This is a genomic window from Endozoicomonas sp. 2B-B, assembly GCF_053470045.1.
Genome location: NZ_JBLZMU010000001.1, coordinates 5,452,193 through 5,509,863 on the forward strand (window position 1 = coordinate 5,452,193; position 57,671 = coordinate 5,509,863).

Consider the following 57,671-nt stretch of genomic DNA (forward strand, 5'->3'; position numbering starts at 1 on the left):
AAATGAGGAAAGGCAGAGCATCATGAACACCGGGAAGATCTTCGCCCGGAAACCCACCCTTCATGTAAGTGTAGGTACCCATACCCATAAATACGGCATCGTACTCTGCCATCAGATCGTCCATCAGGACATCTTTACCGATTTCAGTATTCAGTCTGAATTCGACGCCCATTTCGGTAAACACTTCACGACGACGTGACATCACTGATTTCTCAAGCTTGAATTCAGGAATACCAAACGTCAGCAAGCCACCAATTTCCGGGTTCTTATCAAATACAACAGGTTTTACACCATTTCTGACCAGCACGTCTGCACAACCCAGACCCGCAGGACCGGCACCGATCACGGCCACTTTTTTATCGGTCCACACCACTTTGGACATATCCGGGCGCCAGCCCAGAGCCAGCGCTGTATCGGTAATATATTTTTCAGTTGCGCCAATAGTTACAGCACCGAATCCGTCATTCAGGGTACAGGCGCCCTCACAGAGTCGATCCTGGGGACATACACGACCACAGACTTCCGGCAAACTGTTGGTCTGATGGGAAAGCTCAGCGGCTTCAAACAAGTTACCTTCTGAAACCAGCTTCAGCCAATCCGGAATATAGTTGTGTACAGGGCACTTCCATTCACAATAAGGGTTACCACAGGAAAGGCAGCGGTGAGATTGCTGCTTGGCCTGTTTTTCACTGTAGGACTCATAGATCTCTACAAAGTCATTCTTGCGAACCTGAAGAGCCTTTTTTTCCGGATCTTCTCTGCCTACTTCGACAAATTGAAAATGATTGTTAAGTCGATTGTTAAATTGTGACATGGATTTGACCTCATTCGCTGATTGTTTTTATAACGCTCGTGGCGCTGCCACTGCTGCAGCCTATTATTAGCTCAGGGCTGCTGGCTTAGGGCTGCAACGCACACGGCTGTTCTAAAGACTTTCCTTGCAAGCGGTTGCAGGTGCCCTACTCAGGACGCCCGCGTGTACTCGCCAGCAATGAGTCCAAACTGGCCGCCTTTGGCTTCACCAGCCAGAAACGACCCCGATAGTCGTAAAACTCCTCCTGAAGTTCACGCCCCCATTCACTGCCTGTCTCTTTTACATATTCATCCAGAAGACCCATCAGATGAGACTGATAATCTTCCATGGATTCGGTATCAATTCGGTGAATATCCACCAGTTCGTGATTGTAGCGATCAACAAAGTTGCGCTTCAGATCCAATACGTAGGCAAAGCCACCAGTCATACCGGCGCCAAAGTTATGACCTGTTTCGCCCAATACAACGACCAGACCACCTGTCATGTACTCACAACAGTGATCCCCGGCACCTTCGACAATAGCGGTAGCACCAGAGTTCCGCACAGCAAGACGTTCACCGGCACGGCCGGCGGCCAGCAGGCGACCACCGGTGGCACCATAAAGAGAAGTGTTACCAATGATAGAGGTTTCATTAGAATTGAAAGCACTTCCCCGGGGCGGACGGATAATCAGGTTACCGCCTGTCATCCCTTTACCCACATAGTCGTTGGCATCTCCTTCCAGACGCATATCCAGGCCACCGGCATTCCAGACTCCAAAGCTCTGTCCAGCGGTACCTATCAGATTCAGCTTGACCGGACTGTCTGCCATACCCTGATTACCATGACGTTTGGCAATCTCACCCGACAATCTTGCACCAATTGAGCGGTCACAGTTGCTCACCGTGAACTCAAACTCACCTCCTTCACCACTTTCGATGGCTGGCAGACAGGCTTCAACCATAACCTCTGCCAGCTCACCCTTGTCGAAAGAAGGGTTACGTTCAACCTGACAGGTATGGGGCTTATCTTCAGGAATCAGATCGTTGCGGACAATCGGCGTCAGATCGAGGCCTTTTTGCTTGTCAGTGTCACCGGGAAGCAGCTCCAGCAACTCTGTACGACCAATAACATCTTCAAGGCTTTTAGCACCCAGCACTGACAGCCATTCACGCACTTCTTCAGCCACAAAAGTGAAGAAGTTCATGATCATCTCAACTGTACCGATGAAGTGATTTTCCCTGAGATGCTGGTCCTGGGTTGCAACACCGGTTGCACAGTTATTCAGATGGCAGATTCTCAGGTACTTACAACCCATTGCAACCATGGGCGTTGTACCAAAACCATAACTTTCAGCACCCAGAATGGCCGCTTTAACCACATCCAGACCTGTTTTGATACCACCATCTGTCTGAAGACGGACCTTTCCACGCAAATCGTTTGCTCTAAGTGCCTGATGAGCCTCTGTCAGACCCAGTTCCCAGGGAGAACCGGCATACCTGATAGACGTCAGCGGACTAGCAGCAGTACCACCGTCGTAGCCCGAGATGGTAATCAGGTCAGCATAAGCCTTGGCAACACCGGCAGCGATGGTACCAACACCTGGCTCTGATACAAGTTTTACGGAGACCAGCGCATCCGGGTTCACCTGCTTCAAGTCAAAGATCAGCTGAGCCAGATCTTCAATCGAATAAATATCATGGTGCGGTGGAGGTGAAATCAGTGTCACACCGGGTACTGAATAACGCAGTCTGGCAATCAGTTTGTTCACCTTGCCACCCGGCAGCTGCCCCCCTTCACCCGGCTTGGCTCCCTGCGCCACTTTAATCTGCAAGACATCCGCATTAACCAGATAATGGGGCGTTACACCAAAACGACCAGAAGCAATCTGCTTTATTTTGGAAACCCGGTTAGTGCCAAAGCGCGCTTCATCCTCACCCCCTTCTCCCGAGTTGGAACGACCACCCAGACGGTTCATCGCTTCAGCCAGGGCTTCATGGGCTTCCGGAGACAGAGCACCAAGACTCATAGCAGCGGAGTCGAATCGCTTGAGAATGTCTGCAGCTGGTTCAACTTCATCGATAGCCAGAGCCTGATCGGCAGTTTTGAGGCCCATCAGATCACGCAGGGTGGCAACCGGTCTTTCGTTGACCAGTTTGGAGTAACGACGAAACTCTTCATAATCACCCGTAGAGACGGCTTTTTGAAGTTGCTGAACGACATCAGGATTGAATGCGTGATACTCACTGTCATGCACGTATTTAAGCAGACCACCTTGCTGAATGGGCTTTCTCTTCTTCCAGGCAGTCCCTGAGAGCAACTGTTGATCTTGCTGAATAGCTTCAAAGCCGGCGCCTTCAATACGGCTCTGAACCCCTTTGAAACAGAGGTCAACCACTTCAGAAGACAGACCAATGGCTTCGAACAGCTGCGCAGCACGATAGGAAGCAATGGTGGAGATTCCCATCTTGGAAAGAATCTTCAAAAGACCTTTATCGATACCCTTGCGGTAAGCTTTGTAGGCATCCAGTGGGTCTGCGAGAATCTCCCCGGTGCGAATCTGGTCATGAATAATTTCATAGGACAAATAGGGATAAATCGCCGTAGCACCAAAGCCCAGCAGTACCGCAAACTGATGAGAATCTCTGGCTGTTGCCGTTTCTACCAGAATATTGGCATCGGAACGCAGGCCCGTATCAATCAGTCTGTGATGAACAGCACCGGTAGCCATGGCTGCATGCACCGGCAGCTTGTTATCACTGATATTACGATCACTCAGATGAATCAGAGCCTTGCCGTCTCTCACAGCCTGCTCTGCCTCATCACAAATACGCTCAATGGCGGACCTTAAGCCTTCTTCAGGCTTGTAATTGATGTCGATGTAAAGCACATCAAGATCATCATGCTGATGATGAGCATTGATCAGATTCAGGAATTTGGTTGTCGACAGCACTGGCGATTTGAGTACCACACGGCTCGCATGCTCTGGCGTCTCTTCGAATATATTTTTCTCACGTCCCAGGCAGGTTTCCAGGGACATCACTATTGCTTCACGCAAAGGATCGATAGGTGGGTTGGTAACCTGGGCAAACTGCTGCCTGAAAAAGTCATACACAGAACGCACACGACCTGACAAAACCGCCATTGGTGTATCGTCACCCATTGAGCCTACAGCTTCCTGCCCACTCTCAGCCAGGGGACGAATCACCTGATCACGCTCTTCAAAGCTGACCGAGAACATCTTCTGATGAACCTTCAGCAGCTCTGAATCCAGGTGCTCGATCTTGTGATCTTCATCCCTGAAACGGGAACGGATACGATAAGAGTTTTGCTTCAACCACTTTTTGTAGGGCTGTCGAGTCTTCAGCTGCTCATCGATATCGTGGGCCTGATGCAATTCACCTGACTCAACATCAATGGCCAAAACTTCACCCGGACCAACACGACCTTTTGCCACAACATCTTCAGGCTGGTAATCGTAAACCCCCACTTCAGAAGCAACGGTCAGAAACCCGTTTTTCGTAATGACCCAGCGAGAAGGACGCAAACCATTACGATCCAGTGCACAAACCGCACGACGGCCGTCGGTAATAACCAGACCTGCAGGACCATCCCAGGGTTCCATGTGCATGGAGTTGTATTCATAAAAAGCCCTGAGGCCAGGATCCATGGTATCAACATTCTGCCAGGCAGGTGGAACCAGCATTCGGATAGCCCGATAAAGGTCAACGCCGCCGGTTACCAGAATTTCAAGCATGTTGTCGAGGCTTGACGAATCGGATCCGGTTCGGTTGACCAGGGGATAGATCTGATCCAGGTCAGGCAGCAACTCTGATTTGAATTTGTTTCGACGAGCCTGTGACCAGTTTCTGTTACCGGTGATGGTGTTAATTTCACCATTATGAGCCAGTAGACGGAAAGGCTGGGCCAGCTTCCAGCGAGGCATGGTATTCGTAGAGAAGCGCTGATGGAATACGCAGATCGCAGTTTCGAACCTGGGATCACCCAGATCCTGATAAAAGTTAGCCAGATCTACGGGCATCATCAGACCTTTGTAGGTCACTACCTGAGTCGACAGGGAGCAGATATAAAAGTCTTGATCCTGCTCAAGTGCCATGTTGGTGAAGCGCCGTGCCATATAAAGGCGGGCTGAAAACTCTTCTTCTTCCAACTCACCCTGATACCCTACAAACACCTGTTCAATAACGGGTAGCTGATCTAAGGCAATAGGGCCGAGACAGTCACTATTGACGGGTACTTTTCGCCATCCAATCACTACCAGTTTTTTCTTTTCCAGCTCGGCTTCAAGTGTTTTTCTGGCATGATCAGCTACCGCTTCATCCTGGCTCAGGAATAGCATCCCCACAGCGTAGCTGGCTGGAAGATCTTTACCCAGTTGCTCTTTAACAACAGTGCGGAAAAAGGTGTCAGGCGTCTGAATTAATAAACCACAACCATCGCCTGTTTTTCCATCTGCGGCAATACCACCCCGGTGCGTCATGCAGGTAAGCGCTTCTATCGCGGTTGTCAGGAGATTATGACTTTTCTCTCCTTCCATGTGTGCTATAAGCCCGAAACCACAGTTATCCCTGAACTCCCCGGGATTATACAGACCTGCTTTCATAAGCACTCTCTCATCGTAAGTTATTATATACCTTGAAACTTCTGTCACTCTGGAAGCCGGAATGTTCTGTTACCGACCAGGCTTCCAGACGATCATTGTTCTCGTTTTGCCAAGGCGCTTTATTCTATAAAAATGCAGCTCTCCCACCCCCTGCGGTCTTCATACTGTGATGCTGGCTGCATTCCTGGCTCGAGCCAGAACGGCTTTGCTGCGGGGGGGGGTAACCACACACAAAGAATATTAATTCATTTTTATGGATTTTAATTCAAAAAAGAGTATACCCTTAACTACTACTTCATGAAAAATAGGTCGAAGTTGCAGACGTTTAACCTCGCCACAAAAGACAAGGGGCCAACCATTTTACACAGCCAACCCCTGAATCACAAATACATAAAAAGAACAATAAGCAATAAGCTCTATATCCTGCACACCTCACTCAGCATCTTATCAAGCACACCCCGGTCAAACTGTTCTGTCACAATGGCTTTACCAATCTGCTCTAAAAGCACCAGCCTCAATTTTCCATCCAGCACTTTCTTATCGACGGACATCAGTTCAACAAAGCGATCGGGTGACATACCCTCAGGAGGCTCTACAGGCAGATTTGCTGCCTTGAGAATAGCCACAACCTCCTGTACTTCTGCTCTGGCAATCCGACCCAGTCGGCAAGAGAGCTCAGCAGCCATCACCATACCGACAGCAACGGCCTCCCCATGCAACCATTCGCCATAGCCAGTATGTGTTTCAATGGCATGACCAAAGGTATGACCCAGATTTAAAATAGCTCTGAGCCCGGACTCTTTTTCATCCTCTGCCACTACCTGTGCTTTGTCAGAACACGAACGGTGGATCGCGTAAGTCAGCGCCTCCCGATCCCTTGCCATGATTCGTTCAATATTTGCCTGCAGCCACTGATAGAAGGAGTCATCACAGATCAGACCGTACTTGATCACTTCGGCAACGCCAGCAGAAAACTCACGCTCTGGAAGTGTATTCAAAGAGTCAGTATCAATCAGGACAACATTGGGTTGATGGAAAGCGCCAATCATATTTTTGCCCAAAGAATGATTGACACCGGTTTTCCCGCCAACAGAAGAATCTACCTGGGACAGCAGAGTGGTTGGAATCTGAATAAAATCAACACCGCGCTGGTAGGCGGCGGCAGCAAAACCTGTGATATCACCCACCACACCGCCACCCAGAGCGATCAATGTGGTTTTGCGGGTATGACGAGCTTCAATCAAGCCATCAAACACTCTCTCAAGGGTAGCAAGGTTCTTGAACGCTTCTCCATCAGGAAGAATGACTTCTGTCAGGTCAAAGCCATCTAGCAGATTGCGCACCCTATCCAGATAGAGGGGAGCAATGGTTTCGTTAGTGACAACAGCTACTTGCTGTCCTTTGATATAGGGCTGGAGCAACTCAGGTCTGGCAGCACCCGCATATAGGCCTGAACCGATAAAAATGGGATAACTTCTCTCACCCAGATCCACATTCAGTTCAAGGATGTTCGACTCTTCCATCAAACGTCTCTCTCTTTTTCTAAAAAACCTTCCATCAATTAAATGATCCGAAGGCTTCTTCCTGGCTTATGGCAACTTGCCAACGGTTCGGATGATTTCACTGATCAGTGCTTTGGGTGATAGCAACTCTGTATCCAGCTCGATATCGGCAATACTGGAATAGAGCGGCGCTCTGTCACTCAACAGTTGAGTCAGCACTTGCTCTCGATCAGGCCTTTGCAACAGAGGCCTTTTCTTGTCTTTCTCGGTTCTGATCAATTGCGCTGCTACTGATGCCTTGAGAAAGACAACCACTCCACTGGTACCCAGCTGCTGGCGATTTTCCAGTCTGGTCACAGCTCCACCACCTGTGGCAAGAACAATACCCTGTCTGGAACAGAGATCCCGTATTACCTGTATTTCACGCTGCCGAAAGCCCTCTTCGCCCTCAACATCAAAAATCCAGGGAATTTCAGCACCACTGCGTGCCTCAACCTCATGATCTGAATCGAAAAATGGCAGCCCCAGTTCTTTGGCCAACATCCGCCCGATCGTACTTTTACCGGCCCCCATAGGGCCTACCAGATAAATATTTCTCAATGGCATTGTCTTTGTTAGCCTGACTTCCTGCCTGCATGTGAGGCTGAGCCTAGCGCATCCTGAGTCATGCTGACAACAAAAAACGGGAGCTTTCACTCCCGTTTTTTGTTAGATAAATACAGAGATCAACTCAAGGCAGCCAATCTTCTGTCATGATCTCTTCAAACAACCAGGGGCAGCACTCCGGATAACTATCATCAGTCAGCCACTTATGTTTCGGAAGATAGTCATTCATCTCTCGTATTGCCCGCTTCTTGCCTTCTTTGTATGCCGAGACAAATAATCCATCCAACCTTGGCCTCAGCGACGGGTTGGCAAGCAATACTTTGCCAGCATCATCCCTGGCATTGCGGATACTCCCAAACCATGATCTAAACACTTTGGGCTCGGGCATCTGAGGATTCAGGATATAAGTCTGATACTGATATTTCAGTAGGTGCTGCAGCAAAACCACCAGATGAGACTCCAGCGACCTTGGCTCACTCTTACCCATACTCTCAACTTCCTCAATGAGATTATACAGGTCAAGCCGATCAAACTGACGGTTTTCCAGCAATTTTTTCTGCTGCTGCACCCATTGGTAATAGTCAGATTCGTATAGGTGATTGGAGCGGCCATCCATAACAAGATTCCTCTATCATCGCGGATTCCATTATAGGGCATTTTTTCGGAAGCGATCCCGAAAGGCCTGAACCTTTCGGGATTCAGGAATTAACGCAGAGTAATATTATCACTGACCACTCGAGGTGTAATGAAGATCATCAACTCGGCCTTGTCATCTGAATAGGTATCTTTTCTAAACAATCTTCCAACATAAGGAATATCGCCCAACATTGGCACCTTAACTGTCCCTTTCTTTTTCTCCCTGGTAAATACTCCACCCAGAACAATTGTTTCACCATCTCTGACCAGCACCTGGGTATTCACTTCATTCTTATTAATGGTAGGAACACCATTAGGCGCATCAGCACCCTGAGAGTCATTGGTAACCGTCACATCCATAATAATACTGCCCTCAGGCGTGATCTGCGGAGTCACTTCGAGAGACAGCACGGCATCCTTGAAAGCTACAGAGGTCGCACCACTGGATGTTTTCTCTTCGTAAGGAATTTCCTTACCTGACTTGATCACTGCTTTAGTCTTGTCAGCGGTTATCACTTTTGGCTGAGAAACCGTTTCACCACCACCATCTGACAGAATGGCTGAAAGCTCAAGGTTCAGCAGAGTACTGTTGGTTGCAAAACCAATCGCCAACGTTGCGGCGTTTGCTCCAGTCACGCCAAAATCTACAAAGGGAGCGTTGTCTGGCAACTGAACAGTTGGCACACCATCGACGATAGTCGCCTGAGTCCCCTGACCACCGATAGCTACATCCCGATTGGCTGAACGATCAAAGTCTGTCGCGCCTCCCCACTTTACCCCCAGATCACGCACATAGTCGGAGTCCATATTGACAATCCTCGCCTCAATCATCACCTGTCTGACAGGGATATCCAAACGTTGAATCAGAGCTCGCAGCTCATCCAGCTTCTCCTGAGTATCCTTAACCAGAAGACTGTTAGTACGAGCCACAACCTGAACCGAACCACGCTCAGTCAGCAGAGTGGTCTCTTCCCCTTCACCGGCAAGAACCGTCGCAATCTCTTGTGCATCAGCGTAATTGATCTGAATCAGATCGGTGTAAACAGGCGCCAGCTCACGAATCTGCTTGTCATTCTCCAGTTGCTGACGTTCCCTGGCTGCAATCTCTTCGGCTGGAGCCACAGTCAGGACATTACCTTCAAGTCGCTTGTCCAGACCTTTTGATTTGAGAACGATATCCAGAGCCTGATCCCAGGGCACATTCTGCAGACGCAGTGTCACATTACCGCTGACCGTATCTGAGGCCACCAGATTCAGATCAGTAAAGTCAGCAATCAACTGAAGAACAGCGCGCACTTCGATATCCTGAAAATTGAGGGACAGTTTGTCTCCCTTATAGGCCAGACCTTTCCGGTCACGACCATAATCTTTATCGGATACCGGCTTAACACTGACTGTCAGTGTGTTATCTGCCTGATAAGCAAGGTAGCTATAATCACCCTTGGGCTCGATAACAACCACTGCATTCCCGTCTTCGACCTTGGCATCAATGAATTTTACGGGAGTAGCGAAATCAATGACGTCCAGACGGTTGCGTAACCTGCCTGGCAGAACATTTCCCTGAAACTCCAGACGAATGCGACCACCCAACTCATTCATATCCATTGGAATGTTGGGATCTGCGAGCGAAATAACAACATTACCCTCTCCTTCCTCCCCCCTCTGGAAATCAATATGGGTAATACCCTGGCTGGCAGGATCAGCCAGAGGCGCACCAGAACTGGCTACTGTTGGAAGAACTGAACGGGTATCAGAACCTTCTGCGCCCACATAAACGTAGAGCACATTACCGTCCGCTTTAGTGGTAAAACCAGCAGCTGTTTTCAAATTAACAACGAGCCGGGTTCTGCCTCCAGCCTCAAGCACGGTGACACTCTCTGTGTTCTGAAAGCCAACTTCATTATATTTGGGCAGATCGCTGCGGGTGAACGGTAGATCCAAAGAAATCCTGGGAGGCTGCTCTATCGTGTAACCCTTTGCCTCAGGTGCAGGGCCGTCGAACATCAGCCGCAGCTCTACGATATCACCCGGCAAGGTGCCAGCATCCATTTTCTTGAGTGTTACACCCCAGACAGAAAGCGGCAACCACGCCAACACCATATACAGCAGCATTCGTATTGCGCTGGCTTTCAACACGGGCTTATTATTCATCTAGTGAACCCACTTAGCATTTTAGAATTGTTGTTCTAATCGGCATGACATCAGAAAAATCCAGTTTCCTGCAGCGATGTCGCCTACCTTGTCATATCAGCCATGGGAACTCTCATTACAGCAAGTATTTCAACAGGCACTATAACGAGAGCCATACCTTGTGTCTCCACGTCAAAAAAAGACGTGATCTGTGAGGTATGCACGGCAAAGCGGGAAATCCATTTCGAAACTGATCGGACTGTCCTTGCAAACATATGTTTAACGATCAGGGTTGGCCAAGATCCAGCCTCATACTTCTGGGTCTTTCAATCCAGACGTCAGAGCCCGCAGGCACTATTTCGATAATTCGCAGTTCACTGTCGTCGATGTAAGTGATTCGACCGTGGTTTTTACCCAGATAATCACCCACCCTGACACGGTGGATGCCGTCGTCACCACGGATCAAACCCCAAAGCCCATCGTCGTTGCTGATAGACCCCACCAGAGCAAAGGTTTCGATATCGAACTGCTCCAGGTACTGTCTGGCACGACCATTGTCAGGTTTGACATTACTGCTGAGCGCCCGGTCAGAGGCTTGCAACTTGACCGGCGGCTCAAAGGGGCTTCTTAAACCAGAAGCACTGTAAGTAAATGCCTCGTAGGGAGTAAAGGTCGGCAGCGGTTCAATTCTTCCGGAAGGCTTGGATTTCATCTCAGCCATATACTGGTCAAGATCACTGAAACCACTGTTTCCGGAACAACCCAACAACGTACCTCCGGCACAGACAATCAGAAGTCTTTGTAAATACTTCATTACTGAGACTCCCTGTCGTTGTAGCGATAAGTTCTGGCCAGAATCTCCATTTTCAGCATCTGCCCATTTTTTTCCGGCGTGATAGAAAAGTCATGAAGCGTCACAATTCGTGACAGACTGGCCACTCCACTGACAAAATTGCCAATATCATGGTAGTTACCACCGACTGAGATACTGATTGGAAGCTCAATATAAAACTCTGTGGCTTTTTCAGGCTGCAACTTGATGGTCTCAAACGTCAGACCAGCACCACGACCGGTGAAAGTAATATCTTCCAATAATCCGGGCACTTCAGTGTCGCTCGGTAACTGTTTAACCAGAGCACCAAAGGAAGCCTCCATCTGTTCCATCTGAAGCCGGTAAGCATCACGATTTGCAGCCTGGAAAGCCTTGATTCTGAATTGATCTTTTAACTCTTTCTCTTTTGAAATAACAGTGTCGTAAGTTTTCTGAAGATTACTTAAGTGCAATTGATAACCCAGAAAAAGCACCAGCCCGAGGGTCAGTACGCAGGCAACAACCCTGACCGGCAATGGCCAGCCACCGACATTTTCCAGATCCAGTTCTGCCAGATCCAGCTCATTCAGTTTTTTTAAAGAATCTGCGAAACTCATGATTCGTCTCCGGCTTCTTTCTCAGGCGATGTTCGAATCACAGTCAGATCAAATTCATTCATCCGTTCTCCGCCAAGGGTCACCTTTCGTACAGCGGTCAGATTGGGATCGGAAAACCACTCAGAGGAATCAAAATTACGCATCAAGCTGGAAATACGATTATTCGACTCAGCGACACCCACCAGCTTGAGAGTGTCTCCCTGAAACTGGAGGCTCTTGAAGTGCACCCCGTCAGGAATCAGTCGAGCCAGCTGATCAAACACCCGAACAATGATAGGGCGGTTACCCTGCAAATTTTGTATGACCTCCATGCGCTCCAGAAGCTGGGTTCGCTTCTCTCTGAGGCCTTTGATTTCAGCAATACTCTTGTCGAGTTCAACAATTTTATTCTGAAGGTACTGATTCCTGTTTTGCTGGTGACTGATGGCATTTCCGGTGTAAATATCTGCCATGAAAATCATCGCGCCACCGGCCAATATGGTCATCAGCCAAGCGGCGATAAAGCGTTTTTTGCGCTCTTCCCGAAGTTGTTCACGCCAGGGGAGAAGGTTAATCCTTGCCATTAGTCAAAACTCCTCATGGCTAATCCACAGGCGATTATCAAAGCCGGAGCGCTGCCGGTTAATTTACTGGCATCCACTTTTGGAGAGAGCGCCATTCTGGCAAACGGATTGGCCAGCAATGCCTGTGTTCCAAGTTTGTCCTGAACCAGAGCAGCCAGTCCTGGAATAGAAGATGTCCCTCCGGCCATCAGAATGGCATCCACATCATTGTATTGACTGGAGGAATAGAAAAACTGCAAGGATCGTGAAACCTGCTGCACAACCGCCTCTTTGAAAGGCTCCAGAACTTCAGGTTCAAAATCGTCTGAAAGCCCCCCTTCACGTTTGGACTTTTCTGCTTCTTCAGGGCTTAGGCCATAGCGTCGCTGAATCTCATCAGTAAGCTGTCGACCACCAAATAATTGTTCGCGGGTGTAAATAGTCTGACCATTACTCAACACACTGATCGAAGTACTGCTGGCACCAATGTCAACAATAGCAACCACCGGATCTTCCTCTGGAAGCTCCAGCATATCACTGACCAGTTCGTAGACTCTTTCCATGGCAAATGCCTCGACATCCACCACTTTGGCTTTGAGACCACCAAGTCCAAGAGCCTCTTCACGCATTTCAACATTATCACGACGACAGGCAGCGAGAAGCACCTCAGCCCGCTCAGGGTTATTTTCCTTCAACCCAAGGACTTCAAAATCAATAGCTACTTCGTCTAATGCGTACGGAATATACTGATCGGCTTCTACGGTGATTTGTGTTTCCATCTCTTCATCACTGAGAGAGGAATCCATTTCGATGGTCTTGGTGATGACAGCTGAACCGGAAACAGCCACTGCAGCATTTTTCACACTACTGCGACTGCGGGAAACAGCTCTCCTGATAGCATCACCGACGGCCTCAGGCTCCTGAATGACATTTTCAACCACAATTCCGGGTGGCAAAGGTTCTTCACCGTAGGCTTCTATTCGGTAGCCCTTACTGCCACGACTCAGTTCCAGCACCTTCACTGAGGTCGAACTGATGTCCACTCCAAGGACAGCACTTGTTTTATTATTAAACAGCCCAAACACAGACACGATTCCTGCTTTTTTCACCACGAGACGTCAGTTTGATCGACATCAATACCCTGATGTTTGTCTCTCATGGCGGCTTTAGTTATAAAAATTCCCTATATTTTTATTTAATAACAGTCCGTTCAAATGCGCAACGAAAGGAACCTTTCGAATCCACTTTATTTCAAACAGATCACGCTATGCACCTTCCCGTGGCTGCTTTTTAATCAATATACCCAAGACAAAGCCTGTCGATTTACCCACTTTGCCCAAACCGTATCGATAACTATCCGATATCGATGACAGAACACATCGTCCAACCGGCACAGCCCTGAGCTGAAACAGTCATGAGCTAAAAACGCCCTTCAACCCTCTCTGGATAGAGAATCATGCTCGCGATAAACGAATATAAAACCGAACATTACATTAACTAACGATCCGGATTCTAGGGAAATTGAACATTTCCCTTTATAATGACCCTCCTGTAACTGCCAGGAGACTGTCTATTCCCGGTCAGCCTCCCCAAGCCAGAACTGGACATCAGCCAAGCATGAATCGATCGGTAAAAATTTTAAAATTTCTGCTCTGGAGCGGCCTGGCAGCCGTCAGCGGCATCACCCTGATAGCAGCCAGCGCCTATCTCTATCTGAGCCCTTCGCTGCCCTCAGTTGACACCCTGCGTGATACTCACCTGCAGACGCCTCTGCGTGTCTTTTCAAAGGACGAAAAACTGATCGCAGAGTTTGGCGAAATGCGTCGCACACCTATACACTTCGCGGACGCCCCTGAGCCTCTGATTAAAGCTTTCATGGCAGCTGAAGATGACCGTTTCTACCACCACCCCGGCGTCGATATCATGGGTCTGATGCGAGCTGCTGTGCAGCTGGCTTCAACCGGTCGAATCCAGTCAGGAGGCAGCACGATCACCATGCAGGTGGCCAAAAACTTTTTCCTGAGTCACGAACGGGTCTTCTCCAGAAAGTTCAACGAGATTCTGCTGGCTATCCAGATTGAACAGCAACTGACCAAAGACGAAATTTTTGAACTCTATCTTAATAAAATTTATCTGGGTAACCGCGCTTACGGAGTAGAGGCTGCGGCACAGGTTTATTACGGTAAATCGATCGATGAACTCAATCTGGCTCAGTGGGCCATGATCGCGGGCCTGCCCAAGGCTCCTTCCCGTTACAACCCGATCAATGATCCAGAGCGTTCACGGATTCGCAGAAACTGGATTCTTGGCAGGATGTATGACCTGGGTTATATCAACCAGGCTAATTATGAAGAGGCTTTTAAGGCCCCGGTGACGGCTAGTTACCATGGTCCTAAGATCGAACTGCAAGCTCCCTACATCGCCGAGATGGTTCGTCAGGAAATGATTGAGAGGTTTGGCCCGGAAACCTACTCGGAAGGTTTCAAGGTTTACACCACTGTTGACAGTACCTTACAAAGGTCTGCCAACGAAGCCGTTGCCAATGGTCTTTTTGAGTATACAGAGAGACATGGATACCGGGGACCTGTCAGCAACCTGAATGAGGACGACGATGGTAAGCTCATTGTTCAACAGGAAAAAGATACAACGGCTTTCTGGAAAAAGACCCTGAAAGAAACCCATTCTGCCGGTGTCCTTATACCAGCCGTGGTCACCGCCGTAGCAGATCAATCGGTGACAATCCTGATGAAAGAGGATAAGACCCATCAGATTGACTGGGACAATCTCAAATGGGCAAAGCCTTATATCAATGTTAATGCCTATGGCTATAATCCCAAACAGGCGTCTGACATTCTGAAGGCAGGTGATCTGATCTGGGTACGAAAGATGCCTGACGGCCGCTTCCGTCTGAGCCAGGAACCCCAGGCTCAATCTTCTCTGATTTCCATGAATCCGGAAAATGGGGCTATTCTCGCTCTGGTCGGCGGCTTCAATTTCTACGACAGTATGTATAACCGTGCCACTCAAGCCATCCGTCAAGCGGGGTCGGCTTTCAAACCTTTTATCTACATGGCCGCTCTTAATAAGGGACTGACCGCCGCTACCATCATCAATGATGCTCCCGTTGTTTTTGCTGATCAGGGACTTGAAGGCGTCTGGCGCCCGAATAATGACAATATGAAGTTCAATGGCCCAACGCGGCTCAGAGAAGGCCTCTATCGCTCACGGAACCTGGTCTCGATTCGGATCCTCAGGCAAATTGGTGTTAAGCGAACTGTGAACTTCCTGATGAAGCTGGGATTGCCTGAAGAGACCCTGACCCGAAACCTCTCTCTGGCATTGGGTAACGTTTCCATGACACCGCTGGAATTGACCACAGGCTACGCTACGATTGCCAATGGCGGTTACAAAGTCACGCCCTACCTGATTCAGAAAGTCGATGTTCTGGATGACACAGTATTCGAGGCCAACCCGGTTATTGTCTGTCGGGACTGTCGTAAGGTAGGGACGCCTGAGGAGGGATTTGTTTCAGAGCAAGTAACTGAAACCTCAACACCCTTGACGGGAGACGAACCTACGGCCTCCCTGAACATTGTCAATGAAGCTGAGTCTGTTATGGACAGCCGAGTCAACTATATCCTCAATGACATCATGCGCGATGTCATCTGGAAAGGCACCGGTAAAAGAGCAAGAGTCCTTGAACGTCACGATATTGGCGGTAAAACAGGCACCACAAATGAAAGCAAGGATGCCTGGTTTGTCGGATTTAACCCCGATGTGCTTACCAGTGTCTGGGTCGGCAAGGATAACTTCTCCACTCTGGGCCGGTGGGAGTTTGGAGCTAATGCCGCTCTACCCATCTGGATCAGTTACATGAAAACTGCTCTGGCAGACCAACCGGTAAGACGCCTGCCCCAGCCAGGAGGCATAGAAACGGTTCGAATTAATTCGAAAACAGGGCAACTGGCAAAACAAGGCGATCCTGAAGCTATTTTCGAACTGTTCAGGAAAGAAAATACTCCCAAGAGTTTTAGCGAGGGAAGCCTTCCCTTACTGGAAGAAAGCGGCTCACTCAAACCAGAGGATTTGTTCTAGCACTCAGTCAGGTGCAGAAGCTTACTTAGCAAAAAAAGCCCTCGCCTGAAATCAGGGAGGGCTTTTTTTATGACGACTGAATCTCTGGTCTAAATATCCTCCAGAGACCTCAAAGGATAATGAGCAGGATAAGGCTGACGAGCTACACCAGAATCCACAGCAGCTTTTGCCACTGCGGCAGATACAGAGCCCAGCAAACGAGGATCAGTCGGTTTGGGAATAATATATTCCGGACCAAAGATTAGCTCAGCCCCCTCGTAGGCATCGACAACCTCCTGGACAACTGCCTCCTTGGCCAATTCACGAATTGCCTGAACAGCGGCTACTTTCATCTCTTCATTGATGCGACTGGCTCGAACATCCAGAGCACCACGAAAGATGAATGGGAAGCCGAGAACGTTATTAACCTGGTTCGGATAGTCAGACCTGCCTGTTGCCATAATGACATCAGAGCGCACTTCTTTGGCCAGCTCTGGACGAATTTCAGGATCAGGATTGGCACAGGCAAACACAATAGGATTCTCAGCCATTTTTGCCAGCTGTTCCTTAGACAAAAGGTTTGGCCCAGACAGACCCAGAAAAGCATCAGCCCCACTAATTGCATCGTCCAGATTACGGCAATCGGTCTCAACCGCGAACAAAGCCTTATACTGGTTAAGGTCATCACGCCCTGTGTGGATAACGCCTTTACTGTCCAGCATAAAAATATTGGCTGGATTCATGCCACAGCTGATCAACAACTTGACGCAAGAGATGGCTGCAGAACCAGCTCCGAGACAGACCAGACGGGCTTCTTCGATCTTCTTGCCGGCAATCTCAAGAGCATTCAACATACCTGCCGCAGTAACGATTGCAGTACCATGCTGATCATCATGGAAGATAGGAATATCGCACTCTTCAATCAGACGACGCTCGATTTCAAAACACTCTGGTGCCTTGATATCCTCAAGGTTAATACCACCAAAACTGCAGGCAACCCGCCTGACTGTATCAATGAAATCCTGAGGACTTTGGCAGTCCACTTCCAGATCAATGGAATCTATTCCGGCGAAACGTTTGAACAGCAGAGCCTTGCCTTCCATCACAGGCTTACTGGCCAGCGCGCCAAGATTACCCAGACCAAGAATCGCAGTACCGTTACTGATCACTGCGACCAGATTACCTTTCATGGTGTATTTGTAGGCATTTTCAGAGTCAGCAGCGATTTCACGCACTGGCTCTGCGACGCCCGGGCTATAGGCCAGAGACAGATCCTTGGCAGTCTCCGCCGGCTTGGTCAGTTCAATCGAGATCTTTCCGGGTTTAGGCTGAGCATGGTAATCCAGGGCGGCTTGCTTCATATCCTTGTACTTTAATCCTAATGAAAATATGAGGTCTTAAGTGTGGAGAATATAGGATCACTCTTTGTCGAACAAGGATTCGGTAGACCAGAAAAGTATATCTACAGACCGGATACCCAAATTAATGCTCAGTAACGAAATGTCTGTAGCGCAGGCAAAACATTTTGTGCCACCCTTAACTATGAACAGAATACCTTTCACAGAAAGAGCACAGACTATCAAGTGATGCTCATCAGAACACTATTCCAGTTTTTGGACGCCATCTCGACTGTAAATACCTACCATCCAACGCTTGTAACGACGTCCTCCTTTATTTTTTTCCTCGCGATCCACCAGCCAGCCTCTGAATTCAATACGCTGACCTGCCAGACCTTTTAGCCACCCTGCATCTACAGAAAACTTGGGCACACGAATAACCACCGGGCCATCCATTTCCACCCATAAGAAATCACTTTTTTTGGAACTCGCAACCTCAACGACTTTGCCCCTGAGTACTCTGAAACCCGGTTTCAACCCGTTGTCCTTGATATCCAGAACAGGATTTTTTGACCAAACACCTGCTTTCTCTTTTCTTGCTTCGGCTTCCTGCCGCTTCAGACATTGCCGATAAGTATCAAGCTCCTCAGAAAAGAGTTGGTAACCCAGGCCTTTTTCAATGAGCAGTGACTCAATGGATCGACCATCCATTAAAAAGGGATGGGCAAGTACTCGACCATAATGGTCTTTTCCAACGACCTGAATCCTGATTTTTTGCGTTCCTGACAGCAACTTTTTGAGGGCCAGAGAGGCTTCATCTCCGAAGGGTTCTGACGGCTTTTTTTCATAGGCTATTTCAGGTGTATTGATGGAGGGGAAACGAATTTTACGACCATCCTTCAACCACAATGAATCGCCGTCAACAATATAATCCCACTTTACAGTTTCTGAAGGGCCACTCTGAGTGCAGGTCTCAATGGCAAATGCGGGGGAGATCAGGCAAAACTGCCAAACACAAAAAAAGGCGCCCGCAAAAATGCGAATCGCCTTTTTTGCACAGCCAGCAAAGTCAGAAAAGCTCATCATACTACCTTTAGAATCATTCTCCGAACAAGCATAGCGGTATTTTCAACTCACACTATTCCAAGTTCATGACTGTTCTATAGCTTACGACTGTTTCTGATTCGTGGCTGTCCGGCTAAAAAGCAAGCATGTAAATGCTTACTTGCGAGCACCTACCTTGCCAAAACGCTTGGTGAAGCGCTCGATACGACCGCCAGTGTCCATCACTTTCTGAGTGCCGGTGTAGAATGGGTGGCACTTCGAACAAACTTCAATGTGCAGATCTTTGCACAGAGTAGAGCGAGTCTTGATCTTGTTACCGCAGGAACAGGTAACTTCGATTTCTTCGTAATTCGGATGGATTTCCGGCTTCATGGGATCTACCTCAAAACAATGCGTGCCGCCACCCGGTCTCTGGCTAATAGCAACTCGGCCTGGGCACCGCACGCGAAACGGTCACAAACTGTCATTACCGGGGCAGTCAATAGAATGCACTGCCCAGAGACTGCCATTCAGTGACCCTGGAAAATTGTGGCAGAATCATACCAAAGTATCCCCGTCAGGCAAATACTGGTATTTCACTGACCGTTCATTTCAACCGAACCGCAACTCAGGTTAAACTGAGCGGGAGCCTGTCGGAAGGCTCCTGACGCCATTAGCCATTAAAAGTAGCCTCATGACCTCATGTGACGATAATTATCTCAGCATCGCCATACCCACCCCATTGAGGCAGATGTTCGACTATCTTCCTCCGGATAGTGAGGCAAACCTGCAACCGGGTATGAGAGTTCAGGTTCCATTTGGACCCAGAAAGCTGGTTGGCATAATCGAAGCCATTAAACCTGAATCCGATTATCCCAGAGAAAAGCTCAAAAAAGTCTCTGCTGTTCCAGACCAGAGCCCTCTAATCCCCAGAGACATCATGCAACTTTGCCGATGGGCATCCAGTTATTATCACTACAGCCTGGGAGAAACCCTGCTTCAGGCATTGCCCAAAGCCCTCCGACAGGGAAAACCTGCAACCCGGGAAAAAATAGCACTCTGGCGCCCCACCGCCCCGCTTGATAAAGCCATCACCCAGTCTCTGAAAAGAGCTCACAAACAACTCAAGGCATTACAATGGCTGGAAAAATACCCCGAAGGTCTGTCAGAGCCAGAACTTCGGGAAGTCGGTATCAGTAAAACCATTCTCACCCAGTTGCAAAAGAAACAACGAGTTGTCGTACACGAAGTTGAGCGGGTTGACCAACATTTCACTGAGTATGCAAACCCGCTAAGACAGGAACCGCTGAACCTGAATACTGAACAGGCTTTCGCCTTGAAAGGCATTCTGGCATGCCTCACTTTTCACCCTGTTTTACTGGATGGTGTCACCGGGAGTGGTAAAACGGAAGTCTACCTCCAGGCCATAGAAGCTACTCTTAAAGCCGGTAAACAGGTGCTTGTTCTGATTCCTGAAATCGGTCTGACGCCTCAAACCGTCAGACGATTTCGCAGCCGGTTCTCTGTCCCCGTGGCCTGCCTTCATTCCGGATTGAGTGATGGCGAACGTTTGCAGGGCTGGCTTGCTGCCAGCCGAACCATAGCCGGGGTATTGATTGCTACCCGCTCAGGAATTTTTACGCCTCTACCCAAACTGGGATTAATTATTGTTGATGAAGAGCACGACAACTCATACAAACAGCAGGACACCCTCAGATACAACGCGCGGGATCTGGCCATATACCGGGCAAAAATAGCAGACTGCCCGGTTGTCCTGGGATCCGCCACCCCTTCTCTGGAAACCCTCGTGAACGCCAGGAAAGGTCGTTACAGCCATCTTGAGATCAGCAGCCGGGCAGGACATTCCCGCCCACCGACTCTGGAACTACTCGATATCCGTCAGCAAATACTCCATGAAGGTTTTGCCCAGGGCCTGATAACAAGGATGCAGTCAACTCTGGATAAGGGCGAACAGGTCATGGTCTTTCTGAATCGCCGAGGCTACGCCCCCTCCCTGATCTGCCATGATTGTGGTGAAGTCATGGATTGCCCGCACTGCGATGCCCATCTGACACTGCATCGCACGCCACCTCATATGCATTGTCATCACTGTGATTACCAAACTGCTATTCCCTGGTCATGCCCAAAATGCCACAGTAAAAACCTTCAGCCTGCAGGTCAGGGTACCGAACGGTGCGAACAAATTCTGGAGCAAATATTCCCGACTATTCCTCTGATTCGGGTGGACAGAGATTCGACTCGTCGAAAAAATGCGCTTTCAGAGATTCTGGATAGGGTCCAAACTGGCGAACCCTGCATACTTCTGGGAACTCAAATGCTGGCCAAAGGCCATCATTTTCCCGATGTTACTCTGGTCGCAATCATCAATGCCGATTCCGGGCTGTTCAGTTCCGATTTCCGAGGGCTGGAAAAAACCGGACAGTTGATCCTTCAGGTCGCTGGCAGAGCAGGCCGGGAAAAGAAACCGGGGCATGTCATTATCCAAACTCATAACCCTCAGCATCCCGCTTTGCAGATGCTGGTCAGCCAGCCGTACAGTCGCTTTGCAGACAGCTTGATGATCGAACGAAAACAACTCAAGCTACCACCTGAAGGTTATCTGGCCCTGTTCAGAACAGAGTCATCTATGGCGGCAGCGGGGGAAAATTTATTAAAAAGTCTCAGGCATATTTTATTAAACCACCACCAGCAAGGCTCTGTCAGAGTATTGGGCCCAATCCCGGCGCCTATGGAAAAAAGACAGGGGCGTTATCGTTATCAGCTGTTATTGCAGAGTTACCAGCGTGTTTCTCTGCATCGCTTACTGGATATTGCCGTCAAACACCTGGATTCCATGAAATTACCGAAAGACCTTCGCTGGACATTGGACGTGGACCCTCAGGAGATGACTTAAAGAATTCGGGCTATAGCCAGGATCTGACCACGCTGAAAATTCTGCATGGCAGAGCTTCGGGCAAAATTCAGATAGTCGCGAATCTCACTATCTGGCAAGCTTCGATAGGTATAGAGATAGACGTACCTCATATGATCGTTCATCCCCTTACGAATGATCGGCTTTTCCCTTGCCTTGAGCACCTCAGGCGGTCTTAAAGGACGTCCGTCATTGATCGGCATGACTTCATGGAGTATGCGCTTGGCTCCCACCGACGCACTGGCAGCCAGCTCAGTACCCAGTTCAACCGCATCCAGAGTTTCCATCAATTCTTCAATCAGACGAACACGACTGGTTCTAGGTAACTCAGTGGATAATTTTTCTTGAATGTAAGCCTGCATACGCTCTGCATTGCGAGGATCATTGGCTTCCATTTCCAAGCGCAGAATTTTTTGACCCAGTGCCGAGTTATACCAGTCCAAAAGTTTCAGTAATTCACCGATACTTAACGCTTCATCGAGAGTCGCTTCCATGGAAGATTTGAAAAGATCGGGACTGTAGCGGACCTTGACGACCTGATTAACCGTACTCACCACTTCCGGAGGCAGTGAATATTCCTTCTGGTTAATGGTCATGCTGGAAAGCACCCAACCAAGCTGCTGTTCCAGCTGAGCGTCATCATAGAGCTCATCCAGTAAAGCACCTTTATCAGCGGCTGTCAGTTTTCCGCTGAGGAAAAACAAAAGCAAGAAAGCCAGAGATTTTGAACAATGGCTCAATACTGGAAATGAAAAGTCGCTTTGTGTATCCATACACTCACTCTGCGAACGGGAAGGCTTTTCTTACAACATACCTAAACCGCAGGTCAGTGTAAAATACCATTCAGTCGTACAATTTACTGGTAATCGCTGTGACAGCGGTTTCAACCCGGAGAATTCTTGAGCCCAGATGAATCCGGTCAAACCCTGCCTCTTCCAGCTTTTCCACTTCGTAAGGAATAAATCCACCTTCAGGCCCAATCGCCAGAACCACTTGATCATCGACCTGATGAGGGCATGGGACTCCGCCTGAAGGATGGGCGACAAGACAACGCTTGCCGTCCATAATGGCGGGTAATCGATCCTCAACAAAAGGCTTAAAGCGCTTCTCAAGAATAACTTCCGGGAGCTGCGTATCCCTTGCCTGCTCCAGCCCCAGAATAAGCTGTTCGCGGACTTTTTCTCCTGTCAGCCAGGGCGACTGCCAAAAGCTTTTCTCGACCCGGTAACTGTTCATAAGAATGATTTTCTTAACCCCAAGAGACGACAAGTGTTGCAGACTTCTTTTCAGCATTTTCGGACGCGGGAGAGCCAGCAGAATCGTCAGAGGCAGAGGTTCAGGAGGCTTTTGATCCAGACAGACATCCAACTCCATTGCCTGATCCGTCAGAGAAACAATAACGCCTTGACCCATTTCTCCATCCAGCATCCCTACTCTGATGCTGTCACCCGCTTGAGAGCGATGAACGTTCAGGACATGCTGAAGAGATCTTCCCGTCAGCCTGACGCGGCTTTCAGAAATAAAATCGGTGGGAGTCAATAACAGCAGGTTCATATCGGGAAGCATCAATAGTCAGAAAAGAAACCTGCATTTTCCAGATAAAGCGCCCTTAACGAAAGGCTAATTTTATCGAAGATCCGTTGCAGGGAGTCAACTTGACTCCCTGGGAGGTCCAGGGGTTCTCTCCCCCTTGGAAGCCAGATCGATCAACTCAATTAATTTTTGCTTGAATCTTGGGTTTTTATGGACTGTCTCAAATTTCATGCAATCCTGCTTTCTAAGACACCGAACAAAACCATCTACCAAGTGAGAAGCATAAGCTTTGCATAAATCCATATGTGTGTAATTTGTTTCGATTATACCTCTTGGAAAATCGGGCAAAAACAACTTAACATCACCAGACTCGAGTATCTGATAGTTAATTGAGCCAGAGTCCAGACATATTTTATTCTTCACCAATATGCCTGCGTCTTCAATAGCATGTTGAAGTACACCACAAAACGCCACTTCGTCAGGAATTTCTTCAGCCTTGAACTTTTCTCCAGTACTTTGATCTATAACAGCAATGTCGTCTATAAACGAATCGAGAATATAGGCGTTTTTATGATCTGCAATCTGGCCATCAAGATCGTCAAATAAAGGCATAACTGTGGCGGGAACAGTCACACCGTCTATCTCGACAAGAACGGTTTTATGAAAAGAGAGCGTGTTAAAACCTAGCTGCCTGAGTCGTTCTGTTGACTGTGTTTCCTTTAACACAGTAGGCCAATGCCTCGCTTCATAACTTTTCGTCGGCACGGAAATAGCAAACTCTTTACCTTTTATCTTTATTTTAAAAACTTTTTTTATGTCTCGTTGAAATAAAAAATCACACAAAACATCTTGCTTATCATCTAACACTTCTTCCCCTTGAGAATTATTGGGCGCCTTTAACATTGTTATTTTTAACTGATCCCCAATAGATACGTTTTTCAAATTATATTTTTTTTCGGAATCACGAGCCTTATTGAGTATTTGCGCATCATCTAAAGACACCTCAAAGTCTTTTAATTCGTCAACCTCAACCGGGGGAGATATTTCATGTATGCTATCAGACACAAAATCGGGAGCTTGTGAGACTTCCTCTGGATCAGAGAGTTCCTCATTAGACTCTTTCAGCTTTTCATAGATTTCTTCCAGTCCATGCAACAAAGGTCTGGTGTATTCTTCAGGCGCATGCTTGATCAACTCTGTAACCATGTCTTCATAAGAATCACAGCGTTCGACCTCTGTCTTCAGTGCTCTCAGCGCTTTAACATCGGGCAGATCTTCGGGATTAACCTCGGCATATGAAACGAAGACGTATTTTTTTTCTGACGAGGCAGACTCGCCCTCTTTATCTAGCTTTTCCTGAACAGCCTTCGCATAACATTCGTCTGCTATTCCCTTGATGATAGTGTCAATATCACCGATCAGGCCTGCCTTCAGCTTGGCTACCATCTCAAAGTCTTGAGACACATGACTCCAGTTTAAGTCTAAAGAGGTGTCTTCAGCGCAGTTTTCGCGATCCTCCAGAAACTGTCTTATGGATGGATCCAGCTGCAAGTTATCGCCGGTTTCCTCACAGATTTCCTTGAAGGCAGTCAGCAGGTCTTTCGCGTATTTTGAAGGTGCCTCCTGTTTGATCAAATCAAATACGTCATTGATATTGCTGGCCTTCATGACATTCAGGGCCAGGGCACTGATTTGTTTTGTTATCAGGCCGGATCGACTGTCTATTTCTTCACTTTGATTCTTATGAATCAATTCCAGAAGAAGGAAAAATTTCTCTTTAAATGTACCCAGTTCATAACCAGCAGCCAGTAGCGGGGCCCGCACCCTAAATGCTCCCCGCTTAAATCCAGCCTTCTCGACCAGTTTTTTCAGTTTCAGAAGGTAACCATATTGTTCACAATGCTCAAAGTGGTTATCGAGATGTGAAACCATTTCTGGCACATCTCCGACCGTCTGAATCGAATGTAAAAGACTGCGCTCTTTCGCTGTATATTGTTTAAAACCTTCCGCCAGCCACTCAGTGGATTGACCCAGCTCGGATTTCAATTGCTGAAACAGATTTTCCTTTAGCCCTTCAAACGATTCATTTTGAATCATGGATTCCAGCCATAAATGGCCCTGTTCTGACAGCCCCAAATCGGCCCCGGTTTTCCGCCCAATCTGCAGGAAGCTCATACACAGCCTCTTCAGATAGGGCTCTGGTACCACATCATTCAACCACACCAGTATCTCATCCAGAGATCCGCAATCATCAATTCTTTGAAGAAGGCTGCTCTTTACTGTCTCGTATAGCTTCTGTTCTTTATCGCCTCCAATAGCAACGATATCATCCATAACATCTCTAACCCGGAGTTTGAAATCGTCCTTGAATGCATCCACCTCCGGAAATGAATAGCCTTTTAGTAATGCTGACAGCTTTTGGGATCCCATAGCCGTTATGGAGCGCTGTTTCATAGGTGACGCAGGTGGTTTAAAAGAATCCAGGTTTTTTTTCAGACGGTAAGGAATCAGCACTGCAACGACACTCCGACAGAAAGCCCGGGCTTTGCCAAGTGCCAGAGAAGTTGCTTTGCTAATACTGATCGCAGCCATCCTGAGATGGTGCAAAATACTGTCGTCCTGCGGTGTCTTCTGAAGATTATCCATATGCGTCCTGAAAGTTATGTCATCCTCCATTCAACTTAGTCAAAGCAGGGCGAGTCATTTCAGTGGCAGGAATTCACACAATAGCCCAACAGCGAGAGAAATCCCGACTTTAATCTGACGTTCTTCGGATGAGAAGTCTGGAGAAAAACAGACCGGCTTCAAACAACAACCACATCGGAATGGCCAGAAGGGATTGGGAAACAACGTCAGGGGGAGTCAGCAACATACCTATAACAAAACAGCCAACGACGACATAGGGGCGTTTTTTCGAAAGGCTTTCTACCGTTGAAATACCACTCCACACGAGCATTAATGTCGCTACAGGAATTTCAAAAGCCATGCCGAAGGCAAAAAACAATTTCAGTATAAATTCGAGGTATCGATTGATATCAGTCATCACCGTTACCGATTCGGGTCCGACGGTAGTAAAGAAAGAGAAGATAATCGGGAAGACAACATAATAGGCAAAGGCCATCCCCAGATAAAAAAGCAGAACACTGGCTACCAGTACGGGAATAGCCAACCGTTTCTCATTCTTATAAAGACCCGGCGCAATAAACCCCCATAACTGATGCAAAATATACGGAACCGCCAGAAAAAAAGCCACAAACAGGGTTAGCTTGAAGGGGGCCAGAAAGGGCGAAGCTACCTCGGTGGCAATCATGGTGCTACCCTCGGGTAAATGCACCGTCAGGGGCTCTGAAACGAATCGATAAATATCGTTGGAAAAATAGAAGAGCCCCAAAAATACCACCAGCACAGCTGCAAAACTGCGCAGCAAACGACTCCTTAGCTCAACAAGATGCTGAACCAGAGGCTGTTCTTTGTTGGCTCCATCTTCGCTCATGCGCTCTTGTCTTTTTTCTCTTCAGTTTCGTTTTGAGCTCTGTTTTTAATGCCACCAGAGTCCTTTTCATCGCGATCTGTACCAGGTTCAATGGACTTGTTTAATGTCTCCAATGGCTCCTTGATCGACTCAGCCACCTGAGAGCGGGTCTTTTCCAACTCTTTCATAACCTGTTCGTTATGAATCTGTCTTTTGATGCCATCGACATCCAGTTCTTTTTCCAGCTCTTCCCTGGCAGACTGAAAACTGCGTTTAATTTTGCCGATCCAGTAGGCCGTGGTTCGAATCGCACCCGGCAGCCTCTCTGGCCCCAGAACGACCAGAGCGATCACAGCAATAAGAAGCAGCTCTGTGAAACCGATATCGAACACTTTATCTCCAAAGGTATCTCAAAAACGTGTTGAACGTAAAAGCAGTTTATCCTGTCCTGATACAGGGATGAGGCAAACTGGCCTGCAACCTGACTCAGGATTTACGTTGAGTATCTTCAGTCTCTTTTTTCTGATGACTGTTCTCAGACTGCCCGGGCTTCTGTTCTTCGTCAGAAGAGATCGCTTTTTTGAATCCCTTTACGGCCCCCCCCAGGTCACTTCCCAGGCCTTTCAATTTCTTGGTACCAAACAACATCACCACAATCAGCAGGATAATGAGCAACTGCCAGATACTGATTCCACCAAACCCCATAATGCACCTTCCTTTCAGACTGGCCGGGAAATGCCAGCCACTATGCCAACATCCCCTGGAAACATTAACAACTGCCCTCTTGCAAGTGCAGCCGTATGATCAATACTATTCTACCGGATATCCGGTTTTTCCTCACTCAGGAGGGTTGCCTAGAGGCCTTTTCTTCTATGCCAGACAGACCAAAGCGTCGCTCCAGCTCTTTAAGAACTTCTCTGTAGCTCAGCCCCAGGTGGGACAGCATGATCAGAGAGTGAAACCAGAGGTCCGCCGTTTCGTAAACCACATCATCAAGACTGCCGCCAAATTCTGCTGCTTTGGCTGCGATCAGCGTTTCTGCCGACTCTTCACCGACTTTTTTCAGGATCTTGTCCATACCCGCGTCATGCAGACTGGCAACATAGGAGCTGCCCGGACTGGCCTGACGGCGTTCTTCCAGCACAGCTTCCAACTTATCCAGGATGTTATTCATTATCGCTGCTTCCGCTCTTGTCTTCACCGTAGATGGCATCGGGACTTTTCAGAACTTCATCCGTAGTTAACCATTGACCGTCCTCGGTCAACTTACGATAGAAGCAGGATTCCCGCCCTGTGTGACAGGCTATTCCACCAAGTTGTTCTACCACCAGCAGAACAGAATCGCCATCACAGTCCAGCCGCAGCTCATGCAGTCTCTGCACATGACCGGATGACTCACCTTTACGCCAGAGCTTGCCCCGGGAACGTGACCAGTATATTGCTTGCTGTTCTTCAGCGGTCAGGGCCAAGGCTTCCCGGTTCATCCAGGCCTGCATCAGCACCCTGCCGGTTTGATGATCCTGGGCTGTCGCGGCCACCAAACCATCACTGTTCCAGCGAACGTCATCCAACCAACTCATGCTACTTATCTCCAATCCTATCGAATCAGGAGCCAGACCCCGGCTCCTCCCGTTAACACTCCCTGCCAGGGAAGCTGTGCAGACCATTCAGGGAAGACCAGAACAGTAGCGGCCAGTACAACCAATACCCCACCCAACCACTTGCTTTTGTCGGTTCGCCGGTCTGCCCGATTATGTATGGCCATCAGCTTTCGCTGATGCTCCGAAAACTGTTTAACGCTATGCAGAGCATTTTTGGCCATATTAGGCGCACTCAGCAGCCAGTCGGGAATATTATCATGTACTGTGCGGCCGATTCCGCAGGGGCTGACCTGATCCTTCATCCATTTCTCAAGATAAGGCTGTGCTGTATTCCACAAATCCAGTTCCGGGTAAAGCTGTCGGCCCAGACCTTCGACATTCAGTAACGTTTTCTCCAAAAGAACCAGCTGGGGCTGAACTTCCATTTCAAACCTTCGTGCAACCTGAAACAATCTGACCAACAGATGCCCGAACGATATATCTTTCAATGGCCGTTCAAATATGGGCTCACAGACTGTCCGAATAGCGGCTTCAAGCTCACCTACTACGGTATGGGAAGGAACCCAGCCTGAATCCACATGCAGTTGGGCGACCTTGCGATAATCCCGTTTGAAAAAGGCCAGCAGATTACAGGCCAGATAATACTGATCTTCAGGTTCCAGAGTACCGACGATACCACAGTCAATGCCTATATATTTTGGCTCAGAAGGGTTAGAGATATCGACAAAAATATTCCCCGGATGCATATCGGCATGGAAAAACCGGTCGCGGAAAACCTGGGTGAAAAAGATCTCAACACCTCTTTCCGCTAGTTTTTTCATATCGGTACCCTTCGCCTTCAGGGTATCTGTATCAGCAACAGGCACACCATAAATTCGCTCCATCACCATCACTGAAGGTTTGCAGTAATCCCAATAGACTCGGGGAACAAACAGCAACTGTGAGTCGATAAAGTTCCTGCGTAACATAGAGGCGTTGGCAGCTTCCCGCAACAGATCCAGCTCATCAAGAATCGTTTTCTCGTAATCCCTGACCACTTCTATTGGCCTGAGCCTTCTGGCTTCTCTTACAAGCGCGACCAGCAAACGACTGAAGCCGTACATCAGCCGAATATCCTTGCGGATCACCTTCTCTATGCCAGGCCGTATCACCTTAACCACCACTTCTTCTCCACTATGCAGTCGAGCAGTGTGCACCTGGGCTATGGACGCAGAAGCCATAGGTTCGTGATCAAAGCGGTCAAACCGTTCTGAAACCGGGGCTTGCAGGCTTCGTTCAATGATGGCTACGGCCTCTGTCGCAGGGAAAGGCGCCACCTGATCTTGCAGTCGGGCCAATTCATCACTGATATCTTCAGGCAACAGGTCGCGACGGGTAGACAGAATCTGGCCGAACTTGATAAAGATAGGTCCCAGGGATTCCAGCCCTTTTCTGAGTCGGACGGCTCTGGGGTCGCTGTTCTTGATAAAGTATCGCCAGGGAAGGAGTCGCATCAGAACTCTGGCAGGAAAAGGCAGGCAGTCGATCTCGACCAGATCGTCCAGCCTGTAGCGGGCAATAGCCCCAACAATTTTTATTAAACGGGTTAACTGCAGCACCCTTTTCTCCCGCGATACTCTTGTTTGCTCAACTCGCTTGCTTAACTCACAAAGGGGCTGTTCTGCGCTCGAGGCTGCCTTGTCAGCTTTCCCATCAAGTTTTGTTCAAACGTCTGCTCAAGCTTTCCACAGCTTCACTCAGAGCGGTAACCTCACGACTGAAAGCACCGATTTCAGACTCTGAGGGCACCAGCTCCAATTCGTACTGAAGATAAGCGGCCCCTTGGCCAGGAAGCGTTTCTCCAAAGCCTGTCAGCGTTGAGGTTATGAAGCGCAGCCCTTCAGCCAGTGAATGCCCTGCTACTGGACCCACTTGCTCACAGATCAGGGTTTCCCAGTCGAGCTGCATCCCTCGATGGGTAGATTGCAGCGCTTCCAGAACTTTCTGATCACCCGAGACATTTAGCCCTCTGATGGCATCCCAGGAAGCGTCTCGATCAGCGGCAAGCGTTATAAAACTACTTAATGGCCCCTGCAGAGTGACATCAACAGAGCCCTCATGCCAGCCAGCACAGCGAACTCCTGAGGCGTCCAGAAAAACATAGCAGTTAAAATCAGGCTGAAGACCAATGAGATGAATAACGCTGCCGTCCAGAGACTTTAAAGCCCCGGCTGTAACGGGATCGAGCTTCAACAGCTGATTGATCCGGTTCTCCACAAACGCCAGAAATGCCGTCTTCATGATAATCAGGGTTTGATGCCTTTATGCAGGGCAACAATGCCGCCGGTCATGTTGTGGTAGGTGGTATTCACAAAACCGGCTTCTTTCATCATGGCTTTCAGGGTTTCCTGATCCGGGTGCTTGCGAATACTCTCGGCCAGGTAGCGATAACTCTCTGAGTCACCTGCCACCAGCTTACCCATCGCCGGCAACAGGGAGAAGGAATAAGCATCATAGACTTTGGTTAACAAAGGATTGTTAGTCTTTGAGAACTCCAACACCAGCAGTCGGCCACCAGGCTTCAGAACCCGGCACATAGAGCGCAGTGCTTCGGCCTTATCGGTCACATTTCTCAGGCCAAAGGCAATGGTTATGCAGTCGAACGTGTTTTCCGGGAATGGCAGGCACTCGGCGTTGGCCTGAACATACTCAACATTCCCGACAATGCCCTGATCAATCAGACGATCACGGCCAACCCTGAGCATCGACTCATTGATGTCAGCCAGCACGACCCGACCCGTGTCGCCCACCAGACGGGAAAACTGTTTTGTGAGGTCGCCGGTGCCACCGGCAATATCCAGAACCTGATGACCTTTGCGAACCGCAGAAAGCTCTATGGTAAAACGCTTCCAGAGCCGGTGTACGCCCATCGACATGAGGTCGTTCATCACATCATAGCTATCAGCCACTGAGTGAAAAACACCCGCCACCAGTTTCTCTTTATCATCAGGATTGACATCTTTGTAACCAAAGTGAGTCTTGTCCTGATCTCTTACCTTCTCAGTCATTCAGATCTCCGCCCCAGCAACAGAAAACAATCCGAACCCCGTCTTTCGATTTCCGGTTACTGGCAAGCATTCGGGAAAAATTGCAGGCTATTGTAATGGGTAATGACAAATAGGTAAATTTGCCCACTCATCGCACTATTTCGCAGTGGAGTCGACCAGCCGCCTATTCAACGAAAGGCTCTCAGCGTTTTCTGACGACAATACTGCCAATAGAGTAACCCGCTCCGAAAGAACAGATAACACCACAACTACCCGCTTCCAGATCTGCTGAATACTTATGGAAAGCAATGATTGATCCTGCAGAACTGGTGTTAGCGTACTCATCCAAAATAACCGGCGCTTCTGCCGGAGTCGCTTCACGGCCTAATACCCTGCGTGAAATCAGCTGATTCATGCTCAGGTTCGCCTGGTGTAGCCAAAGACGAGAGAGTTTCTCAGACGTCAGTCTCAACTCATCCAGGTGACTTGAAATGATCTCTGCCACTTTAGGACAGACCTCCTTGAAAACCTTGCGACCGTTTTGCACAAACAGCTTATCGGGTTGTCCAATACCGGACTCATCAGCACGATTCAGGAACCCAAAATTATTACGGATATTATTGGAAAACTGAGTCCAGGCTCTGGTACCCAGAATTTCAAAGCCTTTCTCATTACTGGCAACACTTTCCGCTTCAACTACAACAGCTGTCGAAGCATCTCCGAAAATAAAGTGGCTGTCCCGATCACGGAAATTCAAATGAGCAGAAGTGATCTCGGGACTGATCACCAGAACCCTCTGCGCATTACCGGACAGAATGGCATCCGTTGCCGCTTTGATACCAAAAGTCGCAGAAGAACAGGCCACATTCATATCGTAGGCGTAGCCAGATGCTCCCAAGTAGTACTGCACCTCAACGGCAATGGCAGGATAAGCCCTTTGCAGGTTGGAGCAAGCCACAATGACCAGATCTATCTCTTCCGGCCTCACTCGTGCCTGGGAAAGCGCATCTCTGGCAGCATGTAATGCCATTTCACACTGAACAGAGATTTCTTCGTCATCCCTCTCGGGTAGCTGGGGTACCATACGATCAGGATCAAGAACACCTTCACGATCCATGACATAACGACTTTTAATGCCCGAAGCTTTTTCTATAAAGGCACTGTTACTCAATGGCAGGGGGTCTTTTTCACCGGCAGCGATTGCCTGCTGGTGTTTGTCATTCTCTTTCTGAGCCCAGGTATTGTAGCTCGTGACCAGCTCATCATTGCTGATAGAACTGGTCGGGGTGTATAGCCCCGTTCCTGTGATAATTGCAGCGACAGCCATGCTTGTTCCGATCACCTTATCTTGACGTGCTCCGTGATCCTATATCATGCACCATGGTAATAAAACCTTAAAATTTCACCCCGGATATCATTGTACGTCAGCCACATTGAAGACTGACCGGGTGGAGACTCTCCTGCGACTCCTGCCTTTGCTGGAGCATTGGAACGAGTTACAGGAGACAAACACATTGACTCTGACAATAAGCCAGTTAGCCGGTATTACGCATACCTGCAGCAATACCAACAACAGTAATCATCAAGGCCTGTTCCAGGTTTTCACAAACCTTCCCTTCTTCTGAATGTCGAACGCGGTAGAGTAACTCTGCCTGAAGCACATTCAGAGGGTCAGTATATGGATTACGCAAAGCGATAGCCTGCTTATTCTGAGGATGGTTAGACATCAACTCTTCCCCGCTTTTAAGCTCCAGCAGTGCCTGAACTGCAGTTTTCAACTGCTCTCGCAGACTTTCTCCCAGATGCTGTAGCTCGGTCGGTACCAACCGCTCTTCATAGTATTCAGCCAGATTCGAATCGGTCTTCATAAAGACCATCTCCAGCATTTCCAGCCGCGCCTTGAAGAAGGGCCATTGACTGATCATCTCTTCCAGAGTTTCTTTCTGGCCGTTTTCCAAAGCATTTCTTAAGGCGGCACCACACCCAAGCCAGGTGGGCAGCATGAGACGAATCTGGGTCCAGGCGAATATCCATGGAATCGCCCGCAGACTTTCCACGCCACCATTGGGCTTGCGCTTTGCAGGTCTTGAACCCAGGGGTAACTTGGCCAATTCCTGTTCTGGCGTCACCGCACGAAAATAGGGAACAAAATCAGGCTCATCCCGGACCATACCCCGGTATATTTGCAGGGAATCTCTGGCCAGCTGATCCATCATATCCCGCCAGCTTTGCTCTGGCACAGGCGGGGGCAGCAGGGTTGCTTCCAGCGTGGCGCTTGCATAGAGCATCAGACTGTTAATGGCCACATCAGGGAAACCAAACTTGAAACGGATCATTTCTCCCTGTTCAGTGACTCGCAGATTATTGTTCACCGAGCCCGGTGGCTGGGAGAGAATCGCCGCATGGGCAGGGCCACCACCACGACCGATGGTACCACCACGACCGTGGAACAGTGTCAGCCCGACATTATTTTTACGACAGACCTCCGTCACCTCTTCCATGGCCCGATACTGAGCCCAGGCTGCTGCCATCCAGCCAGCATCCTTGGCAGAGTCGGAATAACCGATCATCACCATCTGACCGCCATGGCAATAACCACGATACCAGGGCAATGACAATAGAGAGCTGATACACTCACTGGCACCATCCAGCGCGTCAAGTGTTTCAAACAGAGGAGCAATAGGCATTGCAAAGCCAACGCCACACTCCTTCAGCAACAGCGCTACAGACAAGACATCGGATGGTTTGTAGGCCATGGAAATGACATATGCGCCTAATGCCTGCTGACCTTCTCTGGCAATAGCACGACAGGTGGCAAGGACTTCAGCGACATCTTTGGAAGGCTGCCATTCTACCGGAATCATGGGCCTGGGATTCTGCAGCTCTTTCAGTAAAAAGGTCTGCTTTTCCTGTTCATCCCAGCTCTGGTAATCACCAATCCCCAGAGCTCTGGTTAACTCACTGATCGCCTGAGTATGTCGGCTCGCTTCCTGACGAATATCCAAACGTATCAGGGTGAGACCAAAGCTGTGAGCACGACGGATCATGTCCAATAGCGGACCATCGGCAATGACGCCCAGACCCACTTCATGCAAGGAGTGGTAGCAAAGCTCCAGAGGCTCAACAAGATCTTTATGCTCCAGAAGCACTTCAGAAGAACGGGATTTGTCGACCAGTGCATATTCGCACCAGGTTCGGGCCTCTCTGAGACGCTCTCTGAGCTGTCTGAGAACGACCCGATAGGGCTCTCGACAATCCCCCAGTTTCTGCTTCATTTCTTCACTGCATTCCGTCATGGAGAGCTCTCCAATCAGGGGGTTCAGATCCCTGAGGTACAAATCCGCAGCCATCCAGCGACTCAATAAAAGCACTTCCCGGGTCACCTCAGCGGTGACGAATGGATTTCCATCCCGGTCTCCTCCCATCCAGGAAGAAAAGCGCACCGGTACAGCATCCAGCGGCAGACCAATATCGGTATGTTCCCTGAGCCGCTCATCTATAGCACGAACAAAATCAGGCACCGCATTCCATAGAGAGTGCTCAATGGTGGCAAATCCACCCTTGGCTTCATCAACAGGTGATGGTCGCTTCATCCTGAATTCATAAGTGTGCCAGGCCTGAGCTATCAATTGACGAAGCCGGTCTTCAAGACGGGCTCGCTCCCTGAAGCTCAGACGGCTGCTTTCCAGCTTGCTGAGACACTCAAAAATCGATTCATGTTTCTGGATCAGGGTTCTGCGGGAAACTTCGGTGGGGTGAGCGGTCAGTACCAGCTCCATATCAAGGCTGGCAACACTGTCTGCGATTTGCTCCTGGCTGAACCCCTGATTTCTGAGCCTCGCCATCAGCTCATCAAAGTGATCCGGAACACAGAACGTTTCGCCATGGCTAACAGCAATACTGTCATATTGTTCGGCCAGGTTAGCCAGATTAAGAAAATGACTGAACGCCCGTGTAACGGGCACCAGGTCGTCATCAGAAAGGTTTTTCAGTTGATCCAGTAAAACTTCCCGATCATCCTCACTGCCTGCTCTTGCAGCCTTGGAAAGCTGACGAATGCTTTCAATACGATTGAAAAAAACCTCGCCATGATGTTCCTTTATAGTCTGACCCAACAGTGTTCCCAGCAGGTTCACGTTGCGACGCAAATTCGCCTTACTGTCTGTCATAGATTTAACTTCCCGGGTTTCTACCGTGAAATTGCTTTCACTCTGGCACTTTGTTCATGGCTAAAAGCACGATCACCTTGTTCTGATGCAGGAATACCGGAAACTTTTGAACCAAAGTACCGTTTTCATCCCTCATTTTGATGACGTACAACTTCGAGAATTACTGAGCCTATACCATAAAATCCGAATAAAAAAGCCTTCACAAACACGCACCAAGACGCACAAACAAGTACAGGACACACAAAACATGGACATGCTCGATTTCAGAAGGATTTCGAAGAAAAAAAACTGCCCGGCCACGGAAAAACTATCGCAGAAACAGCTATTATTTCTGGCGTATCCCCATAGATCTTGTAATATGTTTATCTCATGATGAATGAGGTAGATTTACTTGCTTTCAAGAGGTATCAGCATGAAAGAAAAAGCCCCCTTTGAGTGCAACACCTGCAATACGGTAGAGGTCGGTACCCTGATCCGCGACGATGATACCTGGGTTACTGTGGAAATTCGTGGTGACAAGGCAGTTTCTGCCCAGGAAAAGTTCAACAAGATAGAGCAGCGAGCTCTTTCAGTCGGATCAGGCAACTGCAAGATTCAGTCAGAAACCATTCAGGAAAACGGTATCACGGTGATCAAGGCGATGCTCGACTTTGACTGTACTGCAGAAAAGCTGATCTTTGAAATGTCTCTGCGATAACAGCTCCCAGTCTACGGATTTGCGTTCAATCAACATTCATGCTCCCGATGCCGAGCTGTCTTTCTGGCCAGATCTGATCACACAACAAGATTGTGAATCCTATTACCAGCAACTTCTGTCTGGCACCCGGTGGCGTCAGGATACAATCACAATTTTCGGAAAAACATTGGATTTACCTCGATTACAAGCCTGGTATGCTGATGAGGGAATGACTTACAGCTACTCTGGCCTGACACTCACTCCAGAGCCATGGACACCGGTGTTGCTGGCGATAAAAAAAGTGGTCGAACACACCTGTCACTCTTCATTCAACTCGGTTCTGCTCAACCTGTATCGTGATGGCAATGACAGTAACGGCTGGCATTCTGACGATGAGGCAGAACTTGGAGAACAGCCTGTTATTGCCTCACTGAGTCTGGGCCAGGAAAGACGTTTTCGACTGAAACACAAAGAGGCCAGTTCAAGGGGTATCCAACCCTTGTCACTGGATTTACCTTCTGGCTCACTGCTGGTGATGTCAGGCTCAACCCAGCGCTGCTGGCAGCATTGTCTTCCCAAAACATCCAGAACCGTTTTACCCCGCATCAATCTCACTTTCAGGAATGTCATTTATGGCCCGAGCCAAATGCCCGCGCTGTGAGCGTCCTCTTCGATTCTGCATTTGCCAGCATTTACAACCCGAGCAGGCCTGCTGTGAACTACTGATCCTGCAGCACCCCGATGAGGTCAAACATCCGCTGAATACCGCCCGGATCGCCAGACTGGGCATTGAGAACTGCAAGGTTCTCGCAGGAGAGGACTTCTCCGAAAACCCACACCTCAAGATCCTTCTGGAGAACAAAAAAAGCTGCTTACTTTTTCCGGGCGAAGAGGCTTTCCAACCTTCTGAATATCAGAAAATCCATGGCCTGCCTGATGTTTGTATTCTGCTGGACGGTACCTGGAGAAAAGCCAGAAAGATACTTCATCTCAACCCTCAACTTCGGTCTCTGCCACGGATATCCCTGCCAGAAAATCTGGAGTCCCGCTACCGAATTCGCAAATCCCCTCATCAATCAGCCCTTTCTACTATTGAGGCTACGGTATGTCTTATGCGAGAGTTTTCAGGAGACCCAATGGTTCACCAAAACTGCCTGGACAGCTTCCAGACCATGATCGACCGACAGATCCTGGCCATGGGGCGAGATGTCTACGAAAAAAATTATAGAAACCGATCGAAATGAACTACTTTGATCAGGCGCTACGCTGATTTGGGTCCCGATTAGCGTCCCAGTGATATTAATTAGGGACTGGGCTTTTTTTCAGTATGCGAATAACATGGGTCCGAGGCTTTTTTGCTTTATGTTTGCTATCAATGAATCGGCCGAAGCAATACGAAGTAATGGAATAGCAACATTCATAACCTTGTGCATTTCCACAGCAACCAGAGACAGAGTGCAAAATAATAATGACTGACGCCTCCCTGAAAACCTCTTCCCGCTGGCTCTGGGTGTACCTTCTGATTCTGTTCGCCATTCTGATCCGGCTCCTCTCCCTTGGCCTATATCCTCTGATGGATACTTCAGAAGCCCGATACGGTGAGATCGTCAGACTGATGGTCGAGACCAATGACTGGATCATTCCATATTTTGATTATGGTGTCCCGTTCCTCGGTAAACCACCCCTGTTTATCTGGCTTTCAGCCATAAGCTTCAAGTTATTCGGAATCAATGAATTTGCCGCCCGCTTACCTTCTCTGGTTTGTAGTCTGGGCACCCTGGCATTGGTCTGGAAGCTGGCCCATTTTCAAATGGGGGTACAAAAGGCAAAAATTTCGGTACTGTTCCTGGTCACCTCCGCCATGTTTCTCGTTCTTTCCGGTGCCCTGCTGGCCGACCCGGTCATGACCCTGACGACCACTCTGATACTCGGCAGTTTCTGGATGGGCTGGCAGAGTCACAACGAATCTGAAGCACTTCGGTGGCAATATTTGTTTTTTGCCGGTTGCGGCTTGGCACTGCTGGCAAAAGGGCTCGCTGCAGTGGTTCTGGCGGGTGGTCCGATTTTCTTATGGTGCCTTCCTAAAGGCAGATTGATAACGCTGTGGCATAAATTTCCCTGGATCAAAGGCACTATTCTGTCAGCAGCCATTGCCCTTCCCTGGTATATCAGCGCCGAGATACGCAACCCCGGTCTTCTGGAATACATGTTTATTGGCGAACATTTTTCCCGCTATCTGGATTCCGGCTGGCAGGGTGATGAATACGGCAATGCCCATGTCCACGCTCTGGGAGCCATCTGGGGCTACCTGCTGGCGGGAGGCTTTCCCTGGACATTCGTGTTACTCGGAGTTGCCATCAGACAAGTCTGGAAATTCTGGCAAAAGAAGCCCACTCTCAAGTTAACTGAATGGGATTATTTCCTGCTCTGCTGGCTGTTGTTTCTGCCCCTGTTTTTCACTTTCACTACCAATCTGATCTGGACTTACACGCTCCCTGTGATGCCTGCCCTGGCAATGATTATTGCACGACTGTTCGGGGAGAGCTGGTCCAACCACTCTGGTAAGCTTATCACTCTGGCAACCCTGACACCTCTGTTGATGATTGCTACTATCATGGTCATGATGAACGACGGTGGTAAAAAATCACAAAAGTACCTAATCGCCAACATGATGACACACCCTAATGAACAGCCTGGTCGCCTTATTTACTTTATGAAGCGTCCGTTCTCGGCTCGCTTTTATTCCCAAGGTCAGGCCCTGCTGGCCTCCAGTGAAGAGGAGATCTTCGATCAATTACACAGGGATCGCAGGGACTTTCTGGCCACTCGCGACGGCAACATCAATAAGCTGTCTACCCCGCTGAAAGATCGCTTCGAAAAAGTATCCAAATACAGAAACTGGACCCTCTGGGTTGAGAAAAAATAATACCTTGTGAAGAGTGCTGAATTATACCAATCGTGCTTTCTAACTCCCATGGGGAGTTAGAAAGCACGATTGGTATTACTTCCATTTAATATTACAGCCGATACTGGGACTTTGATTCTCTGCTACTCGCTCTCCCGCCAGCACTGAGTCCATGGCAGACTTTAAATCAGCCCCGGTCACAGGCTTGTCATTACCAGGACGAGAGTGATCAAACTGACCACGATAGACACACCTCAGTTCGGCATCAAAGAGAAAAAAATCAGGTGTACAGGCCGCATCGTAGGCTTTCGCCACCGACTGACTTTCATCATACAGATAGGGAAACGGATAAGATTTTAATGCCATCTTGTCAGGAGCATCCTCGGGATAGGTCCTGGCATCATTAGCACTGATAGCCACTATGCCAAGATCTCGATCAGCATAATCCTTACCCAACTCTACCAGCGCATCTTCAATGTGAATCACATAAGGGCAGTGATTACAGATAAACATCACCAGAACGCCCTTCTCCTTTCTTACTTCCTGCAGGGAGACGGACTGTCCTGATGAAGGATCAGGCAATTTAAAATCAGGGGCAGACGAGCCCAGTTCAACCATATTCGACGGGGTCAGTGCCATTCCGGTATTCTCCAGCTTATATCCCACAATAGGTGCTAATCCATTGTGGGAGTTGTCGGGAACAGAAAACTGCTGCTACATTGGAAGTTCGAAAATCAAATTATGTCACTTATGGGCAGGCATACCTCTTTTAATAAAGACAAGGCGCTGGATAACGCACTTGCTCTCTTCTGGTCTCGGGGATTCTCGGCTTCTTCGCTCAGACAGCTGGAAGAAGCTACCGATCTGCACCCTGGGAGCCTGTATCATCATTTTAAAAACAAAGAAGGCTTATACCTGCACGTCTTAAAGTATTACATTGAACACTACCTGCAGTTAAGAATCCAAAAGTATCTCGGTTCAGGGCCTCCCCTTGAAGGTTTACGCCGATTTTTGACAGCGGGCTATCGTCATCCCCGCAACGTGCAATACCAGAACTGCTGCTTTCTGGCCTGTACCAGTACAGAGCTGCACCTATTGCCAGATCAAGCTGCTGAGCTGGTCAGACAGGCTGTGAACTCGATCCAGCAGGCATTAATGGCCCAGATACTCAGGGGGACTGAAAAAAACCTGATTGCCCCCTGCCTGAGCAGCGCGGAAGCAGCCAGAGAGCTCACCAGCTTCTTTCTGGGCCTTCAGTTAATGGCCAGAATCAGCCCCAATCAGCATCAGTTAGATTTGCTGGTAAAGCACAGTCTTGAGCATATTCTGAATCCCAAAACATGATTGGGAAGAAGGCACCACTATGGCAACGAATAACCAGAGTGGCACAAGGAGAAAAGCAAAAGGTTCAACCAGAAAAAACCTGAAGCACCCAGCTTCAGGTTTTTTCACTATGAACGCTTATTTATTATTTATACAAGTCGTCATCATCATAGTCTTCATATAAGTTTGCTGCTCCTTGTGGCACTCCTGCTGCTCCAGATGACACTGATGCAGAGGGGGGTGTATCCCGAAAACGGAATTCAGTTCCGGCCTGACTTGACCGCTTGTGAAAATCTTCATAACGGCGAATTTCTCCATCCCCGACACTGCGCCTCGCTGTGCGCATGGCTTGCTCAAAATGACTGCGCGTTAACATGTAACTCTCAAGGGACTCTTCAACGTCCATTGCTTCACTTTGAGCTTCCACTGGGCTACGACTGCGAATGTACTCCCTGATAGCCTGTTGTATTGCTGTCTGGCAGATTTCGTTAATATCAGCTCCGGAGAAACCCTTGGTTATGCCAGCCAGCTGCTTTAAATCAACATCATCCTGTATTGGGGTGTTACGCAGGACAGCTTCGAAAATATGCAACCGGCTTTCATAATCTGGCAGTGGAATGTAGATATGCTTGTCAAAACGGCCTGGTCGCATAAGAGCTTTGTCAAGAATATCGGGTCTGTTGGTGGCGGCGATGATGTAAATGTTATTCCGTTCAGCTATACCATCAATCTCGATTAACAGTTGGTTCAGGACGCGATCGCTTGCGCCATTGGCGTCACCTAATGAAGATCCCCTGGAGGACGCCAGAGAATCAATTTCATCAAAAAACAGGATGCAGGGTGCTGCCTGCCTGGCTTTGTCAAAAAGGTCACGTACATTATGCTCTGATTCGCCAAACCACATAGTCAACAACTCTGGCCCTCTTATGGCAATAAAGTTAGCCTGGCAATCGTTGGCCAAAGCTTTGGCTAACTGTGTTTTGCCACAACCAGGGGGACCATAAAGAAGTACACCACGTGCCAGTTTCTGACCAAAATGCTTCAACAGCTCGGGCCATTCAAGGGGGTAGCGAACCATTTCCAGCAATTCCTTTTTGACATCCATCATGCCGCCGATGTCTTCCCAGGTCACAGAGGGTATCTCGACAAAGGTTTCTCTGAGAGCTGACGGGTTGGAGGATTTGAGAGCCTGATCAAAATGAGCCTGGGTGATTTCCAGACTATCTAACAACTCGGCATCAACGTTCTGTTCATCATCGAGGGTGCTAATGTCTATTTTTTCCCTTATACAGAGCATTGCGGCATTGGTGATAAGCTGCGTGATGTCAGCGCCGGTGAACCCATGGCAGACTTTTGCAATCTTTTCCAAATCCACGTCGTCGGACAGTTTTTTGTCTCTGGTATGAACCTGAAGGATTTCCAGACGACCGGTTTCGTCAGGAACGCCGATATGAATCTCTTTATCAAAGCGGCCAAAACGACGCAGTGCCTGATCAATCGAATTGACTCTGTTTGTGGCGGCCAGAATCATAATCTGCCGCCTGGACTGCAAACCGTCCATAAGGGTAAGCAATTGACCGACAACGCGCCGCTCTACTTCACCCGGGGTTTTGTCACGCTTTGGGGCTATCGAATCAATTTCATCAATAAAAATAATGGCAGGGCTGTTTTTTTCAGCTTCTTCAAAAGCCCTTCTCAGATTGGATTCTGACTCACCGGCCATTTTGCCCATTATCTCCGGGCCGTTAATCAGAAAGAGGAAGGCGCCACTCTCGTTGGCAACAGCCCGGGCAATCAGTGTTTTTCCATTCCCCGGTGGTCCACTCAGTAGTATTCCTTTTGGAGGACTGACATTCAGGGTATTGAAAAGTTGTGGGTATCGCATTGGCAGCTCAATAATTTCGCGTATTGTTTGAATCTGTGGTCTGAGCCCACCAATATCATCATAACCAACATCCGCAATTGAAGACGCATCCTGCCGCTCGACGGGTTCGCCTTCACAGTGAACAGTTGTGTCCTGAACAACTATGCACCCACCTTCCGGGTCTGTTTCCATCACCCGGAAATGAACGGTTCGCAAGCCAGCACTTATAGGAATAACGTCGTTTTTACTGACAGGTCGAAACGCTTCAAGAAAAAATGGCTTCAAAAACACATCAAACAAGTTGCCGGTTATACCTTCAAGGCTATCTTTTATTGGCAATATACCCACTCGTTTACCATAGGGCAGCATAGGGAGGTGGGAGACTTTGACGATATCGCCTAACCTCACCTTAAGGTTGTTACGGACTGCCCTGTGCATCCTGATACAGCCAGATGGCTGATTTGCATCCGATATAGCAACAGCTATAGTGGTTTTTCTTACTTTGCCGGTTAGCAGGACACAGTCTCCACGATAAATTTGTAACCCAGCCATTTCATCTTCTGACATTGTAACTACGGAGTACTCATCACTGGGACTCTCATCAACCAAAAGCCGTCTGAAAATTGCCTTACGTGCTGGAGCCGAGGCAGGAGCGGGCGGGGCAGGAAACTGCTGTTCCGACATGCTTCCCTCGCCAGGGTCTCCGCCGCCATGAGGGGACTGGCTGACGGGCCCCGGAGATCTTTCTGCTGGCTCGTCAGGTAAATTTTCGAGAGGTTCGTAGGGAGGAGAAGCTCCTGGACCCCGTGGCACCTTACGAACTCGCCAGTGCCACTGATGCCAGCCACCTCCGGCAGCCAGTCTGGGGCCAAAGTACTCTGGATAAAGGTATTCAAGCCAGCTCTGGAAGTGCATTGACAGTAGCCGCTGGTATTCTTCCTTACTGATGTAATGAACCTGCTTGTTCTCATCCAGCCTGTAAAAGACGTTACCATTATGATCAACCGCTCTGGTGGCCGCTACCTGTCCACTGGCCGGAATCAGTGCTGGATTCTGGTCACTCCAGGGGGGTGTATCTTCGAATAATGGGGCAATAGTTTCTGACAGGTCCAGAATCCATCCACTTCCATCATCCAGGCCCCAGCTCAGACAGGGTTCATCATCGCAATTCCCGGGAATAAGATTGATTGTCGTTTTAGTATCCCGTGTTATGTCACCTATTGATCCAGGAGGCCCGGGCAGGAAATCGCCATTTTGACCGGGAACAGGTTGACCCGGCTTCCATTGTAAACTCGTGTCAGGGACTGATATGTGGACTGGCACACCTTCATCACCGACCTTCACCTGTGTCTGTTCAGGGTAGGGTTCTGGTCTGCTTTTGCCGGGTAAAAGCCAGGTCCATTGATCCGGGTCTCTCCGGTCGGGGGCCAATGTCATATCCAGCTCCCCTGGCAGCGGCAGGCAGCCCGACTTGTAAGCAAGGAGGGGGTCTTCAGGCTCGATGCAAAAGGATGGTTCAGTCCCGGCTTTCTGATGGGTGCCAGAATGAGAAAAACGATTGAAGTAGGTATGGTATGCAAGAGGGAGTAAGAGGATAGGCAGTGAAATACCGGATGGATTATAAATGCCCGGAGCGGTAATGGCATACCCCGTCGACACGAGTGTCCCGCTCTGCCCGGAAAAGGTTTTGACAGGTGTCACCAGAAACGAAATGCCAAGAAATATTAGCGGCAATTTGATATCGATGCCGCTCAGATGAAGGTTGTCTGATCGCCGGGAGATAGTGAACACGGACAGAATAAAATAGAACATAACCTATTACTTATATCATCCTGTGTAGGGCTCAGGCCCACTGACTGGCCTTTGCCGTTTGTACAAGGCTCTATATATAGCACCGCACTGGCTGGCGTGCCATGAACAGAGATGGCGGTAATCAATATTTGTATGAAATAGTCAATACAAGACTGATGTCGCTTGCTATGAATTACCCCGACGAGCCAAGGAATTAGCTCACTTCGGATAGCTATTTTACGAAACTGCAGCACGCCAAAATCGAGGGACAACTCATCTCCTTAAAATCAGCTCTGACAGTTTTACCATTAACAGGGTGAAAACGAAGGGTTTCTTGTGTATGTTTTGCCATAGCAGGCTCCGGTTTGCTTCTTCCGAAGCTTACTTTTGTTCGAACCTGCTCTAAGAAATTTTTGGGTTAGACGATCCTCACTGCGTTCAAGACTATTAACTTATGGCCATACAACAAATCATTGTCCACCAGCTGAAACAGGTCCCCGACAGTGACTCCCTGACTGCTGTTCCGGCAAATCACAGCCTGCCCCCCACTCCGGCCCTGGAAGCCATGCTGGACGACCTGATGCAAACTTACAACAAGAAACAGGACAAACAGTATGGCCAGTTCAACCCCGATGCCGAAAGCCCTTTCCCAACTGAACTGGGTGATTACCTGGCAGAAAAGATGGACTTTACAGCCCTGACCCGCAATACCCTGAACCAGCTTCTGGAAAAGCTCGATCAGGCCGGAGCACTGGGTGGGGGCTACCTGCTGTTTGCTGATTATCAGCAGGGCCTGACCCGATACTTCATGCTCTGCATGCTAACCAGTAATGTCAGCATAACTGTGACAGATGATCTTGCTATTCAGGATGTAGCCTATCTGGATACAGCCAGAATGCCACTGGCCTGCCGCATTAATATCACCGAATGGCAGGGTAACGAGAACAGTGGTCGTTATCTCTCATTCCTGCGTCCCCGCGGTGGCCGCCGTCTGAGCGATGTATTTCAGGAAGCTCTGGGCTGCAATGAAACCAGTAACAGCAAGGAAGAAGCTGACACACTGGTCAGTGCTGTAAAGGAGTACGCCAGGGAAGCGCCTTCTCTGGAAAATCACAAGGAAGTCAGCCGACAGGTCTACGACTTCTGCCAAACCAAAATGGATGATGGCGATGCCCTGACTCTGGATGAACTTACCGGCTATCTGAGTGAAGCGGGCTCCGATGATTTTGCCCGCTTCGTCAACACCCGCGACTACGACATGAGTCAACCTATGGCTCCGGAAAAACGCACTCTAACCAAACTGGTTAAGTATACCGGTCGCAGCAAAGGTCTTAACATTGCCTTTGATGCCGAGCTGCTCGGTACCCAGGTGGTGTACAACAAAGATCTGAATCAGCTCGTGATCAAGGAAGTTCCTGCCAAGCTCAAGGAACAGCTGGAAGGCAATAACTGACATCACAGTCGTATTTGCATGCTCTCATAAGCATTGACTAATGGGATGGTCCGCCCCTCCTAAACGGCTTCAAATGAGCCAAAATGGAGTTAACCATTTAAACAGGATTAACCGGAGCGAACCACCCATGACTATTTCAGTACTTGGTATCGATATTGGCAAGAACAACTTTCACCTGTTTGGTGTTGATGAGCAGGGTAGCAAAGTCATCAGAAAGAAGTCGTCCAGGAAGAACCTTCTAGAGTACGTGGCAAATCTGGAGCCATGCATTATCGCTATGGAAGCTTGTGGTGGTGCTCACTATTTGGCTCGGTTATTCAAGAACTATGAGCATACTGTCAAGCTGATTTCACCTCAATTTGTCAAGCCTTATGTCAAGACCAACAAAAATGACTACAACGATGCTGAAGCGATTGCAGAAGCAGCTTCACGGCCCAGCATGCGTTTTGTACCTGTTAAAACGTCAGAGCAGCAGGCCTGGCAACTTCTGCACCGCTATCGTCAACAAGCGGTTGATCAGAGAACTGCCCTGGTTAACCAGATCCGGGGGTCACTATTGGAAGAAGGTATTGTAGTTGCCCAGGGTATTGGTAAAGTTCGTGCACAGCTTCCACGAATTCTGGAAGATGCTGAAAATGGACTCCATTCGCTGACTCGTGAGCTGCTACATGGTTTATCAGAAGAGTTGGCCAGTCTTGACAAGCGTATTCAACAGTATGACCAGAAAATTCAGGAGCTAGCAAAAAACGACGACGAATGTCGTCGAATGATGACTATGCCGGGTATCGGAGCCATCACTGCCACAGCATTGAAGGCAGCCATTGGTGATGCGACGTATTTTAAATCTGGTCGACACCTTGCCGCATGGATGGGATTAGTTCCAAGACAGCATTCCACAGGCGGTAAGTCAGTCCTGCTGGGCATCAGTAAACGGGGTGATAAATACCTGCGCACATTATTGATACACGGCGCACGTTCGGTACTCCACTGCCTCAAAAATAAGGATGACCGCTGTAAAAAATGGGTTAGCCAACTTAATGAGCGCAGCAATCACAACGTTGCCGCCGTTGGTCTGGCTAATAAAATGGCTCGGATTGTCTGGGTCATCATGACCCGAAATGAAGTTTACAAGGCTGCATAATGAAGTAAAGGCGGCAGCGGCAAAGTAAAGCATAAGCTTAATCAAAGGGGACCCCCCCGCAGATTGCGATGAGCATGTACAGTTGATGGCAAACAGGTAAAAACCGGCAACCTGAAACCTGATAGGAGCCTTGACCCTTGAGGCCGTCGGACTGATAAGGCCAGGTTGCGCGGATACCCATCAGGGCCAGAGGGTTAGACCTCATGAATAGGCCGTATATATGATTGCAGTTATCTTTGTTTGCTAATTAACAAAACAGGCTCTTGCAAAACGGGGCGGACCATATAGGCTCCTAGTATGGCTGTTCACTGTCTTTGAGGGCTGCAAATGTCGATAAGCTGCTTCTGGATTGTCAGGTTAAGTGACAGCCGGGATATCCGATACATAAGGGATGATTTAACTGTTTCCGGACCCCGCAATGTCTAAAGCTCAATTACTGACCACACTGCTTTTCCTTCTGACTTTTATGAACCAGGCTATGTCCTCAGAGTCGGCTGCCAAAAACAACAACCTGACCCCAGAGCACCTTTTGAAGCAGGAGTTATTGCTGAATCAGCTGATCGAAAATATTCACTTGCTCCAGATCGATTTTCTCAACAAGGACGCCAGAATGAAAATGCAGGACAATCTGGCTCAGCTGAACCAGAGCATCCCGGCCTTGCCGGAGAAGTCCAACGATCAGGAAACTTCGAAGTTGCTATCATCGACCCTGAGTCTATGGCCTATCATTAGCCGACACGCCGCCTGGATGGCTGATTTGCCCGCTCACTCCCGTCCCCCTGAGGCCACTACACTGCTTCTGGCCTTGGCCAGACTGGATAGAAAGTTATTGCTTCTCAGACAAGAAATCCTGACCAGCAAACCACACAAAAATGAAAAGCTCGATTTTCTTGAGCAGGCACTACTCATGCAACGCCTGTCCCGTCACTATCTCAGCCTGACTCTTTCCGAGTTAAATGAAGACAAGAGCGCTTCCGGTCGGCTTCAGCTGCAAACACTGGCTCGACATTTCGAACAGAAGTTGTCCAGGCTGGGTCAAGAATACGGCGACCACGCCCATGCGGCCAAACCGATCAAACAAGCTCAGGCGACATGGAATTTCATCAAGGTGGGATTAGAGCAATTTCCGGATAAACCGATTCCTGAAATGATCGCTCGCTATGGCAGCAGCGTCGTCAAACGCATGACTTCTGCACACAAGATGTTCTGACCTGCAAAAATATATCCGCTTCCCCCCATGGGAAGCGAGCAGAAAAGCGTTCACTCTGTTCAAAAATACCCGGTATGGGGCAATAATCCTGGAGCGGATAGCTGACAGAAATCACTTTACTCCCGGGTTTAAGGGCCAGCATTCTCAGCGTCAGGCATCGAATAGTGAGATCATCCAGATTGGATGCATAAAGATAAACGACCGTCGCCCCCGAAAGATCCGCCTCCAGATAATCCCCCTCAATAACGGTTAGTTTATCCAGCTTCATTCTACCACTGAGACGCCGGAGTCTCAGACAAAACGTGGGAATCTGCTCAATCGATGTCACTCGAACACCTGCAAAAGCAGCCATCCAGAGAGAGGTAAAACCGCTGCCTGCACCCAATTCAAAAACGTGGTCCCGGGACGTTAATCCAGACTTTTCACAGATATCATCAAGCACTGTTAAAGGTGTTTCACCGTAAAGATATAAATCATCTGACTTTTTCTTAATCAGGAAACGCTTACTGACCTGAAAAGGGCTGTCCAGCAGGTATCGAAGCTTCAACCCAAGATAGGCTTTGAGGAATGTGCGATGGGAAGAGAAACGACGAAATACCCTGTATAGTTCGACCCACTCGAAATATTGAACTTTTAACGCCAATAAAAACAGTTTCACCCGCTGCGCCCAGTTTTCATACCGTTTAAACTAGATTGATCGAGAGCTTGAGCCCAGTCAACCGTGATTGATTGGTTAATTAGTACACAAGTTCAAATTATTTTAGGCTTTTCTCAGTCAAATTCAGGTTATCTATTGGCAGATTGACTGCTTAAATAGCATACTCTAATGTGCTGACCGAGGATACGGAGTGGCAAATGGAAAAAATCCAGACCCGTCTATACCCTGAAGATCAGGCCAAAGTTGACCGTTTTATCAGCACTGGGACCAATGCGACAGAGCGCAGCCACTTCAGACCCTTAAAGCTGATGTTCTGGCTGAGCTTTTTGATTGTCATACTTGGTGTTCTCAGCCGTCTGATAGGCGTTTTTATCCTGGGCTGAGTCAGCCTGAATAGCTGTAGGGTGTGTTCTCAATCAGTTTTCCGCTCTTTCTAACCATAAAGCCAAGAAGAGAGCTGGGGATTTCAGACTGATTCAAAACACTCCTTTATAAAAATAGAGAGAATGAAGTGACTGACCAGCTGCATAAAATAGTAATTGTTGGAGGAGGTGCCGGAGGGCTCGGATTAGCCACCAAACTGGGAAAAAAACTGGGCAAGAAGAAGAAAGCCCGAATTACCCTGGTGGATGTTCGAAAAACGCATTTCTGGAAACCCCTTTTGCATGAAGTGGCCGCAGGCTCCCTGAATGCTTTTGAAGATGAGCTGAGCTATTTGGCTCAGGCCAAATGGAATCATTTCCACTTTCTACCCGGAAGAATGTGCGGTCTGGACCGGGATAATAAAACCATTACCCTCGCTCCTATTAACGACGAAGCCGGACAAGAGGTCGTTCCCGAGCGCAGCTTGGAGTACGATGACCTGATCATCTGTTTGGGCAGCACCGCCAACGACTTTAATACACCAGGTGCAGTGGATCACTGCCTGTTTCTGGACAACCGGGAACAAGCAGAAAGAGTACATACAACGCTTCTGAATCATTACCTTCATGCCCAGGCTTCCCATGAGAAATCACCTGAGTTAAACATCGCCATCATTGGTGCCGGAGCGACAGGTGTGGAACTGGCAGCAGAACTTCACTACGCAGCCATAGAACTCGCCCGATATGGCCTGGACGCGATTCAGCCAAACAAAGTAAACATCACTGTCATAGAAGGCAGCGAACGAATACTGCCTGCCCTGCCCGTTCGTATCAGCAGCAGTGTTCACAAACAGCTGCAGAAAATGGGGATTGTTATACAAACCCATCAGCTGGTCAGTGAAATTACTGACAAAGGCCTGAATACAAAAAGCGGTGACTTTATCAACTCCGATCTCAGTATCTGGGCCGCAGGCATCAAAGCGCCAGCATTCTTGAAAGACATCGCCGGCCTTGAAACCAATCGAATTAACCAGCTAGTGGTCAGACCCACCCTGCAATCTACATTGGATGATCACATTTACGCACTGGGTGACTGCGCCAGCTGCACACTGACAAACAGTAACGGCGAACCGTTCACTATACCTCCAAGAGCCCAGGCTGCTCACCAGCAGGCTGAGTTGCTGACCAAGAGCCTGACAGGAAAAGTTCTGGAGGGTCAGGCACCTTTAACCTTTACCTACAAAGACTACGGTTCTCTGATCTCTCTGAGTCGTTTCAGTGCCGTAGGTAATTTGATGGGAGCCATCACAGGCGGCGATATGATGGTGGAAGGCAGGATGGCCAAGATGTTTTATATCAGCCTCTACCGAATGCATCAGGTAGCGCTGTTTGGACGATTGAGGACTGGAGCCCTGATTATCAAAGACTTTATCGGGAAAACGACACGCCCCCATCTAAAGCTGCATTGATTTATTTTTAGCATGCAAAAAACAAAAAGCCGGTTCTTTGAACCGGCTTTTTGTTGATTTGGTGGGTCGTGTAGGATTCGAACCTACGACCAATTGGTTAAAAGCCAACTGCTCTACCAACTGAGCTAACGACCCTTGATGCTTAATGAACACGCAGTTCAGGAAACAAACTCTTGCTTGAGAGTGAGAATATGGCTCCCCGAGCTGGACTCGAACCAGCGACCCAATGATTAACAGTCATTTGCTCTACCAACTGAGCTATCGGGGAATAAAAGTGGTGGGTCGTGTAGGATTCGAACCTACGACCAATTGGTTAAAAGCCAACTGCTCTACCAACTGAGCTAACGACCCACTGAACTTTCTGAATACGCAATCCAGAAAGCTAACCCTTGCTAAGGAGTTTAAAATGGCTCCCCGAGCTGGACTCGAACCAGCGACCCAATGATTAACAGTCATTTGCTCTACCAGCTGAGCTATCGGGGAAGAAATTGGTGGGTCGTGTAGGATTCGAACCTACGACCAATTGGTTAAAAGCCAACTGCTCTACCAACTGAGCTAACGACCCAAGCCGTCTATTAAACACGCAGTTCAATAAACATTCAACTCTTCAATCAAAAGTGATTAGAAAGAGCTGGCTCCCCGAGCTGGACTCGAACCAGCGACCCAATGATTAACAGTCATTTGCTCTACCAACTGAGCTATCGGGGAATCGTTGTTGACGATGCTTTGCGTCATCACCTAACGGCAGCGAATATTAATGAGATTTCCGGCTGAGTCAAGTCCTTCTCCTCAGCTTTGTTCAAAAAGTTTCTGAAAAAAAGCACTGGAAATAACTTGCTGATCTATAAAACAGGAACCGAACGCCCGTAAGTTCTGGGCCTGCTCTCTAATACGCACAACAAAAAAAAAAAGCCGCCCGCAGGCGACTTTCTTTTCAATCATCAAATGACGAAGTCTGTAATTACAGGCCTTCAGCACTCTCAGACAGGTACTTGGCAACACCCGCAGGGGACGCGTCCATACCCTTATCACCTTTGCTCCAGCCAGCCGGGCAAACTTCACCGTGCTCTTCGTGGAATTGCAGAGCGTCAACCAGACGGACCAGCTCATCCATGTTACGACCCAGAGGCAGATCGTTAACGATCTGTGAGCGCACAACACCGTCCTTATCAATGAGGAAAGCACCACGGAAAGCGACACCGCCCTCAGACTCAACGTCGTAGGCTTTACAAATGTCGTGAGCCATGTCAGCGGCCAGAGTGTACTTAACAGGACCGATGCCACCTTCACTGACAGGCGTATTACGCCACGCGTTGTGAGTGAAGTGAGAGTCAATGGAAACACCGATAACTTCAACGTTGCGCTCTTTGAACGCATCGATGCGGTGATCCAGAGCGATCAGCTCGGATGGACAAACGAAAGTGAAGTCCAGTGGGTAGAAGAACAGAATACCGAACTTGCCACGAATCGCCTCGGACAGGGTAAACTCTTCAACAATCTCGCCATTGCCCAGGACGGCAGGAACAGTAAAGTCAGGAGCTTTCTTGCCAACCAGTACGCCCATGAATTTAATCTCCAAGGTTAAGTATGTATCACTGCGATCATGCAATCGTTGCAGTCATCGCAATCATTGAAGCGACATCATGATACACCTGATAACGGCCTTAGCCTATAAACCCCTGCACAAATATCTATAAATTTTCTCTTTCAAATGATAGATAAAATCTATCAAAGTCGACTAATCCATTTATTTCGGTGATCCGCTCATCCCATGCGATGGAAAATATACCCCTCTGAGACTTGATAGCGACCACAACCGATAACGCTAATAAGAAATATTCTCATTGTTTTTCAGACAGTTATCTTTGACAGAAGCCGATGAGGCTCCATACTTCCTGTGCCTGTAGTTTTTTGGAGAGAAGTATTCTACAGCTCCTGGAAATAGTTCCTGGAAATAGTTCCTGGAAATAGTTCCTGGAAATAGTTCCTGGAAATAGTTCCTGGAAAAAGTCCCTGGAAATAGTTAATGGAATGAAAGCCCCCTTTAATTCATGACTGTATGGAGCCCCTGTTATGCAAGGCGAAAAAGGTGTTCTGGATCATCTGAATCAAGTACTTATGAATGAACTGACTGCCATTAATCAGTACTTTCTACACGCACGAATGCTAAAGAACTGGGGAGTCAACAAACTCGGCCAGTATATATATAAGGAATCCATTGACGAGATGTGGCATGCCGACTGGTTGATTGAGCGAATTCTTTTTCTGGAAGGCATGCCTGACTTCAAATACATGCAAAAGCCGATCATTGCCGCAGACGTTAAAGGCATTCTGGAAGCTGACCTGCAACAGGAGTTGAAGGCGATTCCACCTCTGAAGGATGCCATCAATGTCTGTGAAAAGGTGGGTGATTACGGCTCACGCCAGTTACTGGAAAAAATTCTGGCTGCGGAAGAAGAGCATATGGATAGTCTGGAAGTCCATCTGTACCGTATCAAAACCATGGGAATGGAAAATTATCTGCTCTCTCAGAGTGAGGAAGACTAGGCGGGAGGATTCTGTCCTCCCCACCTTGAAGAAGGCTGAAATTATTCAGCACCTTCCTCTTTGCCGACAGCAGCCTTGATCATCTTCTGAAGGTCGCCGCTGTTGTACATCTCGATCAAAATGTCGCTGCCACCCACCAGCTCCCCCTTAATCCAGAGCTGCGGGAAGGTTGGCCAGTTGGCGTATTTTGGCAGGTTGGCACGAATTTCCGGGTTAGCCAGAATGTCTACGAATGCGAACTGCTCGCCACAAGCCATCAGAACCTGCACAGCTTTGGAGGAAAATCCGCACTGAGGCAGCTTGGGAGAACCTTTCATATAGAGCAGAATGTCATGTGTTTCAATCTGCTCTTTAATTTGATCCATGATATCCATGAAATCACCTCATCACCGAAATGGAATCAACGGCTTTTCAAATAAGCTGTTGGAACTGGGGCTCTGCATTCTAAAGAAAATACCTGACTTACACCATTGGTTATACCGAAATCCGGTCAGATAATGACTGCCCAACCACTGCATGACCTACGGATTCAACCTTTCAGTATTCGCCTGAGCTCCTCAATTTCAGCCTCGTCAGCAAAATCTGTGGCGCATTTCTGTGTCGAAAGTGCTGGCAACCTCTTTCCAAGAAAGCTTTCTGGCCCAGTTTGCCAGAACGACACAAATCTTTTTTAGAAAATACTCCCACACCCATCAAGCAACTCCAGTTCCTGACAACTCTGATAAACATCAGGATCAACATCGGATAATAAAGGGTCTTGCTTTTTTAAACGCTCTATTTTGCTGCATGCCCGTTGCCTCCATACTTCCAGTATGTGGGTAGCGCTATCGATTTTGGCTTTTTTAAGGAGGGTCACTGTATGCATAAGCTCTATTTCATTCTCGTACTCCTCCAGTAAATTCAGTATTTCGGTGCCAAAAATTTCTGTCTGGTTCAGCTTTAACCATAAACTGGCAAAGGCCTGCTTTTCTCGTTTGTCGTCCAGAATAGCCAGAATATGAACAGGTAGCGGATTAAAGGAGGCTGCTTCAACAGCACCGTTTGCTCCCGGCTCTCCGTTTGCGGTCAGTCTGGCTTTGCGTCTTTGGATGTATACCGGGTCATCCGAATTTAAACGCCTTTGCCATTGGTCTGCTGTCACATAATAGTGTTCAGACGTCTCGGTGATTTTCAAAACAGTCCTGAACTGTTCCTCTGACCAGTTGCTGATTACCATTTTTTCATCCTGTATTTCCAGCTGTGGCATTGGAAAGCGGTAGTTTTGAACTCCGTCTCCTGGCAGTTCAACCTCAAGCCATTGCCCTTTGACGGTGAAAAACATCTCATTGAGGTTCTGCATCAACACAGCAATATAGCTCAGGGCTAACTGTTCTCCTGATGGGATAAGTCCAGTGACAGGTATCTCAACATGGTTATTGTCGGTTGTTCGCATCCCGGACAGAAAGTGATCGGGAATATCGTTATCCCAGGGTAGCAGACTATGGGTTTTGAGCAGCGCTTCGAACAGTATCTGGATGCCTTCTTTGGTAATGTCATGGGTTGTTAGTTGCAGGCAGGCTTCAAGCAGCTTGCTTAACCAATGGGTAGAATGCTCTTTGCTGAGTTTTTGCAAGGCGCTCAACGAGGGAAACAGATTGAATACAGCCCGGGCATGGCTGGTATCCAGAAAACGCAGCTGATCATCTTTTGTTAAGGGTTGCAGAATTTCCAGATAGAGCCCTTGCATATATTCGAGTTTCAGCACCGCCGACAATGGTTGCAACCGGGCTGAGTACTGCTCCCATAGTCCTTTATCCGGCAATGACTTCAGCCGCTTGGCAAAAAAGACAAAACGCTCCCTGTCTTCATCGGAAGAACACAGGAACATTGCTCTGTTTAACACGCGCAAAGGCACGGCTTTCATTGAATGACGCCACAAAAAATGCTTATCCAGTTGATTAGCCTGAAGGTAACGTTTGACGCTTTTCCCTCCAGAAGAAGATAAAAGTCCTATCAATGATTCCAGCATCAGAACCGTTTTTGTCTCTTTATGGTATTGGCAGAACTGTTTTAAAACTGTCCATGTTAGCGACCAGTCTGGCTTAGGGGTGGAAAGATAAAGAGCGACTGTTTTTATCTGGCGACTGCATTTGTCCTCTTCATCATCTGAGTCGCTATTGTATTCGTCATCTCCTTCATTATCCGGGTTGCTGTGTTCTCCGGTAAGTTCTGTAAGCAGTAACTGTTTCAGTTGTGTTTCCCAGTGTTGCAGCATCTTGATAGCAGGCAACCCTTCTGATACCAGGAGCCTGAGCATTATTTGCAGTAGCCTGTGATTGAGCGCCCCTCGGCAACCTATCCAGTCCAGCACTTTTTTCACAGGCTCATGTTTGGGCAAGCCTTGGCCGTGATTCATAGAGGAGAAAACGCGGAGCAGCTTCATATTGAGTTCGCCACCCTTGTGTTTCCATTCAGGCCAGCCGAGCACCTCCTTCACGCTCTCATGTTTGAGCATACCTCTTCTATTGTTCATGGATGAAAAGGCGCGGAACAGTTCCATATTGAACTCGCCATCCTTGTGTTTCCATTCAGGCCAACCCAACATCTCTTTCACTTGCTCATGTTTGAGCATGCCTTTACCACTGTTCATGGATGAGAAGGAACGGAACAGATCCATAATGAACTCGCCATCCTTGTCTTTCCATTCAGACCAGGCCAACACCGCTTTCACTTCCTTTTGTTTGAGCATGCCTTTGCCACTATTCATGGATGAGAAGGCGCGGAACAGCTCCATACTGAACTCGCCAAACTTGTCTTTCCATTCCAGCCAGCCCAGCACCTCTTTCACTTCCTCGTGTTTAATCAATCCCTTGCTGCTATTCATGGACGAGAAGGCGCGCAACAGCTCAATGTTGAACTCGCCATACTTGTCTTTCCATTCCGGCCAGCCCAGCACCTCTTTCACTTCCTGTTGTTTTAGGATGCCTTTGCCATGATTCATAGATGAGAAGGCGCGGAACAGCTCCATACTGAACTCGCCATCCTTGTCCTTCCATTCCGGCCAGCCCATCACCTCTTTCACTTCTTTTTTTTTGAGCACGCCTTTACCATTGTTCATGGATGAGAAGGCGCGGAACAGCTCCATACTGAACTCGCCATCCTTGTCCTTCCATTCAGGCCAGCCCAGCACCTCTTTCACTTGCTCATGTTTGAGCATGCCTTTGCGATTGTTCATTGACGAGAAGGATCGGAACAACTTCGTATTAAACTCGCCATCCCTGTCTTTCCATTCCGGCCAGTTCAGCACCTCTTTCACTTCCTCTTGTTTGAGCATGCCTTTGCCACTGTTCATGGATGAGAAGGAGCGGAACAGCTCCATACTGAACTCGCCATCCTCATCTTTCCATTCCGGCCAACCCAGCACCTCTTTCACTTGCTCATGTTTGAGCATGCCTTTGCCATGATTCATAGACGAGAAGGAGCGGAACAGCTCAATGCTTAACTCGCCATCCTTGTCTTTCCATTCCGGCCAGCCCAGCACCTCTTTGACTTCCTCATGTTTAATCATGCCCTTGCTGCTATTCATAGACGAGAAGGCGCGGAACAGCTCCATACTGAACTCGCCATCCTTGTCCTTCCATTCTGGCCAGCCCAGCACCTCCTTGACTTCCTCATGTTTAATCATGCCCTTGCTGCTATTCATAGATGAGAAGGAGCGGAACAGCTCCATACTGAACTCGCCATCCTTGTCCTTCCATGCCGACCAGCCCAACACCGCTTTCACTTCCTTTTGTTTGAGCATGCCTTTGCCACTATTCATGGATGAAAAGGCGCGGAACAGCTCCATACTGAACTCGCCAAACTTGTCCTTCCATTCCGGCCAGCCCAGCACCTTTTTCACTTCCTTTTTTTTGAGCACGCCTTTACCATTGTTCATGGATGAGAAGGCGCGGAACAGCTCCATACTGAACTCGCCATCGTTGTCTTTCCATTCCGGCCAGCCCAACATCGCTTTCACTTCCTCTTGTTTGAGCATGCCTTTACCACTGTTCATGGATGAGAAGGCGCGGAATAGCTCAATACTGAACTCGCCAACCTTGTCTTTCCATTCCGACCAGGCCAGCACTTCTTTCACTTCTTCATGTTTAATCATGCCTTTACCGCTGTTCATGGATGAGAAGGCGCGGAACAGTTCCATACTGAACTCGCCATCCTTGTCTTTCCACTCCGGCCAGCCCAACACCTCTTTCACTTGCTCATGTTTGAGGATGCCTTTGGCATGATTCATAGACGAGAAGGATCGGAACAACTTCGTATTAAACTCACCATCCCTGTCTTTCCATTCTGGCCAGCCCAGTATTGCTTTCACTTGTTCATGTGTGGGCACGCCTTTGCCATTATTCATGGACGAGAAAGAAGTCACTACATCTGAACTCGCTAAATATTCGAGTTCATCCTGGCTACGCTCTGCAAAACTACGGATATGTTTTTTGCTATTATCCAGCATGCCGGTCAACATGCCTGTATTTTTGAAGTTTTCAGAAAGGTACCCAAAAAAGGCGGCGGCATTATCGAAGAAACCATTAAAAGAATCTCTATCTACGAAACCAAGCAGCTTATAAAAAGTGTTTTTTACAGTGATGTTTTTTTTCTTGAATATCACCATCAGGGTTTGCACTTTTTTCAGCTCTTCCTGACTTAATTCGTACTTGATATTTGCTTTTATTTTTTCTAACGGATCATCGGGAATTTGAGTGTCTGGCAGTTTCTTTTTTTTGGCCGCTGGTTCAGCAACAGCTGTTGAATTATTTCTTTTTCTACCCGGGCCTTTCTTTTTTTTCGGA

The 57,671-nt window shown here is 48.4% G+C and carries 45 protein-coding genes and 6 tRNA genes (2 of these 51 running past the window's edge); 13 read left to right on the forward strand and 38 right to left on the reverse strand.

Annotation, left to right across the window (positions count from 1 at the left end):
- From ACOMHB_RS20355 to ACOMHB_RS20400, 10 genes are all read right to left on the reverse strand, one after another.
- A protein-coding gene (locus tag ACOMHB_RS20355) for an FAD-dependent oxidoreductase (protein ID WP_422134896.1) crosses the window boundary here: on the reverse strand, window positions 1–814 show its 5' portion. It extends 614 nt beyond the left edge of the window; 814 of the gene's 1,428 nt are visible here — the first part of the coding sequence; its start codon is at window positions 812–814; the stop codon falls past the left edge of the window.
- Window positions 815–959: 145 nt separating this feature from the next.
- Complete coding sequence (gene gltB, locus ACOMHB_RS20360; protein ID WP_448217993.1) at window positions 960–5,417, reverse strand: glutamate synthase large subunit; 4,458 nt, start codon at window positions 5,415–5,417, stop codon at window positions 960–962.
- Between the two features lie 416 nt (window positions 5,418–5,833).
- Window positions 5,834–6,925, reverse strand: a complete 1,092-nt coding sequence (aroB, locus tag ACOMHB_RS20365) for a 3-dehydroquinate synthase (protein ID WP_448218658.1) — start codon at window positions 6,923–6,925, stop codon at window positions 5,834–5,836.
- Between the two features lie 81 nt (window positions 6,926–7,006).
- Window positions 7,007–7,525 (reverse strand): shikimate kinase AroK, encoded by a 519-nt coding sequence (gene aroK / locus ACOMHB_RS20370; protein ID WP_422134899.1) that lies wholly within the window; start codon window positions 7,523–7,525, stop codon window positions 7,007–7,009.
- A gap of 124 nt (window positions 7,526–7,649) precedes the next feature.
- Entirely contained in the window at window positions 7,650–8,141 is a 492-nt protein-coding gene (locus ACOMHB_RS20375; RefSeq protein ID WP_448217994.1) for a DUF29 domain-containing protein, read from the reverse strand.
- Window positions 8,142–8,230: 89 nt separating this feature from the next.
- Entirely contained in the window at window positions 8,231–10,312 is a 2,082-nt protein-coding gene (locus tag ACOMHB_RS20380; protein ID WP_448217995.1) for a type IV pilus secretin PilQ, read from the reverse strand.
- Window positions 10,313–10,577: 265 nt separating this feature from the next.
- A complete protein-coding gene (locus tag ACOMHB_RS20385) occupies window positions 10,578–11,105 on the reverse strand; it encodes a pilus assembly protein PilP (RefSeq protein WP_448217996.1) in 528 nt (175 codons plus the stop codon).
- Window positions 11,105–11,719, reverse strand: a complete 615-nt coding sequence (locus tag ACOMHB_RS20390) for a type IV pilus inner membrane component PilO (protein WP_448217997.1) — start codon at window positions 11,717–11,719, stop codon at window positions 11,105–11,107. Before ACOMHB_RS20390 ends, ACOMHB_RS20385 begins: the two co-directional genes overlap by 1 nt.
- Entirely contained in the window at window positions 11,716–12,282 is a 567-nt protein-coding gene (locus tag ACOMHB_RS20395; protein WP_422134904.1) for a PilN domain-containing protein, read from the reverse strand. The genes ACOMHB_RS20390 and ACOMHB_RS20395 overlap by 4 nt, the downstream gene beginning before the upstream one ends.
- On the reverse strand, window positions 12,282–13,346 hold the full coding sequence (locus tag ACOMHB_RS20400; protein ID WP_448217998.1) for a pilus assembly protein PilM: 1,065 nt from the start codon (window positions 13,344–13,346) through the stop codon (window positions 12,282–12,284). Before ACOMHB_RS20400 ends, ACOMHB_RS20395 begins: the two co-directional genes overlap by 1 nt.
- Before the next feature lie 532 nt (window positions 13,347–13,878).
- On the opposite strand from ACOMHB_RS20400, the gene ACOMHB_RS20405 reads away from it, so the two are divergent.
- Window positions 13,879–16,356 (forward strand): penicillin-binding protein 1A, encoded by a 2,478-nt coding sequence (locus tag ACOMHB_RS20405; protein ID WP_448217999.1) that lies wholly within the window; start codon window positions 13,879–13,881, stop codon window positions 16,354–16,356.
- A gap of 89 nt (window positions 16,357–16,445) precedes the next feature.
- Here ACOMHB_RS20405 and ACOMHB_RS20410 read toward each other — a convergent pair whose 3' ends face one another.
- From ACOMHB_RS20410 to rpmE, 3 genes are all read right to left on the reverse strand, one after another.
- A complete protein-coding gene (locus ACOMHB_RS20410) occupies window positions 16,446–17,696 on the reverse strand; it encodes a malic enzyme-like NAD(P)-binding protein (protein WP_422134907.1) in 1,251 nt (416 codons plus the stop codon).
- Window positions 17,697–17,936: 240 nt separating this feature from the next.
- On the reverse strand, window positions 17,937–18,758 hold the full coding sequence (locus ACOMHB_RS20415) for a thermonuclease family protein (RefSeq protein WP_422134908.1): 822 nt from the start codon (window positions 18,756–18,758) through the stop codon (window positions 17,937–17,939).
- A 135-nt stretch (window positions 18,759–18,893) separates the two neighbouring features.
- Window positions 18,894–19,109 carry a 50S ribosomal protein L31 gene (rpmE, locus tag ACOMHB_RS20420; RefSeq protein ID WP_257279891.1) on the reverse strand — a complete coding sequence of 72 codons (216 nt, stop codon included), beginning with the start codon at window positions 19,107–19,109 and terminating at the stop codon, window positions 18,894–18,896.
- 301 nt (window positions 19,110–19,410) lie between these two features.
- Here rpmE and ACOMHB_RS20425 point away from each other — a divergent pair, with 301 nt between their 5' ends.
- Window positions 19,411–21,630, forward strand: coding sequence for a primosomal protein N' (locus ACOMHB_RS20425; RefSeq protein WP_422409778.1), 2,220 nt, complete (start codon window positions 19,411–19,413; stop codon window positions 21,628–21,630).
- Here ACOMHB_RS20425 and ACOMHB_RS20430 read toward each other — a convergent pair.
- The 13 genes from ACOMHB_RS20430 to ppc all read right to left on the reverse strand — a co-directional run bounded on the left by ACOMHB_RS20430 (window position 21,627) and on the right by ppc (window position 35,449).
- Window positions 21,627–22,421, reverse strand: a complete 795-nt coding sequence (locus tag ACOMHB_RS20430) for a DUF2059 domain-containing protein (RefSeq protein ID WP_448218000.1) — start codon at window positions 22,419–22,421, stop codon at window positions 21,627–21,629. The genes ACOMHB_RS20425 and ACOMHB_RS20430 overlap by 4 nt on opposite strands.
- A 70-nt stretch (window positions 22,422–22,491) precedes the next feature.
- Complete coding sequence (locus ACOMHB_RS20435) at window positions 22,492–23,202, reverse strand: 16S rRNA (uracil(1498)-N(3))-methyltransferase (RefSeq protein WP_422134911.1); 711 nt, start codon at window positions 23,200–23,202, stop codon at window positions 22,492–22,494.
- A gap of 96 nt (window positions 23,203–23,298) precedes the next feature.
- Entirely contained in the window at window positions 23,299–25,827 is a 2,529-nt protein-coding gene (locus ACOMHB_RS20440) for a hypothetical protein (RefSeq protein ID WP_448218001.1), read from the reverse strand.
- 109 nt (window positions 25,828–25,936) lie between these two features.
- On the reverse strand, window positions 25,937–26,674 hold the full coding sequence (tatC, locus tag ACOMHB_RS20445) for a twin-arginine translocase subunit TatC (protein ID WP_448218002.1): 738 nt from the start codon (window positions 26,672–26,674) through the stop codon (window positions 25,937–25,939).
- On the reverse strand, window positions 26,671–27,045 hold the full coding sequence (gene tatB / locus ACOMHB_RS20450; RefSeq protein WP_422134914.1) for a Sec-independent protein translocase protein TatB: 375 nt from the start codon (window positions 27,043–27,045) through the stop codon (window positions 26,671–26,673). The genes tatC and tatB overlap by 4 nt, the downstream gene beginning before the upstream one ends.
- A gap of 94 nt (window positions 27,046–27,139) precedes the next feature.
- Window positions 27,140–27,358: a Sec-independent protein translocase subunit TatA gene (gene tatA, locus ACOMHB_RS20455; protein WP_422134915.1), complete on the reverse strand. Its 219-nt coding sequence runs from the start codon at window positions 27,356–27,358 to the stop codon at window positions 27,140–27,142.
- Between the two features lie 136 nt (window positions 27,359–27,494).
- Window positions 27,495–27,827: a phosphoribosyl-ATP diphosphatase gene (locus ACOMHB_RS20460; RefSeq protein WP_422134916.1), complete on the reverse strand. Its 333-nt coding sequence runs from the start codon at window positions 27,825–27,827 to the stop codon at window positions 27,495–27,497.
- The gene (gene hisI, locus ACOMHB_RS20465) at window positions 27,820–28,233 is read right to left on the reverse strand and encodes a phosphoribosyl-AMP cyclohydrolase (protein WP_422134917.1); all 414 of its coding nucleotides are present in this window, start codon (window positions 28,231–28,233) and stop codon (window positions 27,820–27,822) included. The genes ACOMHB_RS20460 and hisI overlap by 8 nt, the downstream gene beginning before the upstream one ends.
- A 17-nt stretch (window positions 28,234–28,250) precedes the next feature.
- Window positions 28,251–29,852, reverse strand: a complete 1,602-nt coding sequence (gene ubiB / locus ACOMHB_RS20470; protein WP_448218003.1) for a ubiquinone biosynthesis regulatory protein kinase UbiB — start codon at window positions 29,850–29,852, stop codon at window positions 28,251–28,253.
- Between the two features lie 94 nt (window positions 29,853–29,946).
- Entirely contained in the window at window positions 29,947–30,534 is a 588-nt protein-coding gene (locus tag ACOMHB_RS20475; RefSeq protein WP_448218004.1) for a ubiquinone biosynthesis accessory factor UbiJ, read from the reverse strand.
- Window positions 30,535–30,539: 5 nt separating this feature from the next.
- Window positions 30,540–31,301 (reverse strand): bifunctional demethylmenaquinone methyltransferase/2-methoxy-6-polyprenyl-1,4-benzoquinol methylase UbiE, encoded by a 762-nt coding sequence (gene ubiE, locus ACOMHB_RS20480; RefSeq protein WP_317145435.1) that lies wholly within the window; start codon window positions 31,299–31,301, stop codon window positions 30,540–30,542.
- Window positions 31,302–31,482: 181 nt separating this feature from the next.
- The gene (locus ACOMHB_RS20485; RefSeq protein ID WP_448218005.1) at window positions 31,483–32,607 is read right to left on the reverse strand and encodes a beta-ketoacyl-ACP synthase III; all 1,125 of its coding nucleotides are present in this window, start codon (window positions 32,605–32,607) and stop codon (window positions 31,483–31,485) included.
- Between the two features lie 208 nt (window positions 32,608–32,815).
- Window positions 32,816–35,449, reverse strand: a complete 2,634-nt coding sequence (gene ppc / locus ACOMHB_RS20490) for a phosphoenolpyruvate carboxylase (RefSeq protein WP_448218006.1) — start codon at window positions 35,447–35,449, stop codon at window positions 32,816–32,818.
- Window positions 35,450–35,861: 412 nt separating this feature from the next.
- On the opposite strand from ppc, the gene ACOMHB_RS20495 reads away from it, so the two are divergent.
- The 4 genes from ACOMHB_RS20495 (at window position 35,862) to ACOMHB_RS20510 (ending at window position 39,051) form a co-directional block, all read left to right on the forward strand.
- The gene (locus ACOMHB_RS20495; RefSeq protein WP_448218007.1) at window positions 35,862–36,146 is read left to right on the forward strand and encodes a DUF406 family protein; all 285 of its coding nucleotides are present in this window, start codon (window positions 35,862–35,864) and stop codon (window positions 36,144–36,146) included.
- Window positions 36,147–36,165: 19 nt separating this feature from the next.
- Window positions 36,166–36,786 carry an alpha-ketoglutarate-dependent dioxygenase AlkB family protein gene (locus ACOMHB_RS20500; protein ID WP_422134924.1) on the forward strand — a complete coding sequence of 207 codons (621 nt, stop codon included), beginning with the start codon at window positions 36,166–36,168 and terminating at the stop codon, window positions 36,784–36,786.
- Window positions 36,758–37,369 (forward strand): tRNA-uridine aminocarboxypropyltransferase, encoded by a 612-nt coding sequence (locus ACOMHB_RS20505; RefSeq protein WP_422134925.1) that lies wholly within the window; start codon window positions 36,758–36,760, stop codon window positions 37,367–37,369. The genes ACOMHB_RS20500 and ACOMHB_RS20505 overlap by 29 nt, the downstream gene beginning before the upstream one ends.
- A gap of 224 nt (window positions 37,370–37,593) precedes the next feature.
- Window positions 37,594–39,051 (forward strand): ArnT family glycosyltransferase, encoded by a 1,458-nt coding sequence (locus ACOMHB_RS20510; RefSeq protein WP_448218008.1) that lies wholly within the window; start codon window positions 37,594–37,596, stop codon window positions 39,049–39,051.
- Between the two features lie 75 nt (window positions 39,052–39,126).
- On the opposite strand, the gene ACOMHB_RS20515 is transcribed toward ACOMHB_RS20510, so the two are convergent.
- Complete coding sequence (locus tag ACOMHB_RS20515) at window positions 39,127–39,669, reverse strand: thioredoxin family protein (protein WP_422134927.1); 543 nt, start codon at window positions 39,667–39,669, stop codon at window positions 39,127–39,129.
- Between the two features lie 102 nt (window positions 39,670–39,771).
- On the opposite strand from ACOMHB_RS20515, the gene ACOMHB_RS20520 reads away from it, so the two are divergent.
- Window positions 39,772–40,374: a TetR/AcrR family transcriptional regulator gene (locus ACOMHB_RS20520; RefSeq protein WP_448218009.1), complete on the forward strand. Its 603-nt coding sequence runs from the start codon at window positions 39,772–39,774 to the stop codon at window positions 40,372–40,374.
- Window positions 40,375–40,498: 124 nt separating this feature from the next.
- On the opposite strand, the gene ACOMHB_RS20525 is transcribed toward ACOMHB_RS20520, so the two are convergent.
- A complete protein-coding gene (locus ACOMHB_RS20525; RefSeq protein ID WP_448218010.1) occupies window positions 40,499–44,029 on the reverse strand; it encodes an AAA family ATPase in 3,531 nt (1,176 codons plus the stop codon).
- 433 nt (window positions 44,030–44,462) lie between these two features.
- Between ACOMHB_RS20525 and ACOMHB_RS20530 the strand changes: the two genes are divergently transcribed.
- The 3 genes from ACOMHB_RS20530 to ACOMHB_RS20540 all read left to right on the forward strand — a co-directional run bounded on the left by ACOMHB_RS20530 (window position 44,463) and on the right by ACOMHB_RS20540 (window position 47,812).
- A complete protein-coding gene (locus ACOMHB_RS20530; protein WP_422134930.1) occupies window positions 44,463–45,461 on the forward strand; it encodes a nucleoid-associated protein in 999 nt (332 codons plus the stop codon).
- A gap of 127 nt (window positions 45,462–45,588) precedes the next feature.
- Complete coding sequence (locus ACOMHB_RS20535; RefSeq protein WP_448215063.1) at window positions 45,589–46,602, forward strand: IS110 family RNA-guided transposase; 1,014 nt, start codon at window positions 45,589–45,591, stop codon at window positions 46,600–46,602.
- A 418-nt stretch (window positions 46,603–47,020) separates the two neighbouring features.
- Entirely contained in the window at window positions 47,021–47,812 is a 792-nt protein-coding gene (locus ACOMHB_RS20540) for a hypothetical protein (protein WP_448218011.1), read from the forward strand.
- Here the strand turns inward: ACOMHB_RS20540 and ACOMHB_RS20545 are convergent.
- Window positions 47,778–48,470 (reverse strand): SAM-dependent methyltransferase, encoded by a 693-nt coding sequence (locus tag ACOMHB_RS20545; RefSeq protein ID WP_422134932.1) that lies wholly within the window; start codon window positions 48,468–48,470, stop codon window positions 47,778–47,780. The two genes, ACOMHB_RS20540 and ACOMHB_RS20545, sit on opposite strands and share 35 nt — an antisense overlap.
- Before the next feature lie 197 nt (window positions 48,471–48,667).
- Between ACOMHB_RS20545 and ACOMHB_RS20550 the strand changes: the two genes are divergently transcribed.
- Together ACOMHB_RS20550 and ACOMHB_RS20555 are read left to right on the forward strand one after the other, a co-directional pair.
- Entirely contained in the window at window positions 48,668–48,853 is a 186-nt protein-coding gene (locus ACOMHB_RS20550; RefSeq protein ID WP_448218012.1) for a DUF3094 family protein, read from the forward strand.
- Between the two features lie 128 nt (window positions 48,854–48,981).
- Entirely contained in the window at window positions 48,982–50,301 is a 1,320-nt protein-coding gene (locus ACOMHB_RS20555; RefSeq protein WP_448218013.1) for an NAD(P)/FAD-dependent oxidoreductase, read from the forward strand.
- A 59-nt stretch (window positions 50,302–50,360) separates the two neighbouring features.
- Here the strand turns inward: ACOMHB_RS20555 and ACOMHB_RS20560 are convergent.
- The 7 genes from ACOMHB_RS20560 to ACOMHB_RS20590 all read right to left on the reverse strand — a co-directional run bounded on the left by ACOMHB_RS20560 (window position 50,361) and on the right by ACOMHB_RS20590 (window position 51,865).
- A tRNA-Lys gene (locus ACOMHB_RS20560) sits at window positions 50,361–50,436 on the reverse strand.
- A gap of 57 nt (window positions 50,437–50,493) precedes the next feature.
- Window positions 50,494–50,569: transfer RNA gene (locus ACOMHB_RS20565), tRNA-Asn, on the reverse strand.
- A 7-nt stretch (window positions 50,570–50,576) separates the two neighbouring features.
- A tRNA-Lys gene (locus tag ACOMHB_RS20570) sits at window positions 50,577–50,652 on the reverse strand.
- Window positions 50,653–50,708: 56 nt separating this feature from the next.
- Window positions 50,709–50,784 (reverse strand) — tRNA-Asn (locus ACOMHB_RS20575).
- A gap of 6 nt (window positions 50,785–50,790) precedes the next feature.
- Window positions 50,791–50,866, reverse strand: a tRNA-Lys gene (locus ACOMHB_RS20580).
- A 67-nt stretch (window positions 50,867–50,933) separates the two neighbouring features.
- Window positions 50,934–51,009, reverse strand: a tRNA-Asn gene (locus tag ACOMHB_RS20585).
- A 253-nt stretch (window positions 51,010–51,262) separates the two neighbouring features.
- Window positions 51,263–51,865, reverse strand: coding sequence for a peroxiredoxin (locus tag ACOMHB_RS20590; protein ID WP_422134992.1), 603 nt, complete (start codon window positions 51,863–51,865; stop codon window positions 51,263–51,265).
- A gap of 509 nt (window positions 51,866–52,374) precedes the next feature.
- Between ACOMHB_RS20590 and bfr the strand changes: the two genes are divergently transcribed.
- Window positions 52,375–52,848, forward strand: a complete 474-nt coding sequence (gene bfr / locus ACOMHB_RS20595; RefSeq protein WP_448218014.1) for a bacterioferritin — start codon at window positions 52,375–52,377, stop codon at window positions 52,846–52,848.
- 41 nt (window positions 52,849–52,889) lie between these two features.
- Here the strand turns inward: bfr and grxD are convergent, their stop codons facing one another.
- Window positions 52,890–53,222 carry a Grx4 family monothiol glutaredoxin gene (grxD, locus tag ACOMHB_RS20600; protein ID WP_422134994.1) on the reverse strand — a complete coding sequence of 111 codons (333 nt, stop codon included), beginning with the start codon at window positions 53,220–53,222 and terminating at the stop codon, window positions 52,890–52,892.
- Window positions 53,223–53,518: 296 nt separating this feature from the next.
- Window positions 53,519–57,671 carry the 3' portion of a hypothetical protein gene (locus ACOMHB_RS20605; protein ID WP_448218015.1) on the reverse strand. Its footprint extends 818 nt past the window's final position, so the window shows 4,153 of its 4,971 coding nt (coding positions 819–4,971); the start codon falls outside the window, past its right edge — the gene reads right to left on this strand; the stop codon is at window positions 53,519–53,521.

Bases quoted from the DNA above. Each gene is read 5' to 3' on its own strand.
- ACOMHB_RS20590 (WP_422134992.1), bottom strand. From the start codon at position 51,865: ATGGGCGTACTGGTTGGCAAGAAAGCTCCTGACTTTACTGTTCCTGCC.
- grxD (WP_422134994.1), bottom strand. From the start codon at position 53,222: ATGGATATCATGGATCAAATTAAAGAGCAGATTGAAACACATGACATT.
- tatC (WP_448218002.1), bottom strand. From the start codon at position 26,674: ATGAGCGAAGATGGAGCCAACAAAGAACAGCCTCTGGTTCAGCATCTT.
- ACOMHB_RS20415 (WP_422134908.1), bottom strand. From the start codon at position 18,758: ATGATGAGCTTTTCTGACTTTGCTGGCTGTGCAAAAAAGGCGATTCGC.
- bfr (WP_448218014.1), top strand. From the start codon at position 52,375: ATGCAAGGCGAAAAAGGTGTTCTGGATCATCTGAATCAAGTACTTATG.
- ppc (WP_448218006.1), bottom strand. From the start codon at position 35,449: ATGACAGACAGTAAGGCGAATTTGCGTCGCAACGTGAACCTGCTGGGA.
- ACOMHB_RS20425 (WP_422409778.1), top strand. From the start codon at position 19,411: ATGACCTCATGTGACGATAATTATCTCAGCATCGCCATACCCACCCCA.
- rpmE (WP_257279891.1), bottom strand. From the start codon at position 19,109: ATGAAGCCGGAAATCCATCCGAATTACGAAGAAATCGAAGTTACCTGT.
- hisI (WP_422134917.1), bottom strand. From the start codon at position 28,233: ATGAGTTGGTTGGATGACGTTCGCTGGAACAGTGATGGTTTGGTGGCC.
- ACOMHB_RS20515 (WP_422134927.1), bottom strand. From the start codon at position 39,669: ATGGCACTGACCCCGTCGAATATGGTTGAACTGGGCTCGTCTGCCCCT.
- ACOMHB_RS20475 (WP_448218004.1), bottom strand. From the start codon at position 30,534: ATGAAGACGGCATTTCTGGCGTTTGTGGAGAACCGGATCAATCAGCTG.
- ACOMHB_RS20440 (WP_448218001.1), bottom strand. From the start codon at position 25,827: ATGGATAATCTTCAGAAGACACCGCAGGACGACAGTATTTTGCACCAT.
- ACOMHB_RS20550 (WP_448218012.1), top strand. From the start codon at position 48,668: ATGGAAAAAATCCAGACCCGTCTATACCCTGAAGATCAGGCCAAAGTT.
- ACOMHB_RS20530 (WP_422134930.1), top strand. From the start codon at position 44,463: ATGGCCATACAACAAATCATTGTCCACCAGCTGAAACAGGTCCCCGAC.
- ACOMHB_RS20510 (WP_448218008.1), top strand. From the start codon at position 37,594: ATGACTGACGCCTCCCTGAAAACCTCTTCCCGCTGGCTCTGGGTGTAC.
- ACOMHB_RS20385 (WP_448217996.1), bottom strand. From the start codon at position 11,105: ATGAAGTATTTACAAAGACTTCTGATTGTCTGTGCCGGAGGTACGTTG.
- aroK (WP_422134899.1), bottom strand. From the start codon at position 7,525: ATGCCATTGAGAAATATTTATCTGGTAGGCCCTATGGGGGCCGGTAAA.
- ACOMHB_RS20405 (WP_448217999.1), top strand. From the start codon at position 13,879: ATGAATCGATCGGTAAAAATTTTAAAATTTCTGCTCTGGAGCGGCCTG.
- ACOMHB_RS20525 (WP_448218010.1), bottom strand. From the start codon at position 44,029: ATGTTCTATTTTATTCTGTCCGTGTTCACTATCTCCCGGCGATCAGAC.
- ACOMHB_RS20410 (WP_422134907.1), bottom strand. From the start codon at position 17,696: ATGAAGCAAGCCGCCCTGGATTACCATGCTCAGCCTAAACCCGGAAAG.
- ACOMHB_RS20380 (WP_448217995.1), bottom strand. From the start codon at position 10,312: ATGAATAATAAGCCCGTGTTGAAAGCCAGCGCAATACGAATGCTGCTG.
- ACOMHB_RS20495 (WP_448218007.1), top strand. From the start codon at position 35,862: ATGAAAGAAAAAGCCCCCTTTGAGTGCAACACCTGCAATACGGTAGAG.
- gltB (WP_448217993.1), bottom strand. From the start codon at position 5,417: ATGAAAGCAGGTCTGTATAATCCCGGGGAGTTCAGGGATAACTGTGGT.
- ACOMHB_RS20430 (WP_448218000.1), bottom strand. From the start codon at position 22,421: ATGGATACACAAAGCGACTTTTCATTTCCAGTATTGAGCCATTGTTCA.
- ACOMHB_RS20375 (WP_448217994.1), bottom strand. From the start codon at position 8,141: ATGGATGGCCGCTCCAATCACCTATACGAATCTGACTATTACCAATGG.
- ACOMHB_RS20460 (WP_422134916.1), bottom strand. From the start codon at position 27,827: ATGAATAACATCCTGGATAAGTTGGAAGCTGTGCTGGAAGAACGCCGT.
- ACOMHB_RS20535 (WP_448215063.1), top strand. From the start codon at position 45,589: ATGACTATTTCAGTACTTGGTATCGATATTGGCAAGAACAACTTTCAC.
- ACOMHB_RS20540 (WP_448218011.1), top strand. From the start codon at position 47,021: ATGTCTAAAGCTCAATTACTGACCACACTGCTTTTCCTTCTGACTTTT.
- ACOMHB_RS20505 (WP_422134925.1), top strand. From the start codon at position 36,758: ATGGCCCGAGCCAAATGCCCGCGCTGTGAGCGTCCTCTTCGATTCTGC.
- ACOMHB_RS20435 (WP_422134911.1), bottom strand. From the start codon at position 23,202: ATGAACCTGCTGTTATTGACTCCCACCGATTTTATTTCTGAAAGCCGC.
- ACOMHB_RS20485 (WP_448218005.1), bottom strand. From the start codon at position 32,607: ATGGCTGTCGCTGCAATTATCACAGGAACGGGGCTATACACCCCGACC.
- ACOMHB_RS20520 (WP_448218009.1), top strand. From the start codon at position 39,772: ATGTCACTTATGGGCAGGCATACCTCTTTTAATAAAGACAAGGCGCTG.
- ACOMHB_RS20395 (WP_422134904.1), bottom strand. From the start codon at position 12,282: ATGGCAAGGATTAACCTTCTCCCCTGGCGTGAACAACTTCGGGAAGAG.
- tatA (WP_422134915.1), bottom strand. From the start codon at position 27,358: ATGGGGTTTGGTGGAATCAGTATCTGGCAGTTGCTCATTATCCTGCTG.
- ACOMHB_RS20390 (WP_448217997.1), bottom strand. From the start codon at position 11,719: ATGAGTTTCGCAGATTCTTTAAAAAAACTGAATGAGCTGGATCTGGCA.
- ubiE (WP_317145435.1), bottom strand. From the start codon at position 31,301: ATGACTGAGAAGGTAAGAGATCAGGACAAGACTCACTTTGGTTACAAA.